The sequence below is a fragment of the Drouetiella sp. genome, assembly GCF_059504425.1.
Map to the genome: position 1 here is coordinate 1 of NZ_JCACIN010000003.1, position 57,671 is coordinate 57,671.

At 52.0% G+C, this 57,671-nt stretch carries 49 protein-coding genes and 1 pseudogene (1 of these 50 running past the window's edge); 27 read left to right on the top strand and 23 right to left on the bottom strand.

Translation table 11 applies throughout. The features are described 5' to 3' along the window. Positions 1-481 precede the first annotated feature (481 nt). Positions 482-2,815 (top strand): 1,4-alpha-glucan branching enzyme, encoded by a 2,334-nt coding sequence (gene glgB, locus AC5JMP_RS00880; RefSeq protein WP_495849531.1) that lies wholly within the window; start codon positions 482-484, stop codon positions 2,813-2,815. Positions 2,816-2,843: 28 nt separating this feature from the next. Beyond that, positions 2,844-3,326: a sterol desaturase family protein gene (locus AC5JMP_RS00885; RefSeq protein WP_495849532.1), complete on the top strand. Its 483-nt coding sequence runs from the start codon at positions 2,844-2,846 to the stop codon at positions 3,324-3,326. 296 nt (positions 3,327-3,622) lie between these two features. Here the strand turns inward: AC5JMP_RS00885 and AC5JMP_RS00890 are convergent, their stop codons facing one another. The 4 genes from AC5JMP_RS00890 to AC5JMP_RS00905 all read right to left on the bottom strand — a co-directional run bounded on the left by AC5JMP_RS00890 (position 3,623) and on the right by AC5JMP_RS00905 (position 9,146). Next, positions 3,623-5,380, bottom strand: a complete 1,758-nt coding sequence (locus AC5JMP_RS00890) for an FAD-dependent oxidoreductase (RefSeq protein ID WP_495849533.1) — start codon at positions 5,378-5,380, stop codon at positions 3,623-3,625. A 193-nt stretch (positions 5,381-5,573) separates the two neighbouring features. Further along, positions 5,574-5,882 carry a DUF3493 domain-containing protein gene (locus tag AC5JMP_RS00895; protein WP_495849534.1) on the bottom strand — a complete coding sequence of 103 codons (309 nt, stop codon included), beginning with the start codon at positions 5,880-5,882 and terminating at the stop codon, positions 5,574-5,576. Next, on the bottom strand, positions 5,875-7,074 hold the full coding sequence (locus AC5JMP_RS00900; protein WP_495849535.1) for a glycosyltransferase family 4 protein: 1,200 nt from the start codon (positions 7,072-7,074) through the stop codon (positions 5,875-5,877). Before AC5JMP_RS00900 ends, AC5JMP_RS00895 begins: the two co-directional genes overlap by 8 nt. A gap of 14 nt (positions 7,075-7,088) precedes the next feature. Beyond that, a complete protein-coding gene (locus AC5JMP_RS00905; protein ID WP_495849536.1) occupies positions 7,089-9,146 on the bottom strand; it encodes an ABC transporter ATP-binding protein in 2,058 nt (685 codons plus the stop codon). An 86-nt stretch (positions 9,147-9,232) separates the two neighbouring features. Between AC5JMP_RS00905 and AC5JMP_RS00910 the strand changes: the two genes are divergently transcribed. Next, on the top strand, positions 9,233-9,880 hold the full coding sequence (locus AC5JMP_RS00910; RefSeq protein ID WP_495849537.1) for a Uma2 family endonuclease: 648 nt from the start codon (positions 9,233-9,235) through the stop codon (positions 9,878-9,880). A 224-nt stretch (positions 9,881-10,104) separates the two neighbouring features. Here AC5JMP_RS00910 and AC5JMP_RS00915 read toward each other — a convergent pair. The 5 genes from AC5JMP_RS00915 to AC5JMP_RS00935 all read right to left on the bottom strand — a co-directional run bounded on the left by AC5JMP_RS00915 (position 10,105) and on the right by AC5JMP_RS00935 (position 15,091). Further along, positions 10,105-11,209 (bottom strand): IS3 family transposase gene (locus AC5JMP_RS00915; protein WP_495849538.1). Its coding sequence is split into 2 segments (ribosomal slippage): positions 10,105-10,942 and positions 10,941-11,209, totalling 1,107 coding nucleotides; the frame shifts between segments, so codons are not numbered across the junction. A gap of 178 nt (positions 11,210-11,387) precedes the next feature. Next, complete coding sequence (locus AC5JMP_RS00920) at positions 11,388-12,650, bottom strand: hypothetical protein (RefSeq protein ID WP_495849539.1); 1,263 nt, start codon at positions 12,648-12,650, stop codon at positions 11,388-11,390. A 6-nt stretch (positions 12,651-12,656) separates the two neighbouring features. Then, a complete protein-coding gene (locus AC5JMP_RS00925) occupies positions 12,657-13,340 on the bottom strand; it encodes a hypothetical protein (RefSeq protein ID WP_495849540.1) in 684 nt (227 codons plus the stop codon). 37 nt (positions 13,341-13,377) lie between these two features. Continuing rightward, on the bottom strand, positions 13,378-14,988 hold the full coding sequence (locus AC5JMP_RS00930; RefSeq protein ID WP_495849541.1) for a tetratricopeptide repeat protein: 1,611 nt from the start codon (positions 14,986-14,988) through the stop codon (positions 13,378-13,380). Beyond that, positions 14,921-15,091, bottom strand: coding sequence for a hypothetical protein (locus AC5JMP_RS00935; protein WP_495849542.1), 171 nt, complete (start codon positions 15,089-15,091; stop codon positions 14,921-14,923). The genes AC5JMP_RS00930 and AC5JMP_RS00935 overlap by 68 nt, the downstream gene beginning before the upstream one ends. A gap of 207 nt (positions 15,092-15,298) precedes the next feature. On the opposite strand from AC5JMP_RS00935, the gene AC5JMP_RS00940 reads away from it, so the two are divergent. The 8 genes from AC5JMP_RS00940 to AC5JMP_RS00975 all read left to right on the top strand — a co-directional run bounded on the left by AC5JMP_RS00940 (position 15,299) and on the right by AC5JMP_RS00975 (position 25,705). Beyond that, a complete protein-coding gene (locus AC5JMP_RS00940) occupies positions 15,299-15,553 on the top strand; it encodes a TIGR03643 family protein (protein WP_495849543.1) in 255 nt (84 codons plus the stop codon). A 745-nt stretch (positions 15,554-16,298) separates the two neighbouring features. Beyond that, entirely contained in the window at positions 16,299-18,209 is a 1,911-nt protein-coding gene (locus tag AC5JMP_RS00945; RefSeq protein WP_495849544.1) for an ABC-F family ATP-binding cassette domain-containing protein, read from the top strand. 12 nt (positions 18,210-18,221) lie between these two features. Further along, positions 18,222-19,130: a glutaminase gene (locus AC5JMP_RS00950; RefSeq protein ID WP_495849545.1), complete on the top strand. Its 909-nt coding sequence runs from the start codon at positions 18,222-18,224 to the stop codon at positions 19,128-19,130. Positions 19,131-19,256: 126 nt separating this feature from the next. After that, a complete protein-coding gene (locus AC5JMP_RS00955; RefSeq protein WP_495849546.1) occupies positions 19,257-20,702 on the top strand; it encodes a LuxR C-terminal-related transcriptional regulator in 1,446 nt (481 codons plus the stop codon). Between the two features lie 210 nt (positions 20,703-20,912). Then, complete coding sequence (locus AC5JMP_RS00960; protein WP_495849547.1) at positions 20,913-21,665, top strand: HEAT repeat domain-containing protein; 753 nt, start codon at positions 20,913-20,915, stop codon at positions 21,663-21,665. 287 nt (positions 21,666-21,952) lie between these two features. Then, a complete protein-coding gene (locus tag AC5JMP_RS00965) occupies positions 21,953-22,867 on the top strand; it encodes a cell division protein FtsQ/DivIB (RefSeq protein ID WP_495849548.1) in 915 nt (304 codons plus the stop codon). 600 nt (positions 22,868-23,467) lie between these two features. Beyond that, positions 23,468-24,787, top strand: coding sequence for a cell division protein FtsZ (gene ftsZ, locus AC5JMP_RS00970; protein ID WP_495849549.1), 1,320 nt, complete (start codon positions 23,468-23,470; stop codon positions 24,785-24,787). Between the two features lie 6 nt (positions 24,788-24,793). Further along, positions 24,794-25,705 (top strand): DMT family transporter, encoded by a 912-nt coding sequence (locus tag AC5JMP_RS00975; protein ID WP_495849550.1) that lies wholly within the window; start codon positions 24,794-24,796, stop codon positions 25,703-25,705. Positions 25,706-25,737: 32 nt separating this feature from the next. Here the strand turns inward: AC5JMP_RS00975 and AC5JMP_RS00980 are convergent, their stop codons facing one another. Both AC5JMP_RS00980 and AC5JMP_RS00985 read right to left on the bottom strand, forming a co-directional pair. Further along, positions 25,738-27,264: a serine/threonine protein kinase gene (locus AC5JMP_RS00980; protein WP_495849598.1), complete on the bottom strand. Its 1,527-nt coding sequence runs from the start codon at positions 27,262-27,264 to the stop codon at positions 25,738-25,740. Positions 27,265-27,723: 459 nt separating this feature from the next. Next, complete coding sequence (locus tag AC5JMP_RS00985) at positions 27,724-28,197, bottom strand: GNAT family N-acetyltransferase (protein ID WP_495849551.1); 474 nt, start codon at positions 28,195-28,197, stop codon at positions 27,724-27,726. A gap of 120 nt (positions 28,198-28,317) precedes the next feature. On the opposite strand from AC5JMP_RS00985, the gene AC5JMP_RS00990 reads away from it, so the two are divergent. Beyond that, on the top strand, positions 28,318-28,995 hold the full coding sequence (locus tag AC5JMP_RS00990) for a Uma2 family endonuclease (protein ID WP_495849552.1): 678 nt from the start codon (positions 28,318-28,320) through the stop codon (positions 28,993-28,995). On the opposite strand, the gene AC5JMP_RS00995 is transcribed toward AC5JMP_RS00990, so the two are convergent. Beyond that, positions 28,992-30,038 carry a zinc-dependent dehydrogenase gene (locus AC5JMP_RS00995; RefSeq protein WP_495849553.1) on the bottom strand — a complete coding sequence of 349 codons (1,047 nt, stop codon included), beginning with the start codon at positions 30,036-30,038 and terminating at the stop codon, positions 28,992-28,994. The two genes, AC5JMP_RS00990 and AC5JMP_RS00995, sit on opposite strands and share 4 nt — an antisense overlap. Positions 30,039-30,207: 169 nt before the next feature. Between AC5JMP_RS00995 and AC5JMP_RS01000 the strand changes: the two genes are divergently transcribed. The 8 genes from AC5JMP_RS01000 (at position 30,208) to AC5JMP_RS01035 (ending at position 38,135) form a co-directional block, all read left to right on the top strand. Beyond that, positions 30,208-30,438, top strand: coding sequence for a hypothetical protein (locus AC5JMP_RS01000; protein ID WP_495849554.1), 231 nt, complete (start codon positions 30,208-30,210; stop codon positions 30,436-30,438). A 45-nt stretch (positions 30,439-30,483) separates the two neighbouring features. After that, a complete protein-coding gene (gene purC, locus AC5JMP_RS01005; protein ID WP_495849555.1) occupies positions 30,484-31,230 on the top strand; it encodes a phosphoribosylaminoimidazolesuccinocarboxamide synthase in 747 nt (248 codons plus the stop codon). 185 nt (positions 31,231-31,415) lie between these two features. Next, a complete protein-coding gene (locus AC5JMP_RS01010) occupies positions 31,416-33,788 on the top strand; it encodes a BamA/TamA family outer membrane protein (RefSeq protein ID WP_495849556.1) in 2,373 nt (790 codons plus the stop codon). Between the two features lie 19 nt (positions 33,789-33,807). Next, positions 33,808-34,725: a UDP-3-O-acyl-N-acetylglucosamine deacetylase gene (gene lpxC, locus AC5JMP_RS01015; protein ID WP_495849557.1), complete on the top strand. Its 918-nt coding sequence runs from the start codon at positions 33,808-33,810 to the stop codon at positions 34,723-34,725. A gap of 3 nt (positions 34,726-34,728) precedes the next feature. Beyond that, positions 34,729-35,259, top strand: coding sequence for a 3-hydroxyacyl-ACP dehydratase FabZ (gene fabZ, locus AC5JMP_RS01020; protein WP_495849558.1), 531 nt, complete (start codon positions 34,729-34,731; stop codon positions 35,257-35,259). A 74-nt stretch (positions 35,260-35,333) separates the two neighbouring features. Further along, complete coding sequence (lpxA, locus tag AC5JMP_RS01025) at positions 35,334-36,161, top strand: acyl-ACP--UDP-N-acetylglucosamine O-acyltransferase (RefSeq protein WP_495849559.1); 828 nt, start codon at positions 35,334-35,336, stop codon at positions 36,159-36,161. A 19-nt stretch (positions 36,162-36,180) separates the two neighbouring features. Continuing rightward, positions 36,181-37,347 (top strand): lipid-A-disaccharide synthase, encoded by a 1,167-nt coding sequence (gene lpxB, locus AC5JMP_RS01030; RefSeq protein ID WP_495849599.1) that lies wholly within the window; start codon positions 36,181-36,183, stop codon positions 37,345-37,347. 344 nt (positions 37,348-37,691) lie between these two features. Further along, positions 37,692-38,135: a CAAD domain-containing protein gene (locus tag AC5JMP_RS01035; protein ID WP_495849560.1), complete on the top strand. Its 444-nt coding sequence runs from the start codon at positions 37,692-37,694 to the stop codon at positions 38,133-38,135. A gap of 93 nt (positions 38,136-38,228) precedes the next feature. Here the strand turns inward: AC5JMP_RS01035 and AC5JMP_RS01040 are convergent, their stop codons facing one another. The 3 genes from AC5JMP_RS01040 to AC5JMP_RS01050 all read right to left on the bottom strand — a co-directional run bounded on the left by AC5JMP_RS01040 (position 38,229) and on the right by AC5JMP_RS01050 (position 44,809). Then, positions 38,229-40,883 carry a GAF domain-containing protein gene (locus tag AC5JMP_RS01040; protein WP_495849600.1) on the bottom strand — a complete coding sequence of 885 codons (2,655 nt, stop codon included), beginning with the start codon at positions 40,881-40,883 and terminating at the stop codon, positions 38,229-38,231. Between the two features lie 479 nt (positions 40,884-41,362). After that, positions 41,363-42,634 (bottom strand): response regulator, encoded by a 1,272-nt coding sequence (locus AC5JMP_RS01045; RefSeq protein WP_495849561.1) that lies wholly within the window; start codon positions 42,632-42,634, stop codon positions 41,363-41,365. Positions 42,635-42,796: 162 nt separating this feature from the next. Continuing rightward, complete coding sequence (locus tag AC5JMP_RS01050; protein ID WP_495849562.1) at positions 42,797-44,809, bottom strand: protein kinase domain-containing protein; 2,013 nt, start codon at positions 44,807-44,809, stop codon at positions 42,797-42,799. A gap of 290 nt (positions 44,810-45,099) precedes the next feature. Between AC5JMP_RS01050 and AC5JMP_RS01055 the strand changes: the two are divergent. From AC5JMP_RS01055 to AC5JMP_RS01075, 5 genes and pseudogenes are all read left to right on the top strand, one after another. After that, a pseudogene (locus AC5JMP_RS01055) lies at positions 45,100-45,498 on the top strand (VOC family protein). A gap of 270 nt (positions 45,499-45,768) precedes the next feature. Beyond that, positions 45,769-46,401: a hypothetical protein gene (locus AC5JMP_RS01060; protein ID WP_495849563.1), complete on the top strand. Its 633-nt coding sequence runs from the start codon at positions 45,769-45,771 to the stop codon at positions 46,399-46,401. Positions 46,402-46,456: 55 nt separating this feature from the next. Further along, positions 46,457-46,732: a hypothetical protein gene (locus tag AC5JMP_RS01065; RefSeq protein WP_495849564.1), complete on the top strand. Its 276-nt coding sequence runs from the start codon at positions 46,457-46,459 to the stop codon at positions 46,730-46,732. Further along, positions 46,729-47,169 carry a heavy metal-responsive transcriptional regulator gene (locus AC5JMP_RS01070; RefSeq protein WP_495849565.1) on the top strand — a complete coding sequence of 147 codons (441 nt, stop codon included), beginning with the start codon at positions 46,729-46,731 and terminating at the stop codon, positions 47,167-47,169. The genes AC5JMP_RS01065 and AC5JMP_RS01070 overlap by 4 nt, the downstream gene beginning before the upstream one ends. 304 nt (positions 47,170-47,473) lie before the next feature. Then, the gene (locus AC5JMP_RS01075) at positions 47,474-48,316 is read left to right on the top strand and encodes a prepilin peptidase (RefSeq protein ID WP_495849566.1); all 843 of its coding nucleotides are present in this window, start codon (positions 47,474-47,476) and stop codon (positions 48,314-48,316) included. Positions 48,317-48,334: 18 nt separating this feature from the next. Here the strand turns inward: AC5JMP_RS01075 and AC5JMP_RS01080 are convergent, their stop codons facing one another. Further along, a complete protein-coding gene (locus AC5JMP_RS01080; RefSeq protein ID WP_495849567.1) occupies positions 48,335-49,039 on the bottom strand; it encodes a Mo-dependent nitrogenase C-terminal domain-containing protein in 705 nt (234 codons plus the stop codon). A 246-nt stretch (positions 49,040-49,285) separates the two neighbouring features. On the opposite strand from AC5JMP_RS01080, the gene AC5JMP_RS01085 reads away from it, so the two are divergent. Further along, a complete protein-coding gene (locus AC5JMP_RS01085; RefSeq protein WP_495849568.1) occupies positions 49,286-49,936 on the top strand; it encodes a hypothetical protein in 651 nt (216 codons plus the stop codon). A gap of 188 nt (positions 49,937-50,124) precedes the next feature. Next, entirely contained in the window at positions 50,125-51,384 is a 1,260-nt protein-coding gene (locus AC5JMP_RS01090) for a PrsW family intramembrane metalloprotease (RefSeq protein WP_495849569.1), read from the top strand. Between the two features lie 60 nt (positions 51,385-51,444). On the opposite strand, the gene AC5JMP_RS01095 is transcribed toward AC5JMP_RS01090, so the two are convergent. The 7 genes from AC5JMP_RS01095 to AC5JMP_RS01125 form a co-directional block, all read right to left on the bottom strand. Further along, positions 51,445-51,801, bottom strand: a complete 357-nt coding sequence (locus AC5JMP_RS01095) for a ribosomal maturation YjgA family protein (RefSeq protein ID WP_495849570.1) — start codon at positions 51,799-51,801, stop codon at positions 51,445-51,447. Positions 51,802-52,056: 255 nt separating this feature from the next. Further along, positions 52,057-53,109 carry a dual-specificity RNA methyltransferase RlmN gene (gene rlmN, locus AC5JMP_RS01100; protein WP_495849601.1) on the bottom strand — a complete coding sequence of 351 codons (1,053 nt, stop codon included), beginning with the start codon at positions 53,107-53,109 and terminating at the stop codon, positions 52,057-52,059. Positions 53,110-53,304: 195 nt separating this feature from the next. Then, on the bottom strand, positions 53,305-54,012 hold the full coding sequence (locus AC5JMP_RS01105) for a YggS family pyridoxal phosphate-dependent enzyme (protein ID WP_495849571.1): 708 nt from the start codon (positions 54,010-54,012) through the stop codon (positions 53,305-53,307). Further along, positions 54,009-54,278: a transcriptional coactivator PipX gene (pipX, locus tag AC5JMP_RS01110; RefSeq protein WP_495849602.1), complete on the bottom strand. Its 270-nt coding sequence runs from the start codon at positions 54,276-54,278 to the stop codon at positions 54,009-54,011. Before pipX ends, AC5JMP_RS01105 begins: the two co-directional genes overlap by 4 nt. Before the next feature lie 664 nt (positions 54,279-54,942). Next, positions 54,943-55,878, bottom strand: coding sequence for an energy-coupling factor transporter transmembrane component T family protein (locus AC5JMP_RS01115; protein WP_495849572.1), 936 nt, complete (start codon positions 55,876-55,878; stop codon positions 54,943-54,945). Between the two features lie 85 nt (positions 55,879-55,963). Beyond that, positions 55,964-57,340: a ribosome biogenesis GTPase Der gene (der, locus tag AC5JMP_RS01120; RefSeq protein WP_495849573.1), complete on the bottom strand. Its 1,377-nt coding sequence runs from the start codon at positions 57,338-57,340 to the stop codon at positions 55,964-55,966. Between the two features lie 178 nt (positions 57,341-57,518). Continuing rightward, positions 57,519-57,671: the 3' end of a DnaJ domain-containing protein gene (locus AC5JMP_RS01125; protein ID WP_495849574.1), read on the bottom strand. It continues 558 nt past the right edge of the window; only the last 153 of its 711 coding nucleotides appear in the window; the start codon falls outside the window, past its right edge — the gene reads right to left on this strand; it ends in the stop codon at positions 57,519-57,521.

Here is a 57,671-nt window from a genome sequence, read left to right on the forward strand (position 1 = left end):
TTTTTGTTGCGTGGGCTTTGCCCACGCAACAAAAAATCCTTACCCCTTAAGGACTGCCGTTTTTTGGAAGGGTCGCGCGGAGCGCGACCCTTCCAAAAAACTATTGCAGGTTAACTTGTGATCCTAAGTAGATGCCGAATTGCAGATGCCAATTCCCCTCCTCATCAGCTCAAATTAGATTTGAGAGTTGAACCGCAATTTGCTACGCTTTGTTAAGGTTTGTGATTTGCTGCCTATATAGGACATTTGGCTGCAGCTATTTTCAGCGATTCCAGCCAGTTCAGGATGCAATCTCGCCAAGTCTGAACGACTTGTCAGGCACTAGAATCAACTTTGATGATCTCGACAGCTTAAGCACAGCAAGATTTCAAATAGATCTTATTCAGACTGCGTTTTTTAGTTGAGAATCGCCAGACTAGGCTTCTTAAAGGTTTTTCAGGCGGTTCCATATTCAGTAATACGATTTAGGATAGGTAGCTTCATGGGAACGACCGTCGCGCCGGATCAGATAGAGAGGATTGTTTGGAATCAGCACCAAAACCCATTCGAAGTCTTGGGACCTCACCTGCTAGAACAAGACGGCAAAAAAGTCTGGGTAGTGAGAGCCTATCTTCCCCGCGCCAGTGAAGCATGGGTCGTTTTTCCGGAAGAGCGGACTGAATTTGCGATGCTGTCTGAGCATCACCCCAACTTTTTTGAGTGCGTGCTAGACACACCAGACATCAAGAATTACCAGCTTCGGGTGAAAGAAGGCGATCGCACCTACGTCACCTACGATCCCTATGCCTTTCGCTCTCCCCACATTACCGATCTGGATATTCACCTCTTTGCCGAGGGAAACCACCATCGCATTTACGAGAAGCTGGGGGCACACCTGAGCGAAGTAGACGGCGTGAAGGGAGTTTACTTTGCCGTTTGGGCACCCAACGCTCGCAACGTTTCGCTGCTCAGCGACTTTAATCACTGGGACGGTCGTGAACATCAGATGCGGCGATTAGGCGACGGCATTTGGGAGCTATTTATCCCTGGGATAGGGGTGGGCACCAGCTACAAGTATGAGGTCAAAAACCAGGCGGGTCACATTTACGAAAAGTCTGATCCCTACGGCTACTACCAGGAAGTTCGCCCCAAGACCGCATCGATCGTTGCCGATCTCGATCGCTACCAGTGGAACGACAGCGAATGGATGGAGCAGCGTCGCCACATTGAACCCTTGACCAAACCCATCTCTGTTTACGAGGTGCATCTAGGCTCCTGGCTGCATGGCTCCGCGTCTGAACCTGGGCTGGATGCAAAAGGCAACCCCGTGCCGCCCGTCATTGTTGCCGAATTAAAACCTGGTGCCCGCTTTCTGACCTATCGTGAGCTGGCCGATCGCCTGATTCCCTATGCTAAAGAATTAGGCTTTACCCATCTAGAACTGCTGCCGATCGCCGAGCATCCGTTTGACGGCTCTTGGGGCTATCAGGTGACAGGCTACTATGCTTGTACCTCGCGGCATGGTAGTCCTGAAGACTTCATGTATTTCGTTGATCAGTGCCATGCTAACGGCATAGGCGTGATCGTAGACTGGGTTCCGGGTCACTTTCCCAAAGACGGGCATGGGCTAGCTAACTTTGACGGTACGGCGCTCTACGAACATGCTGATCCGCGCAAGGGTGAACATAAAGAGTGGGGCACGCTAGTCTTCAACTATGGTCGCAATGAAGTCCGCAACTTCCTGGTTGCCAACGCCCTGTTTTGGTTTGACAAGTACCACATTGACGGTATTCGGGTTGATGCCGTTGCCTCGATGCTGTATCTCGACTACCTGCGTCCTACAGGTGAATGGGTGCCCAACCAGTACGGCGGACGAGAAAACATTGAAGCCGCCGATTTCTTGCGCCAGATGAATCACGTTTTGTTTGGCTACTTTCCGGGAACCCTTAGCATTGCCGAAGAGTCTACTACTTGGCCGATGGTTTCTTGGCCGACCTATATGGGCGGGCTAGGCTTTAACTTGAAGTGGAGCATGGGCTGGATGCATGACATGCTGGACTACTTCCACATGGACCCGTGGTTCCGGCAGTTTCACCAAAACAACGTTACCTTCAGCATCATGTATGCCTTCAGCGAAAACTTCATGCTGGCGCTCTCCCACGACGAAGTAGTGCATGGCAAGAGTCCGATGATTGGCAAAATGCCAGGAGATGAGTGGCAGAAATTCGCCAATCTACGGGCGCTGTATGCCTATATGTTTGCCCATCCCGGCAAGAAAACCCTGTTCATGAGCATGGAATTTGGGCAATGGACAGAGTGGAATGTTTGGGGCGATCTAGACTGGCATTTGCTTCAGTCTGAACCCCACCAAAAGCTGAAGTACTTTATTAGCCGCCTAAACGAGCTGTACAAGAGCCAGCCTGCGCTCTATACCCAAGACTTCTCTGCTGAAGGTTTTGAGTGGATTGACTGTAGCGACAATCGCCACAGCGTTGTGGCGTTTCTCCGCAGGGCGAAGGATGACCCCAGCGAGTGTGTCATCACTGTCTGCAACTTTACACCACAGCCCCATGCCCATTACCGGGTAGGCGTACCAGAGCTAGGTTTCTACACAGAGCTATTTAACAGCGACTCTCGCGAGTATGGGGGCAGCAATATGGGCAACCTCGGCGGCAAGTGGGCAGAAGAGTGGTCATACCATAACTGCCCTTACTCGATCGATCTTTGCCTGCCGCCCCTCGGCGTGATTATGCTGAAGCTCGATCGCTCCAAAGTATCGCCAGCCGCAGCATTCAAAGAGGCGACATCAGCAGCAGGCATTGAGATTAGTAATTAGGTGTGATGAGGATATTGAGCTTATGTGGATGACTGCGATCGTTTGTTTTATTATCGCGTTTGTTTTAGCGAGTCTTGTAGAATACTGGCTGCATCGGCTCATGCATGTCTCACCCAAAGTAGGAGAGCGCCATCGCGATCATCACCGTCGTAACGAAGGGCAAGGCGTGGTTTGGGAGTTCCTAGACTATGTGAAGGGAAGTGCGATCGTCATGTTCCTCCTGTTTTTCGTGTCTTGGCAGGCTGGCTTAGGCTGGTTCCTGGGAGCGCTGGTCTACGCAGCCTTCTCAGCCTACGCCCACCAGCTTCAGCATGAAAATCCAACCAAGTGTTTCTGGATGAAAATGCCCGTTCACTACGTCCATCACAAATATGGCATGTGGCATCACAACTTCGGCTTAGCCGTAGACTGGTGGGATCACGTCTTCGGCACCTATAAGCTAGTAGACTGGCTAACCGAAGAAGAGCAGAACCGCCCAGAAAAAGGATATTTAGAGCTGCGGTGGCGATAGCTTTGGCAATCAACACATTGCTAGATTGAAGTTTCCTAGCCTCACGTCCCCCAAGCCTGGGGGACTTTGAGTTTTATGTGGCAATCGCCAAGGCGGTTAAGACGGGGACATTTATGGTGGGACGCTTCGCGTCCCACCATAAATGTTATAAGCAAACTGGCGACAGCCATACCTTGAACTTTGAAAGAATAGTAAACCTCCATGCCGTCTATCCTTCATCTCGTGCGCAGGGGATGTAGGGACGCGCTCTGTCCCCCGCCGGGGGTTTGGGGGAAACCCCCAAGGCTGTTGGCTGTTCAAGAAGCCTCGATCCTCTCTACCCTCAGCCAATTCCCCGATCGATTCAGCCATCCTTCTACCCTCAGCTTCTCTCCCGTCTTAAACTGACTCAGACGCTCATCCACCTCATGCCTGAGCGTCACAAGAGAGATCACTTCCCCTACCAGAGCGATCGGCTGCTCAACAGTCAGCCCATAATCCTGCTCACCCCGTCGTTGAAAGTTTCCTGTAAATAACTCGCATCCTGTGGCTGACCCCGCTACATGAGCCAAACCAGGGCAATAGCCATCCGCCGGATAAGATTCTGGGTGATCGAGATAGTACCGCTGCCAGAACAGCCAGTCTGGGTGTTCTGGCGGCAGATTAAACAGAGGAATCAGCATTGGGGGAGCGATCGCATCTTCCAGCAAAGCCTCTTGCAGCCTCCGTACCGACAAATCTCTAGGCTGACAGCCTTGCTGAACACACAGCGCCGCCGCCATTCCTGCCGCCTGACCCAGACCCAATACCACAGGCTGTAATCGGGTTGCCCCATTGGCAATATGGGAAACCGAAATATTTTTCTCGCATACTAACAGTCCCTCCATCTCAGCCGGAACTAGACAGCGGTAGGGCAGTGCAAACGGCGTACCTGTCCAGCGTCCGCCCCAGCGAATCGACTTAGGCTGCAACGAAAACTCAAAGCCGGGATAATGGTGATCGTTGGCATAATTACCGAAGGCGATCGCTTCCACTTCTCCTATTTCGTTCAGCGGCAGTGCCGCCACCTGGGACTGAACCTGGGGCAGAATATCCTGCTCTCGCACCGTCACGAGTCCCTGCAATCGCCGACTTTCCCGATAGTAAGGGTGCAGGGCGTACGCTCCTCCCCCTAGCTGCTGTTGAGGAAACGTATTCTCCGCTAATCCATAGCGCCGTCCGAACTGCTGCTGCAAAAAATGGGCGAAATGTTGAGAATGCGCCTGTGCCTCCCGCAAAAAATCCTGGCGATCGCTCTCCGACTGTACCAACCGCTGTAGCCCTACCCCATAGTCATTCCCCTGCTGAGGCCAGTTGAGCATAAAGCGGTTTCCAGGCAGCCGACCGTAGTTCAAAAACTGCTCGGCACCGTAGCCCTGCCAAGTACCCTCAAAAGACAGCTCTGATTCAGCCTCAATCGGCGGTGCTTGACCCTCACCGAAGTCTTGCAAGACCACGATCCAGGTGGGAGCCTGAACTGGATATTGTTGGGTGAGCGCATTGGGGCGATCGGGTGCGCTGGGTTCTTGCCAGTGCGATCGCCATTCCCATCCCCAGCGATAAGGCACCTCGCCCAACGCCAGCAAATCGCCTAGCTCAGTTCCATCTAGAGTAATTTTTGCTTGAATTTTATAGTCAGCAAATCGCACACCCGTCACGGTATTGCCTGCCTTCTGGACTTCTAAAGGCACCTGTCCCTGAATCCAGCGCAAATTGGGCAACTGCTGCACCCAGTCGGCAAAAATAGCGGCTCCCACCCTTGGTTCATAGGTGAAAAAACTGACCCAGGCGTGATCTAATCCTTCCTTCTGACGCTGCTGCAACTCCCGTAAAAATGCTCCCCAAAGCCCTGTCTGAAATGCCGCCAGCTCATTGCCATCTGGAGCCGCCACCCCTGCCGATGTCAGCATTCCCCCCAGCCAAGAGAACTTGCTAACTAGGACAGTCTGAGCGCCCCGCCGCGCTGCCTGAATCGCTGCAGCCGTACCGCCTGTCCCTCCTCCAACGACCAAGACCTCTGTACTGATTTCCTCCATTGTTCCTCATGCCCTAAGCCCGATGATTACGGCTATATAATTTTGGCTCAAAGTGAAGTGCCAGCACCTCTTAATTTGAGGTACTGGCACTTCACGTAGTATTCAAAGGGATTTATGTTTAGGGTCTTTATATTGGCTGACCCCATTTCAATTGTGTCCATTGTGACAGAACCTAGCCGATGAGAGGAGTTTCTTAAGGTTTGCTTAACTTCTCTTTCTCAACGCTCTTGCGGTTGGCTCGCTGCTCCAGCCGAAACAGCCAAACCATCAAAGCCACTACACCCGCCTGTAACGCAAAGTTGGGCAAAGCTGCCTCAACGTCTCTCCCAGCAATAATCTGCGCTAAAAAGATCACGCCGCCCACCAATCCCGATAGGGCGCAGCTGAAGTAAACAAACTGCCGTAAGCCACGATAGGGCGCTTTTGCTTCGGCTTTGAGCTGAGCATAGAGCTGAGGATCAATGTTGCGCTTGGGCTTGCCGGAAAGCTTAGAGTCAGTCATGGTGGAAAGTGGGCTTCAGCGAATCTTTGACGTGGCTCAGAATCTTGATAATCCGATTCTCCCACGAAAACTGCTGGACAAACGCCATGCTGTCGGAATAGCCCTCCGATCGCCGAGGATGGCTTTCAAGCACGCGCTGAAGAGTTGCTGCTAGAGCGATCGCCCGATCGGCTTCGCACCAGCCCGCTACCACACCCGCCAATTTAAACTCCATCAGAGATGGAATTTCCGTGGAGACGATCGGTGTTCCAGAAGCCATGTAGTCAAAAAACTTCAGCGGTGAAGTAAAGGTTGCCGCTTTTCCGAGGCAGTGAGGATGCACCAGCACGTCAGCAGCTTGCAGCAAACTCGCCAGATCTTGATGCAGCACATAGCCCAAAAACTTGGCGTTGAATACCTGCTGCTGTTGGCATAGCGTTCGGTAGGCGGCAACCTGAGCTTCGTCACCTCCCGCAAACACAAACTGCACATCTGGCAGGGCTTTTGCCACTTCAATCAGTAGGTCTACGCCTTTGAACGGATGAAGTGCTCCCGAATAGACAGCTAGCTTTGACCGATCGCTGGACAGCAATTTTTGTCGCCAAGCTTTTGCCTGTTCCGGTTGACGTTGCAGAAATAGCTGATTAAAGCCGTTGTGTATTTTCACCACTTTCTGGGGCGGCATCCCCGACTCAATCATAGTCTCTCGAACGGTATCCGCAACGGTAACAGCGATCTGAAACAGCGAATGATTGACAATCTCTGGCTCAAATTGCTTGCTCTCGTGGTGGTGATGTTCATAGATGACGGGAATGCTGTTTTGAATTGCCGCTTTGACAAAATTCCAGTCTCGCGTATGGACAATCTGAGTGCGCGATCGCATATACAAAGGCAAGTAATATTTAGAGGCGATCGTGCTAGGGTCGAATCCTTTGAGGGGCGATCGAGCCAGCGTCCAGGGAATCGGAAGCGCCGCAACTTTAAGCTTGTCTTGAAGGTTATAGAAGCTGCTCAAATTCTCTTCAGGGAACTGCGGCTTAAATGGCTCTACCCAGTCTCCCAGATTCAACCAGTTTGGCTGCTGCTTCAAATAAGTCAATACCGACGAATAGCCCAAATTTGCGGCGGCGTTAGCACAGTTTGCCACCTGTACCAAATCGGCTCTGGGCTGAGGTAAGGTATTGCGGGTAAAGAAAATATAGTGTTTTAGCATGATTTACCCTATGCCTAAGTCTGTACCTGAATGGCCTGAGCAGGAAACTGCAATGATTCTTCTAACTGGGGCTTCTCTGGATCATGCTCCAAACGCTCTAAACTTTTAATCAAATTTAGCGCTGAATAGTAGGCTCCCTGCGTATATTCCTGCTGTTCTTCAGGGGTTTCGACGATGCCATCAATCATCAATCCCAGCAGACCAATGACGCCATTCAAAAGCGTCCGAAACTGGTGAGAAGTTTTGGCAAGCTGCGTTTGATTCAGCTCAAATTTGATCTGGGTCTTATCCTCAAACTGCATGTCGCACAGACGCGCATAGTATCCGTTCTTTGCCATGAGCTGTTGATGAGAGCCAAGCTCTACCACTCTGCCCTGATCCATGACGGCAATTTGGTCGGCTTTTTGCACCGTGGAGAGGCGATGGGCAATTACCAGCGTCGTGCGATCGCGGCTCAAATGATCGATCGCCTCTTGCACCAGCCGTTCCGACACCGTATCTAGGGCGCTTGTTGCCTCGTCCAGAATCAGGATTTCCGGGTTTTGCAGCAAGGCTCTGGCAATGGCAATTCGCTGTCGCTGTCCGCCAGAGAGCAGGACACCCCGATCGCCAATTTGGGTGTCAAATCCTTGGGGCAATTGCAGGATGAACTCATGGGCATTGGCTTGTTTTGCCGCTTCCATAATTGCAGAGTCCGTTGCGTCGGCACAGCCATAGGCAATGTTGTCTCGGATAGACGCGTTAAACAAAAACGTGTCCTGGCTGACAATGCCCATCGATCGCCGCAGCGACTTGAAATCCAGCGATCGCAAATCCTGCCCGTCAATCAAGATACAGCCCTGAGTTGGGTCATAAAATCGCGGCAGCAAGTCTGCCAGAGTAGACTTTCCGGCACCTGAAGAGCCGACCAGCGCCAGGGTTGTATTTTTGGGCAAATGCAGATCGACCTCACTGAGAACAGGCTTTTTCTGTCCGGGATAGGTGAGGGAAAGATTTTGAAAGTGAATGCCCTGCTTCAGCGCCGTGAAGGGGATGGAGCCATTTTTCATAAAGGGCTTGTTGTCTTGCCGCAAAAAATCGCTAGCAATTTCAATGCTGGGGGAAATGTTGGCTAACTGGCTGCGGGCACCGTTCAGTTGGGCAATTAGCGGCAGCGTTCGGAAGAGCAGAAACAGGTAGGTCAACAATACGGCTGAAAATGCCTCGACCTGATTGCCTAAGACCGACCGACCGATTAGCACAATCAGCAGCAGTGCCACAATTCCCGTCATTTCGCTCACGGGATCGATCAGTGCCGACACTGCCTGCGCTTTGAACTCTGCCTCCTCGCGATCGCCAATCAGCTTTTTCAAACGCTGATACTCATGAGTCTCATTTGCCGTACAGCGCACTAGCCGCATCCCTGACAGCAGATCTAGGACGCTCGTCGAGTAGGCTCTAGAAGATTCTGAAAGCTCCTTGCCAAATTGCTTAGAGCGCCCAATACTGTATTGATTCACCGATGCAACCACCGCCAGCAGAGCTGTAGAAACGATCGTCAACTGCCAAGACAGCGCCAGCAGCAAGCTCACAAATACCAGTACGGTGATACTGACTGTGACAGTGCGGGTAAGGGTAGCGATTGCACTAGCCGCCCTAGACACTTCGTTATTCAAACGGTTGATGATATCGCCAATCCCGGTTTTGACGTAAAAGTCGATGTCCACATCTAGCAGCAGCCGCAAGCCGCGTTCTCGTAGGTCATTAGACAGGGTTCGTTTCAGGGCACCGGACACCAACGCATTGGCATAGGCAGCTATATTTTTGAATAGCAGCAGCAAAATAATGGCGCTCGTCATGAGCAGCAGGTTTTGCTGACCAGAGCCGCCTACAAAGGGCGAGAGTAATGCCTGGATGACTGGCGGCAAGCCTTTTGTGGCGATCGGCTCTCCCAAAAAACTCAGCAAAACCGGAATAATCAGTGCTGTGCTAATACCATTGAATAAAGCTCCGGAAAAGCCCAAGGCAACGTTGAGACTAATGAGTCCAGGATAGCGTTGAGCCAGATTGCTCAGAAGGTGACGAGAGGACATGAGGCATCTCTGCAAGGGGATTTCACTCGTAGAGTTCCCCAGAACCGCTAGACTATGATCAATTCTCTGCCGCCAGGAGCCGCTCTATGAGCGATGTAAAAACTGCCTTGCCTACCGATACCTGGGTCAAAGCTACCTGGGAGGAGTATTTGTGGCAGGTAGAACAGCCTAATTACGAAAACGCAAAAGGCTACTATCTCGACGGATGGATGAGGACTGAGATGCTCCCTGTTGGATTTGACCACAGCCGAGATCATGGAACGCTAGCTCTTGGAGTTGCTCTGTTTTGCATTCTTAGAGGAATTCCTCTGACCATCCTCGATAACTGCTCGTTTCGCAAGGTCGGCAAGAGAGAATTTCAGCCGGATTTGTCCTACTACATTGGCGATCGCGCCAGACTCATCCCCACTGGAACCAATATCGTCAACCTCGATCGCTATCCCCCGCCGGATTTAGCGATTGAAATTGGCAAGACGACGATTGTGGACGATCGCACCACTAAGCGGACGTTATACGAAGAGGCTGGCGTGAAAGAATATTGGGCGGTTGATGTCGAGAACCTGAGCATTTATGCCTTTGAGATGATCGATCGCGGCAGTCGGCGAATCGATCGGTCGCAGTTGCTGCCGGGGTTGGCGATGTCGTCTTTAGAGGAGGCGCTACAGCAGAGTCGATCGGTTGATCAGTCACAAGTGGGAGCTTGGCTGATGCAGCAGTTTCAGCCATTGCCTTAATGGACTGTCAACGTTGGGCTGGGTGTGGCTATCCTTCCTATCACTCATCTCATCAGAGAGGGCTTTTGGAAAATCCCCCAGGTTTGGATTCGCACACCCTTAGCTCCCAACACGACCTCCTAAAGTGTACCCCTCTGTCTAGACAGTTTTAGTAGAAGTTTAAGGTGGAATCTCCCATCGGCTTCAAATGCTCTTCCTTGCAATAATTTATACAAGCTCTAATCCTAGCTGCTGAAGTGTATCTTTGCAGGAGTTTGATAACTCAACGACTGCTGTAATCGCTGATGATTGTAAAAGTGAAAGTACGATGACAAACTCTTAACTGCGTTGGATACACTCTCGTAATTCTTAATATACACCTCCTCGTACTTTACTGTTCTCCATAAGCGCTCAATAAAAATATTATCAAACGCTCTGCCTTTACCATCCTGGCTAATGGCAATGTTTTCTCTCTCCAAGTAACCCGTGAAGACGTTACTGGTGAACTGAGAGCCTTGGTCAGAGTTGAAGATTTGGGGTTTGCCCACACTCAAAGCCGTTTCCAATGCCTCTAAACAAAAGCCAACATCCATCGTATTGGAAACTTGCCATGCCAACACATAGCGGCTGAACCAGTCCAGAATCGCCACTAGGTAGACGAAGCCATGCGGCATCCGAATATAGGTGATGTCCGTGCTCCAAACTACGTTGGGGGCGTTGATACTCATCCCTTTGAGCAAATAAGGGTAACGCCTGACCTGCTCACCCGGTAGACTCGTTTTAGGGCGAGGATAGATCGCCTCAATTCCCATTTGCCGCATCAACCGTGCCACCCGCTTGTGGTTGACTGCTTCTCCCTGAGTCCGCAACCACGCACTCATCCGTCGGATGCCGTAAAAGGGAGTTGCTGTGTACTGAGTGTCTATCAGCTTCATCAGATGTAGCTCGTAGGGGTCAACTTCAACCGCTTTGTAATACCAACTAGAACGTGCTAAGCCGACTAATTCACATTGGCGGACAACACTAATGCCCTCATGCTCTGGCTCAATCAATCGCCGTTTATCGTCCACGGCTGAGTCCAGATTTTTTTTTCAACCAGTCCAACTCAACTTGGAGTTGTCCGATTTGTTGATACAAGCTGGCAGTCAATTCTTCCTGTCCCTTCTGGGCTTGGGCACGTCGGGTTGAGAAGATCTGGGGCACTTCCTCTAGCACTTGCTTTTTCCATTGGGTGATCTGGTTGGGATGTACCTCAAACTGACTAGCCAATTCGTTGATAGTTTTGTTGCCCTTGATTGCCTCAAGAGCAACTTTGGCTTTGAACTCTGCACTGTATTGTTTCCACTGCATTGTCACTGTCCTCTCCGTAGGTTTACAAGCCTTGGGGCAGTGATCCCACCTTAGCTAATTGTCCAGTTTTCGGGGTACATCATACTCCCAACTTTTCTTGCTAGATTGGAACCAAGCTCTGCCAACCCCAAAACTAGCGTCAGATTCAGCTATGAAGCAAATCGCACCGTGGAAATTATTAGGGCTGTTTGGGTGGTTCAGGGAAGAGGCGAGGTAGTAGAACTCCCGTGAGAGCTGCAATAAACGCTAGGATCGCGTTGATAGCTTCTTGAGAAAAGTGTTTAGACAACCAGCTTGGCTCAATGCTTTGGATAGGAAATTGGGGATACAAACCTACCTTAATGCCTTGGCTTTCGCCAGAGACGAGAGTTTGCAAACCTTGCGGAGATTGGGGATGGATCTGAATGTAACGCAGCTTGCGGATACCCGGTTTCGACGCGATAATCAAAAACTGGTTTTCCTTGAGTTGTAGCGACTGGCGTTGCATCTGAACTTCACCCAACAAAATGGTGGAGGTTGGCAGTTCGTCTGTGACAACTTCTGTAGTTTCAGTGCTGGAAAAACGAACGTCCTGAACGTCAAAATCTCCCCAGAGCCATTGAGGTAGATTGACTTTTTCAGAGTTGGCGGCCTTGGCAAAATCAGGTAAATCGATAAATAGGCGGGTGGGAGAGAGCAGCGAGAGCGTAGACTCGTCGAAACTTGGAGTGAATTGCAGGTCTAGACTTTGAAACGCACTGATATCGGTTTTAATTCCCAACTCAGGAATGTTGAACCTTTCTATGCTGAGAGCAAGCGGCTGTTGACCGAGCTGTAGCTTAAGCGTACCCAAAGGTTTGGCGGTAGCTGAAGTGGGAGTATCGGGTAAATTGCTCCGAAGTTGGCAGGTTTCTAAGGGAGTGTTGACAGACTGAAGACAAAAAGAAAGCTGGGCAGGCTGACCTGGTTGGGCTTGGTACTTAAGTTGATTGATTTGCGTGGCGGGCTGGATACGGGCTTCTAAGATGGCAAGTTCGCTCTCTTTTACAGGCGTAAAAATTAGGCGACTGTCAGCATAGGGAAATTCGATCGCCAGTCGATCGCGCTGACTCAGCTTTTGGTTAAGCATTGGATCGCTGCTAGAAAACTTGCCCGTCAAAACTAGCGGTTGGGGTTGGCTTCCTTCAATATCGAGCTTTTTGAGTCGGCGAATGGTGCTGAGGAAACGGCGCTCTGTGTCGCCTGCGTAGGTGAAGCCCATTTCCTGGACGATCAGATTGCCCTCGAAGATGTAGCTGCCGCGCCACACAAAACTCCCCAGCAGCACTGCAACCCAAAGTAGCAGCAGGAACAGAACCAGCCAGATATCCCAGCGGCGAAGCTTGGAGAGCTGCTTAGTCCAACGAAATTTGCGCTGTTTCGATGCCGTGGAGCGATTGGGCGGACGAGGCGGAGAACTCATGGAAGATTATAGCCAGTCAGGATTGTGCTGAAAGCGGAATGTACGGTGTTGTCCTTCTCCATCTTCGATGTAGAGTTCGTAGGTGCCCGCATCCGCGTTGCCGTATTTCCAATTAAAGCTGAATTCTCCCTCTTGAGGATTAGTTTGAGGTTTTTTGAAAACCGCTTGACCCTTATACCGAATTTCGAGCTTGGGTAGAGTGGTGCGTTGGGGAATACTGAGCACGAACTGATATTGGCTGTCTGGAGAGCCAAGAATTACTGGAAAATAGATAGGGTTGGAATCGCGGGTAGTGTAGGCAAGGGCACGCAGTCTTGTAATTGGGATTTCGGCGGCTTTGAGGACAGTGCGGGTATCCAGGTTGAATGTATAGCCGTAAGCGCTGGAACTAGGACTGATGTTATCTAGAAGGTACTTTCTATAAAACGATTGCAGAGCAACGGTGGGAGGAGTGCTGCCTGTACCCGGAACCCTAAGAGTGAGCCGATCAGGGTAGCTACTGAGGGTACTTGTGGAGAAGGAAATCAGACCGAAGGAAGCACTGGCATTTTGTTCGCGTAATCCTTCACATCGGTTGTTGTCTCGACGGATATAGGCAAGGGATTGAGAATTTCCGGTAGGGCAAGCTTGTGCTGCTAGCGGCACGAGGCTTAGAATCAGCAGGCTAGTGAACAAAATTCTGGGATTCATAAATTTAGCAACCTATAGAGATAGAGATTAAGTGGGATTAGTTGAGAATTCGCCAGCGGCGCAACTGTTCCAGGACAATATCAATCCGGTAAGCCAAACCTGCGTCTCCGGCTGCTTCCGAAATATCCCGTAAAGCAGGGGTAGGTTGGTCTGGAGTCGTGGCAACGTCTTGCTTGTTGCGAATCTGCACCATCATCCCCACCACCTGCCTCTGGTCATTAATAACGGGACCCCCTGAATTTCCTTCTGCTACATAGGCATCAATTGGCATCAAAGAGTCATTGGGACTGTAGTTCATAACATTTCCCTCGGCAGAGTTCCAGGGAGTTTCGACTGTGTAGGGGTGTCCAATCAAGCGTACAGCTGTGTTGCGGGCAAGCCGACCCGAACGCGTCTCTAGGGGACGAATATCATCTGGGACGCAGGGAACACGCGGCTGACAGGAAATTCTCAGAACTGCCAGATCTAATGCATCTCCTGGATCGGTGATCTGTTCGAGCGTCGCCGAATAGCGTGGACGGCGGTTATCGTCTAGCTCGCTGAAGAATTCTACTTCAATATGTTCTCCGGGGCGACGGGTGCGCTGATCGCTAATTACATGCCGATTGGTCACGACCCAGACCACACTACCTTGCCGCTTGATCACCCAACCTGAGCCAATGATCCTGCCCTCGGTGGTGAGCGTCACAATCCGCGCCGTAGAACGTAACACCCCTACCAAAGGTTCTTCGGCTTCTTTGGGCAAGAACTGTCGATCGTCAATCCCTACAGGCTGTGGATTCTGCCTCAGGGCTAAAAGCCGTTGAGCCTCTTTCAGATTGTTTTGGGCTACAGCATATTTGGGATCTAGTGCAATGGCCTGCTGAAACTCTTCTATGGCTCCTGCCAAGTTTCCTTTCTGCTGAAGGGCGAAACCTAAGCCATTATGAGCCGCAGTGTGAGCGGTCGTTGGTCGACCTTTAATGTCAGGTAAACTTAGCGCTCGTTGGTAGGCGGTAATCGCTTCCTCTAGCTTTCCTTGGTCACTGAGCGCATTGCCCAGATTGTTGTAAGGAGAGGCATAGTTGGGGTCGAGTTGAATGGCTCGTTGGAAGGCGGTAATCGCTTCCTCTAGCTTTCCTTGGTCAAGGAGCGCATTGCCCAGATTGTTGTAAGGAGGGGCATCGTTGGGGTCGAGTTGAATGGCTCGTTGGTAGGCGGTAATTGCTTCCTCTAGTTTTCCTTGGTCACTGAGCGCAATCCCCAGACCGTTGTAAGGAGGGGCATCGTTGGGGTCGAGTTGAATGGCTCGTTGGAAGGCGGTAATTGCTTCCTCTAGCTTTCCTTGGTCAAGGAGGGCATTGCCCAGACCGTTGTAAGGATAGGCATCGTTGGGGTCGAGTTGAATGGCTCGTTGGAAGGCGGTAATCGCTTCCTCTAGTTTTCCTTGGTCAAGGAGCGCATTGCCCAGACCGTTGTAAGGAGGGGCATCGTTGGGGTCGAGTTGAATGGCTCGTTGGAAGGCGGTAATTGCTTCCTCTAGCTTTCCTTGACGCTTGAGCGCATTCCCTAGATTGTTGTACGCTGCGGCATTATTAGGCTCAGAACGGATCACCCGTTGCCAAATCTGTTTCAGCCTCAGCATATCTTCCAGCGTTTTGAGCTGCATTGCCTTGCTGAAAGAGCTGATCAACAGACTGTGCTTGAGCAATTTGGGGCGTAGTGGCGAGAGCCAACGTAATCAGCAGAGCCGCTAATTTAGAGTGACGCACAGCTATAAGAACATATAGGAGGGGGCAAAAATCCTCCTTTAGCCTAGCCGAATTTTCTCCAAAAGCATATCTCTAAATTTCTACCGCTGATTTTGACCTTGACTACACCCCAGTGGGCTATCAGATCTCCCCCTAAAATCCTGCTTGGGTTAGGCTGTACACAGAAGGTTTCATATAGCCAGCCCAGCCCTACAGCCCCACGGACAGATGAAACTCCCCGACTTAGACCCACAAACGATCGATCGCATCCTGGAAATGGCATGGGAAGACCGCACCCCCTTCGAGGCGATCGAACTCCAGTTTGGGCTAGATGAAAAACAGACGATCGCCCTGATGCGCCGGGAGATGAAAGCCTCTAGTTTTCGTATGTGGCGCAAGCGGGTTTCTGGACGCAGCACCAAACACGCTGCCAAACGAGAATTTGTCGCCGGACGGTTCAGGTCAGACAATCAAAAGAGTTAAGAGCGCGCTCTGTTTTGATATCGCTCGGCAGGTTGTCTACTCATTCCTGTTGGCGCGGCTTTAAGTAGCGCTAGATTTTTGGGGTCAGCTATATGGCAAGGTGCAAATAGCTGTTAAGGGACAAGCACAGGGGAAAAGAGGGACGATCGTCGAGATCTGTTTTTGTCTTTAATTCTTTGGAATAGCGTTGGGGGGTAGGTTTTGTTGCTTGCCTTTAATCCTTTGAAACAGCCTTGGGGGAGTTTCTCCCCCAAACCCCCTCATTGGGGGACGAGGCGCTTCCCCCAAACCCCCTCCGATGAGATAGCTGATAGGGAGGATAGATCGCTTCGCATTGTTGGGGCGATCGGGCTTTGCTTGATCTTAAGAATGCTTGATTTGGAGAAGACTGATCTGAGATAGCTTTAGCTGAGAGGGCTGAGTCAGAATCTCCGAACTGGGTGACAATGCAAAGCGCTGCCTCCAGCCCTCAATCCAACCCTTCGGAGGGGGTTTGGGGGAAGCGCTCGTCCCCCAATGGGGGTTTGGGGGGAACCCCCAAGGTTCGGATTCACCCCCCCCTCCGCACCCAGATCTCCATCGATCGCTTCTCTCAGCCAGCCCAAGTTTGAACAGGCGATCGTCCTCTGGTTCAGCGCAAGTCGCATTCTCCTGAGTGAATTTGATAAGCTGAGCGAGTAGGCTCGGCTCAGTCTGCCCAGCATCCTGCATCTTCGCAGAAGAATCGTCCCTTATCCCCAGCCCCATGAGCATTTTCACCCTGCAATCGGTCAAAAAAGACTTTGGCATCAAAGAAATCCTCAAGGATGCCAGCTTCAGCCTCGACGCGACCGACAAAGTTGGGCTGATTGGCACCAACGGCTCCGGTAAGTCTACCTTCCTCAAAATGATTGCCCGACTAGAGCCGATCGATGAAGGCGATATTTGGGTCAACTCTGGCGCACGGATTGTCTACCTGCCCCAGCAGCCAGATGTAGATGAGAAGCTGACGGTCTTGGAACAGGTCTTTGCCAACAGCGGCGAACAGATGTCGCTGGTGCGTGAGTATGAGGAAATCTCTGACAAATTGGCGCATGGCACCGGAGATCACGATCGCCTCATGAACCGTCTCTCCGCCGTCATGGAGCGGATGGATGCCACAGGCGCGTGGGAGATGGAAACGAACGCCAAAATCATTTTGTCGAAGCTGGGCATTGAAGACTTTGATGCCAAGGTAATTGATCTCTCTGGCGGCTACCGCAAGCGCGTGGCGTTGGCGACTGCGCTTTTATCTGACCCAGAAGTTCTGCTCATGGACGAGCCAACTAACCACCTGGATGCCCTCTCGGTGGAATGGCTGCAAGAATATCTCAATCGCTTCCGGGGGGCGCTATTGCTGATCACCCACGATCGCTACTTTCTCGATCGCGTCACTAACCGGATTGTGGAGATCGATCGCGGCGAACTCTACACCTACGACGGTAATTATTCCTACTATCTAGAGAAAAAGGCTCTTGCCGAAGAAGCCGATGCCAGCTCCCAGCGCAAGCACAAAGGCGTGTTGCGTCGAGAGCTAGAATGGCTGAAGCGAGGCCCCAAAGCCCGCAGCACCAAGCAAAAGGCGCGGATCGATCGCATTGGCGATATGCAGAACAAGGAGTTCCGGCAGACCCAGGGCAAGGTCGAGATCACCACAGCCGGGCGGCGCATCGGCAAAAAGGTGGTGGAGCTGGTCAATGTCTCCAAAGCCTACGACGATCGCACCTTAATTAAAGACTTTACCTACGAATTTAATCCCGACGATCGCATCGGCATTATTGGCGGCAACGGAGCCGGAAAATCGACGCTGATGAATATCATCACGGGCAAGGTGCAGCCCGACTCCGGCACAGTCGAGATCGGCAGTACCATCCACATCGGCTACTTCGATCAGCATTCCGATGATCTGGAGCTAAACCCCAATCAGCGCGTGATTGAGTACCTGAAAGAAGTTGCCGAACTGGTCAAAACTAGCGACGGCTCCATTATTACCGCCTCTCAAATGCTGGAGCGGTTTTTGTTTCCCGGCAATCAGCAATATGCCCCAATCAACAAGCTCTCTGGCGGCGAACGGCGGCGTTTATTTCTGCTGCGTGTTTTGATGAGTGCTCCTAATCTGCTGATTTTAGACGAGCCGACCAACGATCTGGATGTACAAACCCTCGCTGTCCTGGAAGAATATCTAGAGGAATTCAACGGCTGCGTCATTGTCGTCTCGCACGATCGCTACTTCCTCGATCGCACCGTAGAAACCATCTTTGCCCTAGAGCCAGGAGGCAATCTGCGTCAGTATCCCGGCAATTATTCGGTGTATCTCGAACATAGGGCATCAGACGATCGGACATCTGCTCCCAATCAAACCTCTAAACCCTCCGCTCCCTCCCTCTCCCCCGCTCCTGCTTCCCCTCCCCAAGCCTCCCCAAAACGCAAGCTCTCCTTCAAAGAAAAGCGGGAATTTGAGCAGCTTGAAGCTGAGATTCCTAAGCTGGAAGCTGAAAAAGAAGAAATTCAAAAAACTCTGGCTAACCATCCTCCCGATGGGTTTTCCGCAGTGCAGAAGCTCTCAGAACAACTGTCAGAACTGGAAAAGGCGATCGACATAGCCACCGAGCGCTGGATGGCGCTTTCGGAGATGTAGGAGCAAAAATTGATGGGGGGATTAGCAGCACTGACGACCGAGCAGCTTGAGCTTTGGACACAACAAGCAAGGCACAAAGCACGGTATGGGCGGGTCATGACTCGAATTTCGCGGCTGACGGCAGTACGGGCAGATTGGTTTGCCACCTGTATTGATTTTCAGGGGCAGATGGAGCTTTGGGGAGATACGGACTGCGTCTTTCCATTAATGAGCGTCATTAAGCCTTTCATATTGCTCTATTTATTAGAGCAGTTCGGCATGGAGAACCTTTTTCGATGGGTTGGAATGCAGCCTTCCGATGCGCCCTTTAATTCGCTAGATCAGCTCATTGCCGACAGTGGCAGACCCCGCAATCCCATGATCAATAGTGGGGCAATCGCCCTAGCAAGCCGCCTCCCCGGAGCCACTAGCTACGATCGCTGTCAGAGGCTATGCACCTGGCTCAATCACAAGGCAGACTGCCACCTGAAGATCGATGAAGCAACATTGGCTTCAGTCCGCATTGAGGGACGAGGAGTGAATCAGACGATCGCCGATACCCTCGTGCAGCAGGGTTATTTAGCCGCCTCCGAAATTTCCCTCGACACCTATGAGCAGATCTGCTGCCTTGCCGGACAGGTGACTGACCTAGCGCGATTGGGCAACCTTCTCGCTCGCGAATCTGCGGCGATCGCCCCCCAGCACCGCCGCACCGTCAATGCTCTGATGCTGACCTGCGGTCTTTATGAAGCCTCTAGCACCTATGCAGTTCGGATTGGACTCCCCATGAAATCGGGCATTAGCGGGGCGCTGCTAGCAGTCGTTCCGGGGCAAGGGGCGATCGCTTGCTACAGCCCAGCGCTTGATGCCATCGGCAATCCGATCGCAGGGCTAGCCTTTGTTGAGATTTTGGCGCAGCGTCTGGAGCTGAGCGTGTTTTAGATTTCAGGTTGTAGTGTAGATTGCCCTGCGTTTGAGCCTTGCGTACCGGAGATTACAGCAAGTGCTGACTGAATCTCGCTATAAGTTCAGAAGCTCTCTCCTAATTCCCCACTCCCTACTCCCTCATTGCCAGATCCCACCTCCCCATTTCTAGATGCCGGACGGCTGCTCGTTGATCTCCAGCGGGTCAGCGAAATTGTCCAGAGTTTTAGCGACTGTCTGGAGCCAGACGCGATCGCCAAGTGCGCCACCGATGGTCTGGTTAACACGTTTGGCTATGCTTTTGCGCGGGTGTGGCTGGTGGAGAGCGATCGCCTCCATCTGCGGCTCGTGGCTTCGTCGGGCATGTATACCCGCATAGACGGCTCATTCGCCCGTGTGCCGATGGGAGCTTTCAAAGTAGGCAAGATTGCTCAGAACCGCATTCCGTTTTTGAGCAACCATTTGGCAGAAGAAGTCTGGGTCAAAGATCGGCAATGGGCGATCGCTCACCAGATTACGGGCTTTGCGGGCTATCCACTCCTGGTGGGCGATCGGGTGATTGGCGTGCTGGCAGTATTTAGCCATCAGCCGCTGTCATCAGAATTCCTAGAGGTTTTGCAAGGGCTATGCACCACGCTGTCGATCGTGTTGGATCATGCGACCCAGCACCAGCAAGATCGGCAGACTCAGCCAGAAACGACCCCGTTCTTATCAGAACAGTTGGCGACTTTGTTGGGTCGGGCACGCTTCAGCCTAGTAGGGACGGAGCGATCGCTGACGGATTCTCTCATCTATTTGCTGATTCGCACGGCGGAAGTGCTGCGAAACCTTAACTGCACCTACTGCCGCCTGAGCTATGGGGAAACTCAGATTGTGCTAGAGGCAATGGTATTTCCGGAAGCTGAAAGCGCTGCCTTCAGGGGGACGGTGGCTCTAGAGGCAGCAGATGCTCTCGGAGATTTACGCTTTGCGGTTTCCTGCCTCGGAGGAACGCTCCAAATCCTCAGCGATCATAACTCGACCGTACTTCAGGTTGTTCTAGAGGTTCCGTACCCCAGCTGTTTATTGGGTTTACCGATCCGGATTCAATGCCGATCGCCCGTTCTTCAAATGGCGTTTACGCATCTCGCCTATCTAGCAGGGCTAAAAGTCTGTGGTATCGCCGATCCTACAGTGCCGATCATTACAGATGATGTGGCTCTGCCGTTAGATTCCCCCACCCAGCGGCTGCTCTGGATTGCTGATCCTACTCAGGCTTTACCCAAGGGGGCGATCGCCCAGATTGATCTATTCATTACTTCTACTCAACTTCGGGAGGCTGTCGAAGCCGTTCATCAAGGCAAAACTTGGGGCATCGCCGATCTGCCTTCAGAATCCCAAACTTTATCCGATCGGGAGCAGGAAATCTTAACGCTGCTGGCTCAGGGGTTGCGCGATCGCAATATAGCGGCTCAGCTCTACATCAGCGAACGTACCGTCAAATTTCATATCAATAACCTGCTCACAAAACTTCAGGTGCGGACACGCTGTCAGGCAATGTATGAAGTGAGTTCGAGAGGGTGGATACAGGGAGTCGGGAGTAAGCAATAGTTTGTCCTAAAGTCTCAGCAGTTCTCATTGTGGATTTCATTGTGGATCGCATATCGGGAAGTTTGCGCCTGCAGGGCGCGAACTCCCCCAACAAAGCCCGAAAAAAGCCCGCCGCAGGCGGGCTTTTTTCGGGCTTTGTTTCAAAATGAGAATTACTGCTAAAGTCTGTCACAAAGCGTTGATGGACAGGCTTTGCGGTAAAGTGGCTTTATGTATGACAACGACGACTTAACGGTACTGGAAGCCGAAATCGACCTTGATCCCCTCGACCATGTGGGGTCAGTCGATGCTGAGGAAGAAGTTGCTAGGCCCGATCCAGATGAAATGCTGGCGCTCTTGGAGTCCCCCAACCATCAGCAGCGCATTCTGGCAACCAGAGCTTTCTGCGAACTGGAGGATCGGCGAGCCATTCCTCTGTTGATTCGGCTGCTCACCGATGCTTGCCCTCTAGTGCGGGTGAGTGCCGCCTATGGATTGGGACGTAACCCCAGCCCCACCGCCGTTGAGCCGTTGATTCAGCAGCTTAGGCAAGATTGGAATGGCTATGTGCGTAAGGGCGTAGTCTGGGCGCTGGGAAACTGCCGCGATCGCCGCTCTTTAGAACCCCTCACCGATGCCCTAAAAACCGATATCTCTGCCGTACGCCTCTGGGCGGCTAGCGCGTTGGCGCAGATGGCTGACGTGGGCTATGACTCGATGATTGCTGGCTTACCTAGGTTGATCGAAGCCCTACGCCGGGACCCGATTCCGGCAGTGCGGAGCAATTGTGCCTGGGCGATCGGTCAGATATGCCGAGAGCTGCCCTCTAACGTGATCTATGCCACGGCGATCGATGCCTTGATTGAAGCCTTTGCGGAAGACGAAGAGCTAGGCGTACGCGAAGATGCCAAGGCTGCCATGCTGAGGGTAGGCGACCCGCGCGGTTTACAAGTAATTGAGGAATTGGAGCTGGAGGGCTTTTAGCTTTATGTCTCAGCTACCCCATGTCTCAGCTACTCCATGTCTCGGCTCCATGTCTCGGCTATGGCAACTGCCAAGGCAGCTAGGACGAAAAAAACTAGGGTGGGGCGCAGCGCCCCACCCTAATTTCCCCAAGCAAACTGGCGACAGCTACCCTATGTCTTCGCTAACGATTGTCTCCGCTAACTATTTTGTCGAGCTGCGGTTAAAACTCTGTGGTTAAGATACCATAGCCTGAACATTCCTGCGGCTGACTGAACTTAGCGGCACTTACCCTTCACGGCACTAGCATGATGGCGGACATTCCCACCATTTCTCGAACTGAATTGGCAGAACGGCGGCGTAAGCTCAGATGGCAGCGGCGCTGGCGAATTTTGCAGACGAGCTGGCAGGTCGTGGCGATGGGGGGGCTAACTGTCGGGCTGATTTGGGTAGTGACGCTGCCTGACTGGATGCTGCGGGATGCTAGCCAAATTGAGGTAGAGGGCAACAAGTTTCTATCGGCAGATACGGTGCGCACTTTGCTGCCCATTAAATATCCTCAGTTTTTGCTGACGCTGCAACCCAAAACCCTGACTCAGCGCCTTGAATCCCAGGCTCCGATCGCCGAAGCAACCGTCTCGCGTCATCTGTTTCCTCCGGGCTTGACGGTGCGCATTCAGGAGCGCTATCCGGTGGCGATCGTCTACTCCAGTCCAACGGCTCAAAGCGGTCAGCCTGGAAATGTGTCCACTGAATCTAATCCGGTAGCGCTGCTTGACGAACGCGGCACCTTTATTCCCTATGAAAGCTATGTGTCGTTGAATCGATCGCGCCAGCTGCCCAGCCTCAAAATCGTTGGGATGCAGGATCAATATCGCTCTCAATGGCCAAGTCTCTACCAGCAGGTGAGCCGTAGCCCCGTCAAAATTCTGGAAATTGACTGGCGAGAACCGGGCAATCTCATTCTCCATAGTGAGTTGGGTACTGTTTACTGTGGTTCCTATGGCAGTCGCTTTGCAGAGCAGATCCGAACGCTCGACCAGCTTCGACAGCTCCCCGAAAAGCTGAATTCGCAAAAGATTGACTTTATCGATTTGCGCAACCCTCAGTCGCCATTGGTGAAGATCATTGGCTCAGAAGCGATCGAACTTCCCGACAGCTCCCGCGACGAAATACCTGATCAGGAAGACTCTGCTTTGCCTGATTCCCAGGCTGTGCCCTGATAGTCAAGATTCCCAGGCTGTGCCCTGGTAGTCATGCCGTGGTAGTCATGTTGTGACATCTGAATGAACCAGAGCCATAGCAACCGCCAAGGCGGTTAAGACTGGGACATTTTTGGTGGGGCGCTTAGCGCCCCACCAAAAATGTCCTCAGAAAACTGGCGACAGCCATAATTTGCATCCAGATTGTCCGGGTAGAGATACACTGTTCTGAATTAAGAAAGTTTAGAGCAGCAAAAATGGAGCATGATCACAAAAAATATGAGAAGACTTCCTGCAAGCAGTTGCCGCATCTGTAAGTCTTAATGGGATAAAAATTAGCCATTCTTGAGCTTAATTAGATAAAGTTAGGCGATAAGCAATTTCAAAAGATTTAATAGAAATGCGATCGTAAAGATTGCGATCGAACCCACCTAAATTTTTTCATGAAAATTAACTCCTGAAAGTTAAGCAGAGTCAGTGCATTACCAGATCTTTAGGCTACTCAATACGCTGATTAGGCAGTAATTAAGCAGTCTCTAACTGTGGTTTGGTTTTTCTAGCAACTTACCCTATAGTTGTCTAGAGTTAAAAAGTCTTTGTATCAGTCGTTTCTAAAGTCCAATGACATTTGATAGTAAATTAATTACCACCCATTCAGAATCTCCTGACTCCAATCAGGTAGATTTTCCGTTGCCAATGAACGCTGCTAACCCTTTTTCTAACTCTGGAGTACACTTGGGTCAAGTTCGCGACATCAAAGGCGCAAGGGTAGGCGAGGAAACCAGGAGTGATGAGATTGTGCCCAGCAGCGTAGCTAAGATCAAAGTCATTGGGGTTGGGGGCGGCGGCTGCAATGCCGTGACCCGCATGATTGCTAGCGGCGTAGCTGGCATAGAGTTTTGGTCTGTCAATACAGACGCTCAGGCTCTCAATAATATAGAAATTATTAACTGCTTGCAAATCGGTCAAAAGTTGACGCGGGGTTTGGGCGCGGGCGGAAATCCGGCGATCGGTCAGAAAGCCGCTGAGGAATCCCGTGACGAGCTGGCAGCTGCTCTGGAAGGCTCTGATTTGGTCTTTATTACCGCTGGCATGGGGGGCGGCACGGGTACTGGGGCAGCGCCCATTGTGGCTGAAGTTGCCAAAGAGGTCGGTGCCCTAACGGTAGGCGTTGTGACGCGTCCCTTTACGTTTGAAGGCAGACGACGCACCAATCAAGCAGATGAAGGCATTGCGGCGCTGCAAAGCCGAGTAGACACGCTGATTATCATCCCCAACGACAAGCTGCTGAGCGTCATTTCAGAACAGACTCCCGTTCAGGAAGCCTTTCGGGTCGCAGATGACATCTTGCGCCAGGGGGTGCAGGGTATTTCAGACATCATTACGATACCCGGTCTAGTCAACGTCGATTTTGCGGATGTTCGGGCAGTGATGGCTGATGCTGGATCGGCGCTGATGGGTATTGGCATTGGTTCTGGCAAGTCGAGGGCTAGAGAAGCGGCGACTGCGGCAATCTCTTCGCCGCTGCTGGAGTCTTCGATCGACGGAGCAAAGGGCGTTGTCTTCAACATTACGGGGGGGCATGACCTGACGCTACATGAGGTCAATGCGGCGGCTGAAATTATCTATGAGGCAGTCGATCCCAACGCCAACATTATCTTTGGCGCAGTTTTAGACGAGAGTTTGCAAGGAGAGATTCGGATTACGGTGATTGCAACGGGTTTTACTGGAGAGATGGCGCCGCCACCTGTGCAGCAGAGTCGCGTATCGCCCTTGAAGCAGCGATCGCCCCTTGCCTCACCCCCCTCAACCTTGTCCCAGCCTCCGATCAATCAGCCTCTGACAAATCAACCTCCGACCAATCAGCCGCCCGATCCACGCACGACAAAGCCAGGGCTAGATATCCCAGAATTTTTGCAGCGCCGGAGACCTCCTCGGTAGAAAGGCTTGAATTCATCGAAGCCTCCTGGCTGGCAAATCGCCGCAGTTCTGACCATAGGCGTACTTTCTGTCTCAACGGCTGCTATTTTTATTCGATTGGCGCTGGCTGACTCTGGCAGTCAGGGTGTGGGCTTTAGCCTAGTGTTGGCTGCCTCTCGTTTGACGATCGCTTCCCTTTGCCTCATCCCGGCGTGGCGCAGTTTCCGTTCTGCACAGTTTCAGCCGAGCGCTCTCTACTACTCGGCGGCGGCAGGTCTGTTTCTAGCAATTCATTTCGCTTGCTGGATCACCTCTCTGTCCTACACTTCGATCGCCGCTTCTACTGCACTCGTCACCACCAATCCGGTTTGGGTGGCGCTGTGGTCGTGGCTTTGGTTTCGAGAAAAGCCCAGTTCTCTGACATTGGGGGGAATTGCGATCGCGCTATTGGGCAGTGTCGTGGTAGCCATTGGCGATGCGGGAGATGGGTTTGTCGGGAGTCATCCGCTGTTGGGAAATTCCCTGGCGCTGATTGGCTCTTGGGCGGTCAGCCTGTATTTTTTGTTGGGGCGATCGGCACAGCGGCGTGGCTTGGGCATTAGTAGCCATGTGGTGCTGACCTACACAACGGCCGCCCTAGTGCTGCTGCCGCTGCCATTTTTATTTGGCTCAAGCTACAGCGGCTATCCTATCTCTGTCTATGGCTGGATCGTGCTAATGGCAGTCTTTCCTCAGCTGATCGGCCACACAAGCTTCAATTGGGCAGTGCGCTGGGTTTCGCCCACTCTTGTCACCCTCACTATTCTGGCAGAACCCGTTGGCTCCAGTATTCTGGGAGCGATCGTTTTTCGTGAAAATCCGGGTGTAGTGGTAATTGCGGGTGCGGTGGTGATTGTTGCCGGGGTGGCGATCGCTGCCCTAGGAACAAGAGAAGCCTGACTAATCTCTTGCCAAAATCCAAAGCCGCCGCCTCACCGTCTACGCTGCTCTGCCTCATATTCTCGACGGAGTTGATTGGGCAACAGCGACGGATTGGGTCTGTTGGAATTAGAGTTTCTGGGTCTTGACTCTTCACCAGAGTCGTCGTCAGAGCTGTCGTCAGAGTCCTCACCAGCGTCGTCACCGTTTTGCGGCAAGCTATCTTGCGGCAAGCCATCTTGCGGCAAGATGGGCGAACCGGAAGGAAACTCCCAGCTAGGTGTAGGGGAGAGCGTTGCGGATGGTTCGGGAGAAGGCGTTGCCGAGGGCGTCAGTGAGGGCGTAACGGTCGAGGAGGGGGGAATTGGCTCCAGATTTATAGTCTCTGAAGGGGAAGACTGTCCCGATGTTTCAGTAGGCAGCGGGGTATCTAGGGGAATAACTTGCTGAGAGTTCAGTAAAAGATTGCCAACGGCAGCAACGGCAATCCCGGCGATCGCGGCTAGTCCCAGCACAATCCCTATCCATCCTGATCTCCGCTTTTCAGGTAAAACAGGAGCAGTTTCTACGGCAGACATGGGGCTATATCGGGATACAGGCTGGGGTGTGATTTGAGGGAGAGGCTGGGGTACAGGCTGAGGTGTGGATTGAGGTACAGATTGAGGTGCAGCTCGCGGAACATAGCGAGGACTAACCGCCACAGTTGCCATTGTGGAAGGATTAGGATCGATCGCCCCATAGGGCGCTGATGCTGCTAATCCATTGATCGAATTACCGGGCAGTAGCGCCAGCCATTCGGCAACCGTGCCCGGACGATGACGCACCTCGATCGCCATACCGCGCAGCACCGCCTGATTGGTGGCTGCGCTCAGGTAAGGCTGAAGGTCGCGGGGAGAGATCAGGGGCTGACGATCGCGCAAGATCGACGCAGCGGGCACCTGAGCCGTCAAGAGCGCATAGAGAGTTGCTGCCAGTCCATAAACATCGGTGGCAGGAGTACGTTTCTCTTGAGCAATGTACTGTTCGATCGGCGCATAGCCCACGGAAATCAGGCTGGTATGCGTTTGGGTCACTCCTGGCGTAAACTCGCGCGCAATGCCAAAGTCGATAAGCACGACTTCTTGGGTGCCCTGCCGCAGAATAATGTTTTGGGGCTTCACGTCGCGGTGCAGCAATCCGCTGTGGTGAACCACCTCCAGCGCGGCTCCAACCTGACGAATGTAGTGAATGGCGACGGCTTCGGAAAGAGGGCGCTCGGGAAACACAAGCTGCTCCAGCGTTTCTCCCGGAATGTAGTCCATCACCAGATAGGGCACATTGTCTTCAATGAAGAAGTCATTGACCCGCACAATGTTTTGATGCACACACATTGCTAAGCGGCGAGCCTCGTCTCGAAACTGCTGCTCAAACTCTGCATACTGAGGGTTGTCTTGACTTGAGGGATTCAAAGTCTTGACAACCACCGTTTGCCCCAGATAGTGATGTACGGCTCTAAAGGTTATGCCAAAGCCACCCTGCCCCAAGGGTTGCTCTAGGGTATACTTGCCGCCCTGCAATGTTTTACCCACCAGCGAATTCATAGCCATTGATGCCTGTGTGAGACCCTACACTCTAAAATAATCCCTCTTGAGCCCCCATGTCTGTGGCTTAGGGACAGCCTGACCTGTGGCACGATCGCCCCAAGATAAAATTAGTCTGCCGATTAACGTTCTGTAGGGGGCGATCGCGGTAGAAGCGCGGCTTACACTCATAGGGTGAAAGGCTGCGATCGCATTGTGAAAGCTTACAGTCGCATTGTCACTCCCTACAATCCTATTGCGATACCGTACAGAAGCAATGTGAGTCAATACAGTGCTTCTGCAAGCCAATACAGTGCTTCTGCAAGCGGCTACAGAAGCACTGCAAGTCGATACAGTCGCATTGTGGCTCGTTACATTCAAAATGCTGACAGAGCGAAAGGGCTGGTTCACCCCACCCTGACCGACTTTATTCAGGACATTGCCAAGTTTTCTAGAGTTTACTCATCCAGGAGGCAGACTTTAGAGCTTTTTTGTCATGAATACGCTGTTGGGGTCGTCACTGTATTCGGCAAAGGGACTGCAATACTCAAACCCGTATCGCAGGTATAAAGCGCGTGCCGGAGCAAACTCAGGCAAAGCCCCCGTTTCTAAATACAGGCGATCGTAGCTTCGGCGTTTTGCTTCTTGGATAATGTGTTCAAGCACCTTTGAGGCAATACCCTTGCGCCGATGAGCTTTGGCGGTACGCATTGATTTGATTTCGCCCGATTTGATTTCGCCCGATTTAATTTCGCCTAGCTCCTTTAGCGCCCCACATCCGAGTAATTCATCGCCCTCCCAAACCGACCAGAAAGTAATATGGGGCGATCGCAAAGCCTCTAAATCGAGAGCATGGACGCTTTCAGGCGGCGTAATCTCCTGCATATCTTCGAGATGCTCTTGGAGAAAATCAGCGATCGTTTTACCCGTCAAGTCATCTTCGCGAATCTGCATCACCGCATCTCCTTACCCTGGACAGAGAATGGTTCTCCATATCGATAGATTCTCCCTCTTCTTGCTGGCAATTTGGGCAAGATGGGAGTAGATTCACTCTATTCCCTCTTTGGTTTGCCCATGTTGTTCCCCTCGTTCTTCCGCAGCTCCAAGAAGCTGCCGCCGACCGAAAAACGCACGGTGCTCAATGACGTAAGCTGGCAAAAATTTGAGACTTTGCTGGCAGAACTAGGCGAAGAGCGTCAAACCCGCCTCACCTACTTCCGAGGCAAGCTGGAATTGATGACCCCGATCGCCGCTCATGAGCGCTGCAATAAGCTGATCGAGTCGCTAGTGCTGATTTTGGCAGAAGAATTACATCTCTCTGTGACTCATCTGCTTCCGGTGCTGTTAAAGTCTCCTCAGCTAGGCTGCGCCACCGAGCCAGACGCCTGCTATTACTTTCACAATGTTCCCTCAGTGCAGGGCAGAACCGAGCTGACTCTGCCCCGCGACCCATCCCCCGATTTGCTGATAGAAGTGGCGCTGACCAAAAGCAGTCTCGATAAGCTGCCGATCTACGCGACGCTAGGCATCCCGGAAATCTGGCGCTACATAACCGTGCCCAACGAAGACATTCTCAAGGGGACGCTGCTGATTTACGATCTGCAAGGCGATCGCTACATAGAGCAACGCGCCAGCCAGATCTTCCCGTTTCTCTCGGCAAGTCGGGCGCTGCAATTTTTGCAGGAGAGCGATTCTATGAGTCTGGCGACTTCTATTCGCCTACTGCGATCGTGGATGAAAGATCAGGTTTAGGGATAAATCAGGATCTTTAGCGTTTCTGGCGTAGGCGAAACCGCTTGCTCAACTGCTGCCGCCAAATCTTTGAGGGCATAGCGATCGCTCACCAAAGCATCCACGTCAATTTTTTTGTTGAAGACAATATCCGCCGCTAGAGACTGCACTTTGTAGGACGAACTGTAGCTGCCCATCAAATCGATCTCCCGTCGGTACAGGACATTAGGATTGATGGGAATTTCTAGCTCATCCGGAAATTCTGCAAAGAAGAGAATTTTGCCGCCTTTGCGGGTGCAGCTCAGCGCCTGAAAAAACGCCTTGTCGCTAGGAACGGCGAGAATACTGGTATCGACTCCCATGCCTTTAGTCATCGCCTCAATTTTGGGCGTCAGCTCTGGGTCGCGGGCATCGAAAGCAGCATCGGCTCCAATGCTGAGGGCTTTCTCAATGCGGCTGGGGATCAAGTCAGTGGCGATCGCTCTTGCCCCAAAATACTTCACCAGCATGATGAACATCAGTCCGATCGGTCCGGCACCCGTAATCAGAACCGTCTGTCCCGGCGCAATCTGGGCTTTTTTTACCGCCTTAAGGCAGCAGTTGGTTGGCTCCACAAAGCTGGCCTGCTCAAAGGTAATGCCGTCGGGAATGGGGATCAGTCCGCCGTTACGGACGATGTGCCCTGGCACCTTGACATAGTCGGCAAAGCCGCCGCCGCTAGGGGTGAATCCGGCAGTCGTTGTCACGTTCTTGTAGACATCGCACATGGAGTAGTTTTCGTGCAGGCAATAGTCGCAGTGCATACAGGGAATGTGGTGCATGACGACAACGCGCTGCCCCACCTGCCACTTCTGCACCTCTGAACCAATGGCGGCGATCGTTCCTGCGGTTTCATGTCCAAAAATACGGGGCGGCTCATAGAGCGGATAGCGAATCTTTTTGATGTCTGACTGACACAGCCCTACAACCTGCACCTGCACCAACACCTCATCGGCGGCTAGCTCCGGCACCGGAATTTCTTCATAGCTCAGCTGATTCACGCCCCTAAACACCTGTGCTTTCATGCTTCTTTCCTGCTAATTCTCTGCTTCTGGCATCCACCGTATCATCTCTCAGAATCAGTCCTCAGAATCATCCTCTGTTCCTGCAATGCAGGCAGTAATTCTTATTTTGAAACGAAGCATGAGAAAGCCCCCCCACAATAGATCCTAAGAACTGCTGGCAGTGTAGGTTATGGCAACCGCCAAGGCGGTTAGGACGAGGACATTTTGGGTGGGGCGCTTTGCGCCCCACCCAAAATGTCCTAAGCAAACTGGCAATAGCTATAGTTCTTTGAAAGCAAGACCAGAACGTGCGATCGTTGGCGTTGCTGATCTCTGGAATGTTTTTGGGTTGGAGAGGGACATGGAGTACCCCTCTCCAACCCAAAAACATCCCTCTACTAAGCAATGTGCGATCGTTTAAGATGATTAGGCTTAATCTACAAGCTCCATCTACAGCCCCTCTGCCATGTCTGCTGCCACGCCTGCTGGTCAAAAAATCTACGAAGGAAAAGCCAAGATCCTTTACACAACGGAAGATCCTGACGTTCTGTTAACGCACTTCAAAGACGATGCTACTGCCTTTAATGCCCAAAAGCGAGGCAGCATTGTCGGCAAAGGGCAAATGAACTGCGCCATTTCCACCCATTTGTTTCAGCTCTTAGAAGCCGAGGGCGTTGCCACCCACTGGCTCGACTCTCCTAGCGCTAATGAAATGCGGGTGCGTACCGTAAAAATCTTGCCGCTAGAAGTGGTTGTCAGGAACATTGTTGCGGGTAGCCTCTGTCAACAGACAGGTCTGGCGCTCGGAACGGTCTTGAAACAGCCGCTCGTAGAGTTCTATTACAAGAACGATGCTCTGGGAGATCCTCTGCTGACTCGCGATCGCCTCTTTCTTCTGGAACTGGCAACCCCAGCGCAAGTCGAGCAGCTGCAAATCGCAGCCTTGAAAATTAACCAGATTCTTTCGGGTTTCTTTGAAAGATGTGGCATCACGCTTGTAGACTTCAAGCTGGAGTTTGGAATAGATACTCAAAACCGTCTGCTGCTGGCAGACGAGATTAGCCCAGATACCTGTAGACTATGGAACCAAGGGGATTCAGACCCGACTCAGCGGGTGATGGATAAAGATCGCTTTCGGCATGACTTGGGCAACGTGGAAGCAGCCTATCAACAGGTGCTAGAAAGAGTTCTGGCACAGTCGATCGAAAAATAGGTGCAGCCAATGCTGTAAAATTGCTCCGTTCACCTGGGATGATTCTGGGAGCATTGACCCATAGCCATCTGGAATGCCCTCAATGTTGTTTCCTGGTCTGCTCGGTTCTCTCTGGCATTGACAGATTACAGACAGATTACAGACAGATCACATGGTGTGTGGACGTGCAAAACAATCTAAACAGTATGCGTTTTTCCCCCGTTTTATTCGCAGTTCTCACTGCATCCACAGCGATCGGTCTGGTTTACCCAACCGAGGCAAAAGCCTCTGATGCCCTAGAGCAAAGTGGCAGTGCTGTCAGTAATTTAGAGGTTGCAAAAAATTCCGGTCTTTCGCTTCAGGAAAATCTTGAGGAAGTAGACCTCACGGCTTCTCCCACAACCGATCTGCTGAGTGCGGGACATTCAGCACCGACGGTCAGTGCGCCAGACCGTGCTGCTGTAGAGTTCTTTGCACGTCCGCAAGCTACGGCAATCCGCCCATCTGATAGCGCCGCTTCACCACAAGTTGCGGCTTCAGCGGCTCAGCAGTTGGCTCAGTCCACAGTGCCTTTGCCAGAGCTACCTGCGGAACCTACTACGCCTTCCGCAGAACCTACCGTGCCACCTGTGGAACCCACCACGCCTTCCGCAGAGCCTGCCACGCCTTCTACGGTGCCAGCGCCTGCGACTCCAGGCGCTACGCCTCCCGCAAGCTCTAGCCAGCCAGAAGCCCGTGTTTTGGTTGCCGAGGTGGCAGTGTCGGGTACAGAGGGAGATCTGCTCGATCGCGTCTACAACGCCATTCGCACTCAGCCCGGACGAACCACGACGCGATCGCAGCTCCAAGAAGACATTAATGCCGTCTTTGCAACTGGATATTTTGCCAACGTTCGAGCAGTGCCAGAAGACACGCCGCTTGGGGTCAGAATTACCTTTGAGGTGCAGCCAAACCCGGTGCTACAGTCGGTGCGTTTGCAAGACAGCGTTGTGCAAACCATTACCTATGAGAATCAAGAGGTGCCGCTCCAGCAAGCCGTAGACGGAATTTTTGGCGCACAATATGGCAATATTCTCAATCTGAATGATTTTCAGGACGGCGTAGAGCAGCTCAACAAGCTCTATCAGGACAATGGCTATGTGCTGGCGCAGATTGTTGGCGCACCCCAGGTTTCGCCAGATGGCACCGCCACGCTAGAAGTTGCTGAGGGCATCATTGAGGATATTCAAATTCGGTTCCTCGATCGAGACGGCAACGCCACAGACGATGATGGCAACCCGATTGAGGGCAAAACCAGGGACTTCATTATCACCCGCGAGTTTGATTCTGAGCCTGGGGATGTTTTCAACCAGAGTCGTATTCAAGCTGACCTGCAACGGGCTTTTGGGCTAGGTATCTTTGAAGACTTGCAGGTGGCGCTGAACCCCGGTGAAGACCCCCGCAAGGTGAATGTGGTGGTGAATGTCACTGAGCGACGCTCAGGCAGCATCGGAGCTAGTTTGGGAGTCAGCTCGGCAGATGGAGTCTTTGGAGCCGTAAGCTTGCAGGAGCAGAACCTAGGGGGGAACAATCAAACCCTCAGCGCCGAAGTGCAGGCAGGTCTACGCAGCAGTCTACAGTTTGACGCAAGCTTCACCGATCCCTGGATTGCAGGCGATCCCAATCGCACGTCTTACACCGTGAATGCCTTCGGTCGTCAGTCGATTTCGCTGGTGTTTGACGGGGGCGAAAACGAGGTTAGGCTGCCGGACAATGACGATGACGACGATGATGACGATGATGAAGGCGATCGGCCACGGGTTTACCGTTTCGGGGGTGGCGTTAGCTTTTCTCGCCCACTCGATGGCGGCTGGCGTGCCTCGCTAGGTCTGCAATACCAAAATGTCTCGATTCGAGATGCTGATGGTGATATTAGTCCTAGAGATGAGTTGGGTAATTTGCTCAGCTTTAACAGTTCTGGAACCGATAATATTCTCTCGATTCAAGCTTCAGCCGTGCGCGATCGCCGTAATAGCGCTACCCAAACGACGAGCGGTTCTCTCCTGCGGTTCAGTGACGAGCAAACGATTCCGATTGACGGCATTACCTTTAATCGAATTCGCGGCAGCTACAGCTACTTTATTCCGGTCAGGCTAACGCAGATTTCGCCCGACTGCCGCAAAGAAGATCGGTTACCCACCGACTGTCCTGAAACGCTGGCTTTCAACGTTCAGGGAGGCACGATTCTTGGAGACCTGCCACCCTACGAAGCCTTCTCGCTGGGGGGAACAGACTCTGTTCGGGGCTACCAATCGGGAGAGTTGGGCAGCGGACGCAGCTTTGTGATCGCCACGGCAGAATATCGCTTCCCCATCTTTTCGATCGTTGGCGGAGCTTTGTTTGTGGATGCCGGAACAGATCTGGGCACTGCAAGTGATGTTCCTGGCAACCCAGCCGGAGTTCGCGATAAACCTGGCAGCGGCTTTGGCTATGGCATTGGGATACGCATTCGATCGCCGATCGGTCAAATTCGGGTAGACTATGCCATCAACGACCAGGGCGACAATGAGATTCACTTTGGCATCGGGGAGCGGTTTTAGGATGCGCGAGGAGCAATAGATGAGTCATGTGGCACCGCTGCTAGAGAGCTTGGCGCAGCGATCGGTATGGGGGCAAGGCAAGCAGCAAACCCTAGCGATCGCTGTCGAGCGGTCGGGGATTGGCTTGCATTCGGGTCTTCCCACTCAAGTGCGGCTTGCACCCGCTGAAACAGGTCGAGGGCGCTATTTTGTTCGTACAGATCTTCCTGGAGCGCCTAAGATTCCGGCTCAAGTTGATGCCGTGCGTCAAACGATGCTGTCTACCGAATTAGCCTATGGCGAGGCATCGGTTCGCACGGTAGAGCATCTGCTGGCGGCATTGGCGGGTCTAGGCATAGATAATGCCCAAATTGAAATCAATGGGGCAGAAGTACCGCTGCTGGATGGATCGGCGCTGGGCTGGGTGGAGGCAATCGCCCAGGCAGGGATTCAGCTCCAAGCCAGCGATCGCCCCCAGTTTGTTTTGAGTGAACCCATCTGGATACGGCAGGAAGATGCCTTCGTGGCAGCGCTGCCTTCGCCAGAACTGCGGTTTACCTATGGCATTGACTTTGACCTGCCTGCGATCGGCAATCAGTGGCATAGCTGGTCACCTCTTTCAGAATCTAGCCAGGAAAGCTTTGCAGAGACGATCGCCCCTGCCCGCACCTTTGGCTTGGCACACCAGATTGAGCAGTTGCAGCAGAACGGATTAATCAAGGGCGGCAGCCTGGAGAATGCTCTAGTCTGCGGCAAAGAAGGATGGATTAATCCCCCGTTAAGGTTTTCAAATGAGCCAGTGCGGCATAAACTTTTAGACTTAGTAGGAGACTTGAGTTTGTTGGGTGTGTTTCCGCAAGCCCATGTTTTGGCTTACAAAGCCAGCCATGCGCTTCATGTTCAGCTTGCCCAGCATCTGGCTCAGGTTTTCCAAACTCTTCAGCCCTATTCCTATTGACCCATGGCTATATTGACTGACGACCTCGCCTCAACCCAAATTCATACAGACCCGATTCATACCGAAGATGCCGAGACGATCGCCCACAAGCCTGATCCAGGTATTTTGGCGATCGAAGATATTCATCGGCTTTTACCTCACCGCTATCCCTTTTCGCTGGTGGATCGGATCATTCAGTATGTGCCGGGGAAATTGGCAGTTGGGCTAAAAAACGTCACGTTTAATGAACCTCACTTTCAGGGACATTTTCCCGGTCGTCCCATCATGCCAGGAGTGCTAATTGTCGAAGCCATGGCGCAGGTGGGTGGCATTATCGTGACGCAGATGCCCGATTTGCCTGAGGGCCTGTTCATGTTTGCCGGAATTGACAAAGTGCGGTTTCGCCGCCCCGTCGTTCCGGGTGATCAGCTGGTGATGACTGTGGAACTCCTCTCGGTCAAAGCCCGTCGATTTGGCAAAATGCAGGGACGCGCCGAAGTGGATGGTCAACTCGCTGCCGAAGGTTTGCTGACGTTCTCGCTTGTAGACCTCTAAGTTAACTAGAGATTTAATAAGTTAACTAGAGATTTAAGTAGACAGTTCAACGCTCTCTAACCCTCATCTACCCCTTGACTACCTTAATTCACCCTACTGCTGTCATTCATTCGCGGGCTGAGCTACACCCTACCGTGCAGGTAGGGGCGTACGCTGTCATTGGTGAGCGGGTGCGAGTGGGAGCCGGAACGGTGATTGGGGCACATGTGGTGCTAGATGGCGATACGGTGATTGGCGATCGCAACCAGCTCTTTTCGGGCGTGGTGATTGGCTCTGAGCCGCAGGATCTGAAGTACGACGGTTCTACCAATCAGGTGCGGATTGGGGATGACAACGTCTTCCGGGAATATGTGACGATCAATCAGGCGACCCATGCTGGGGAAGCTACGGTGATTGGCAACGGCAATTTGCTGATGGCTTACGTGCATGTCGGACACAATTGCGTGATTGAAGACCGCGTGATTATCTCTAACGGCGTGGCGTTTGCGGGTCATGTGTGGGTCGAGTCTCGCGCGACGATCAGCGGCGTGTTGGGAGTGCATCAGTTTGTCCATATCGGGCGCTTGGCAATGGTGGGAGGCATGAGCCGGATTCATCGAGATGTGCCGCCTTTTATGCTGGTGGAGGGTAATCCAGCCTGGGTGCGATCGCTCAATCGCATCGGCATTCAGCGGGCGGGGCTTGCTGACGAAGCGGAAGGAAATACGCTCCGTGCCCTCAAAAAGGCTTTTCGACTGCTCTATCGATCGGGTCTGCCCTTAAATCAGGCTTTAGACCAAATGGAGTTGCTTTCTGACAGCGAAGCTCTCCAGCATCTTCGGCAGTTTATCCGCATCAGCCATTATGAAGCGGGGCGGCGGGGCTGCATTCCAGGCAAACGAGGCACACGGAATGAGGAGTGAGGCTATCCCTGCTTGTCCGATCCGGATCTTTGTTAGCACAGGCGAAGTTTCCGGTGATTTGCAGGGTGGGCTACTAATTGAGGCGCTTTACCGACAGGCAGATCTTCTAGAGATTAATCTAGAGATTTTGGCGTTAGGGGGCGATCGCATGGCAGCAGCCGGAGCGCAGCTTTTGGCAAACACGAGTGCGATCGGCTCTATTGGTCTGCTGGAGTCGCTGCCTTACGTCTGGTCAACCTTTCAGATTCAGAAGCAGGTAAAGCGCTATCTCCAGCAAAATCCGCCCGATTTGGTGGTCATGATCGACTACTTTGGGCCTAATTTGAGCATTGGTCGTTTTGTCCGGCAGCGGTTGCCCAAGGTACCCACGGTTTATTACATTGCGCCCCAGGAGTGGGTCTGGTCGCTGAGTCCGCGCAACACTCGCCGAATCCTACATATTACCGATCGCCTCTTAGCCATTTTTCCTGCTGAAGCCGCCTATTACCAAAAGCAGGGGGGCAACGTCGCCTGGGTAGGGCATCCTCTGGTTGACCGGATGCAGACTGCTCCTAGCCGCGCTGAGGCTAGAGCCGCGCTAGGCATTGCGCCTGAACAAACGGCGATCGCCCTCATTCCAGCCTCCCGTCGCCAGGAAATCAGGTATGTGATGCCCGTTATGTTTGAGGCGGCTCAGCAAATTCAGGCAAAGCTGCCCCAAGTACACTTTTGGATTCCACTGTCGCTGGAGGTGTATCGAGCGGCGATCGAGCAGGCGGTGCAGCGGTACGAACTTAGGGCAACGATCGTTAGTGGACAGTCTCAAGCCGTGATGGCGGCGGCAGACTTGGCGATCACCAAGTCGGGCACGGCAAATCTGGAAATTGCCCTGCTAGACGTGCCGCAGGTGGCAATGTACCGCGTTCATCCGCTCACCGCCTGGGTTGCTGAGCATATTCTTAAGTTTGAGCCACCGTTTGTCTCGCCGCCCAATCTGGTGCTAATGGAGGCAGCGATTCCTGAACTTTTGCAGCGGAATGCCACCGCCGATCGCATTACCCAGGAATCTTTAGATATTCTTCTCAATTCTGCGCGGCGGCAAAAGATGCTGGAGCAGTATCAGCAGATGCGGCAAAAATTGGGGGAGGTGGGGGTGTGCGATCGCGCCGCCCAAGAAATCTTACAGTGCTTGCGGTCTAAGGCTTGAGAGCTAAAGTTCAGCAGCACAAATTATGGTTAGCGTACAGTGCTCTTTTTCCCAGCAACGCTGAAGATTCTTGCGTTTGCAGCCTAGCGATACCGCAGCAAGTCTCTGTCTTCCGATCGATCCCTTTAAATTCTCTTTAGAAGAGACTAAGAATTATAGAATCGCTTGCAATTCTTGGCACTCTGAATTAGTGTCTAGTATGTTCGCAGATCCTGGACTCAGCTCTAACTTCTGGAGCTGTTTTTGGTAGATACGTAGGTGCCGGTTTTAGCGCTTACCTAAGCCGGGGCATCCTCTCACATAGCTCTGTACATAAGTTGTTTAGATTGTTTGAAGGTATCATTATGGAACCTGAAATGCAGCAGTATACTGATGCCCCAGAGTATAAGGCGGAAAAGATAACTGTGGATATGGAAAAAACACCTGGAGAGACCTTTACCGAGGTCAAAGACGAAGCCAACGATCAAATTAAGCAGGTTGGAGAAAAGATTTCGGTCTTTCTAGCCGATCTACCTGACTATTTGACAGAATTTTTTGGGAAGTACAAGCGCCCGATCGTCACGATCGGATTAATTTTTACAGCCATTATTGCTGTGAAGCTTTTGCTAGCGATCCTAGATGCAATTAACGATATTCCTTTGCTTTCGCCCTTGTTTGAGCTGGTGGGCATGAGCTACACCGCTTGGTTTGTTTACCGCTATCTGTGGAAGGCAGAAAACCGCCGTGAGCTTTCTACTGACCTCAACTCTATGAAAGAGCAGGTCTTGGGCAAGATCAACGAAGTCTAGTCCGTTATTTCAAGCTTTCTCAGTTATTTCAAGCCTTCATAGATGTCCTTCCTTTAGCTAAAGGGAGGACCTCTGTGTTTTCAAAGCCCGTCGCTACTTCTCGGTCAGCGTCCAGACTCCCTCCTCCCACTTTTCATCGGTAGCAAGATCGCTCAGCCAGTAGCCACATCGCTCGACATGCAGCAGAGCCGCTTTGTCAAATGGGTTGATTTCCTCCAGGATTTGGCTGAAGGCTGTCCTGGCGCTAGAGAATTTCCGACTGAGATACAGTTCGCGCCCCTGACGGTAAAGATCGATCGATCGCATTTTTGAGTCAGGCAGCACCTCAGAGCGTAAGCCCACCAGTTCATAAATGCTGACAGGCTTGCTCTTGCCCTTGACCCGAATGTAATCTAGTTCGCGCACCCAGACCTGATGACGGCAGGGTTCATAGGTGGTTTCGCTAATCACAATGTCGCAGCCGTACTGCTTGCTGGCTCCCTCTAGCCGCGATCCCAAATTAACCCCATCGCCGATCGCCGTAAACTCCATGCGGCGGCTAGAGCCAATGTTGCCGCTAATGACGCTATCTGAGTTAATGCCGATGCCGATCTTAATTTTGCGGGAGTTGGGGCGGCTGTCGTTGAAATGCGTTAACCGCTGGCGCATCTCAATCGCGGTCTGAATCGCCATCCACGCATGATCCTCCAGTGGAAACGGCGACCCATACACCGCCATAATTGCATCGCCGATGTACTTATCCAGAATGCCTTTGTGGGTGAAGACGGCATCGACCATCGTTTCAAAGTAGGCATTGAGCATTGCCACCACCTCTTCGGCTTCCATCGATTCCGTGAGGCTGGTATAGCCTCGAATATCTGAAAATAGCACCGAGACTTCTTTGCGTTCGCCTCCGAGCTTGGCATCGCCGCTGCTGAGCAATTGTTCGGCTAAGTCTTGTGTCATGTAGCGGTACATCATGGTCTTCAGCCGTCGCTCGTCGCTGATGTCGTCCATGACCACCAGCACGCCAGAGGTTTTTTGGCAGTCGTTGGCATCGGCGATCGTATTAACCGACAGATGAATACTTCGCTGCTCGGTGCCCCTGACGGGCAGTAACGTCTGGTCAGGGTAATACTGTTGGCGATTTTTCTCGCCGCTGCCCGTCAAAGCCGCCTGAAGCCATTTGGGAAAATCGCCCTTCTCCAAACGGATCAGCTCGGCTACAGACTTACCTTCCAGAGACTCGTGCTCCTCTAGCCCTAGCAGCGATCGCGCACTCTCATTCACGGCAATGATCTTGCCCTCTTTGTTGGTCGAAATCACGCCATTGGAGAGCGATCGCAAAATATCTCGCTGCATCTGCTCTTGCTGCTTGACGGTGGCAAATAGCTGAGCATTTTGCAGGGCAACACCCGCCTGAATGTTGAAGGCTTTCATAAACTCTTCGTCATTACGGTTGAAACTTGCCCGCCAGCATTCTGGAGCCTCAGGATAGTTTGCTGGATTGTAGGGCGCGAACTCGCCCTGCCGCTTTTTGTTGATGAGCTGAGTCACGCCGATCAGCGCACCATCTGCATTGAATACAGGCATACACAACATGCTGCAAGTGCGGTAGCCCGTCTTTTGATCGGTTTCTTTGGAAATAGCAGAGTTGGGGTGGCTGTAGAGATCGAAGGGAATCAGCAGCGGTTCGCCCGTCATCACGACCTGTCCGGCGAAGCCCGCATCGATTGGGATGCGAAACTGCTGAAGCTGACCGTTCACCGAAAATTTTGTCCACAGTTCGTTATGCTCTCGATCGATCAGCCACAGGGTACTGCGATCGGCTTGCATCAGCTCCTGTGCCTCTTCCATCACCTTGCTGAGGGTTTCCTCTAAGTCAAGGCTGCTTTGGCTCAGCGCCTTTGTTGCCTTCATCAAAGCCGATGCGGCTCTCTGCTGCTGGGTTGCTTTGTAAAACGATCGCGAGGATTCGAGAATCAGCCGAATAGAAGGGGCAAAATCCCGAAACACCTGCTCGTCGCTCTCCGTAAAGCCACTCAGGTCAATCCGCTCTTCTAGGGCACCCTGGGGATCATGGGTATGCTTCAGCTTATTGAGCAACTGCACTACAGCAACTAGATCGCCCTGATCATTGAGCAGCGGCAGTGCCAGCATCGTAAAGGTGCGGTAGCTGTTGGCTTTATCGAGTTCTTGGGCAGCCGTCGATCGGGGATCGCTGTAAAAATCGTAGGGGATGTTGATCACCTGTTTTGTCGTGGCGACTTCTCCGGCGATCCCCACCGTTTTGGGAAACCTTAGCTCCAAGTTTTTGCCGTTCTCATCTTCAGCGACGATCGACCACAACTCATCCTTGTCTTCGTCGAGTAGAAAAATGGTGGTGCGATCGGCGTTGAGCAGCTCCCCTGTCTTCAGGGTGATCGATCGCAGCATTTCATTCAAAATGGCATCAAATCCCTGAGAATCCAGCACGTTGTCTAGCAGGGACAGTGTTTGATTAACAATCCGCAGCTTTTGCTCTACATCGGTCACCACCTGCTTGAAGGTGTCCTGTGTCAGCGGAGCTAGGAACCTTGAAAAAGATCCCTTCACAGGAGTTAGAGCATTACGGCGGTTGGGGTTGGCTAGCCGCGAGTTTGGATTATGGGGCTGAATCTGGCTGCTTTGAATCTGGCTGCTTTGAATCTGGCTGCTTTGAATCTGGCTATTTTGATGCTGAGTTCCCTGATCAGGCAATGTGTCTTGAGCAGTTTCGCGTGGATTCATGCTGGAGGCGGTGTTCATGCTATCCCTCTGAGAAACTGTTGATGCCCCTTGCTTGAGAGCGCCTGTCTCTACCCTGGAGTGAGTTTTGTCGCAGACCTCTACCTCGACAGTGAGCACCCCTTCGCTGATTAGCATAGAGTTGTTCGTAGAATCCTGACAAGGCGAGTGGGAAGATGCAGTCGTCATAAGTTTTGATGCGACGAAGCTTTCAAATCAACCATAGCCCGATCGCAGCTAAGGCTCTTAATCAAAATCAGGGGGTCTGCTGAAAATCACCTGAACTAATGGCAATTTTGTGGAAGCTCAATTTTGTAGTTAGACCCCGTTATTACAAACCTAATTACCACTAGAATAGCGGCTGCACAGAGCCGCGTCTGCCACATCTGCAACAAGCGCCCTTATGACAAACTCAGACTATGACAAACTCAGACAATTTAGGAAAGTAAGTTTAGGAAAGTAAGCTCAGAATTCCCAAGGTCTTAAACAACGCGACAACTCGCTAGACTATTGCCTTGCAAAGAGGTGTGGATTGTCTTAGCTTCTGCCTTTAGGTGTTTCTGTACCACCTGTACCACTTGAGCTGGCTCTAGTGGCTTAGAAAGAAATTCTGATGCACCCGCTAGCCTAGCCCGCATTCGATCGATCATGCCATCTTGCCGGGTCAGAATCACAATGGGCGTGCTTTGAAAAACTGGAGATTTGCGCAGCAGCATACAGAAGTCGTAGCCATTGCCATTCGCTAGATTGGGATCTAGCAAAATCACGTCAGGCTTGCGTTCCAACAGAGTACCGATGTCTTTCAAGGGATTAAGAACGCTCAAAACTTCATAGCCATAGGGCTTAAGGATTTGAGCAATTGCCCGAATGGTGATGGGATTGTCGTCGATGCAGGCAATCAGGGGCTGATTGGCAGCCGACGTCGCCGCAGATAGCTCTGGCTGCGGACAGGGTGAGGGCAAGTCCGCAATTTCCCTCAGCTCCACAACACCTTGACGAATCAGGGGCGAGAGGGCGCGCAAAACCTCAGGCAGCGATCGCTTCAGCTCTAGAGACAAATCCCAGAAGGTAAGCTGTCCCTTCATCATTTGCATAATGCCTTTTGAGGGCGGCGAGGTATTTTCCGACAGCGGACGACTTCGCAACACGGGAGCTAAGTCGGGCGAAAACTGAGAGACTAGCTCTTGCAAAAAGCCTAGCCCAGAATCTTGCCACTGCTGACGCAATTTTTGCGCTTCATAAATCACCTGCGCCACTGACAGAAACACTGCCTTTTGAGGGATCTGATTGCCGGGATTCCATTGGGTGGTGATGAATTTTTCTCCTAGGATCGTGAACATCACTTCCTGGACGATCGCCTGAATAATGGCTTTGCCCTGCGTTAGACTAATTTCGTGACGATTCAACGCCTGGTTTAGCAGATCCACTTCCCAAAGCGCCTCATCAGACTGGGCATTAATTAGCCAATCGAGCGAAAACACCTCTGGGCAATAATGTTTGAAAGCTCTGTACCACCGTCGAACGGGATGGGCACCGCCTGTTGCATAGAGCAGCCTTCCCGAATAGAAGTACAGCCGCCACTGAAGATTTGCCTGTCTGCCGTGGGTAATGACCAACTCCCCGGTGGCTTGCTGCTCATACAGCAGCAAAAGATTTCTACCAATCTTGGTCGTAGTTGCCGCTCTCAGAGCTGTTTCAGTGAGTGTTTCCGTTATGGGTTCAGTTCCGGAGTCGATTCGGGGATCAATAGTCATGGCAGACCTTTCTGAGGCGATCGTGACAAGCATTGCGGCATGTACTCGCAACTACGGAGCTGACACCCTGTATATTGCATAACATGAATTCTAAGTCCGTATATTTTAGGATGCCTGGTTTTATCTGGTTTCGGCGACCGTATAAATTAGGAAAACGAAGGGCTAATCTTTTGCTTGAGGTGCTTCAGGAATAGGAGATTTCACGGGGGCTGAGGTCACGTTATCCACAGCCAAGTTGAGCTGATAGTTGACCGGATCAGCCGAATTGGCAACCACAACGAATTCATAGTACCCCGATTGGGTAAGCTGCCCTGCCCAAGTTGCCTCAGCCGCATCTTCAGGAAAGGTCGATGTTCCCTGACCTGGGCGAGGTGGATAGATTGAGAATAGCGTGCCCTGGGGCGGTGCCTGAAGGCTGACCCGTAAAATCTGCCCTTCAGTTAGCTGCGCCGTGTAGATTCTTCCCTCGCCCGGTGAGAGGGTTCCATCATCTTGCTTGCTGAACGAGTCTGGGTCAAATTGTAGCTGAGTCAAAGTTTTGCCAGACTGCATGGCGCGCACTTGGTCAAACGCGATCGCCTGCCACACTTGCCCGATCGGCTGCTCAATAAATTCCTGTCCCCGCATTTGCGGAAACAGATGAAAAAACTTCGCATCTGTCAGGTCAAACAGCGATCGACTGCCGACATAGAGCTGGTTGACCTCCTGCTTCCACTGCTCACGATCGGCGTTGGTATAGGCACCCAGCTTGCCTCGCGCCTCCGCGCTAACGTTCTGTTCCAGAAGGTTCAGCCATTCGTTCGCCATACCATCCCAAATGCCGCGCCATTCAGCATCAATTTCGTCATCGCTGAGGGTACGTCCCTGCTGTTCGGGATGTTGCGCATAAAAGGTGGCATTGGTCAGGTCAACCAGGAACTGCTGATTAACTCCTAAAGCCTGACGGCGAGTTTGGAGGGTTTGCTTGCGCTGCTGTTCTTCAGGCGAAAACTTGCTCTGCTCTGGCTGGTTTTCTTCAGGTTGATCTGGCTCACTCTGGTTCTGCCCCGGTAAAGCCTGAAGTGCCGGGAGCCAGCGATCGCGCGTCCACCAAGCTCCAGCCGATCCCAGAAGGGCAACCAGCAACAGGCTAATGAGCAGCCCTCGGCGTGGGGGTGGATCAGGGGCAGCAGACGCAAAAGATTCTGTAGATTGAGTGGAGGGAGGCTGAGCTAATGGGGGCTGAAGGGTAACGGGATGCGTATAGGACGGAACTTGGGTTAAGGCTGCGCTTGGGTGAGGCGCTGACTGTGTCTGAGCCTGTATCTGAAGCTGTATCTGGGACTGTAAAGCCTGTAAAACTTCTAGAGCAGACTGAAAGCGATCGCCCGACTGAGGCGACAGCATTTTCATCAACACAGCTGCCAAAGCCGAACTGAGGCTAAACTGCTGCTGCCAGGTGTAAAACGGCTGGCTCAAAAGCTCTAGCGGCTCTCTGCCCGTCAGCAAAACCATTGCCGTCATTGCCAAGGCATACAAGTCACTGTGAGGAGAGGCATACCCGCTCTGCATCTGTTCTTCGGGAGCATAGCCCACTTTACCCAAGCGAGTAGCGATCGCCTCCCCTGAAGCCACTCCAGATTCCTTATACTGGGAAGCTGCGACAGCCGCAACCTGTTTTACGCCCCCAAAATCGATCAAGACAGGCAGTTGGTCAAGCGATCGCAAAATCAAGTTATCTGGCGAGATGTCCCGATGAATGACGCTATTGGTGTGAATGTAGTGGAGGACGGGCAAAAGCTGCTCGAATAGCTGAATAATTTCTGCTTCTGAGAAGAGACTCGTCTGTCTGCGGGCTTCTAAAAGCTGACGGTAGGTGTAGCCCTCTACAAAATCCTGCACTAGGAATAGGTAGCCGCGATCGCCCAAGTTGGCTCGAAACAGCTCTCGAAATCTGGGAATTTGCGGATGACGCAATTTGTACAGCACGCCCGCCTCGCGTTCAAATAGCTCCTCAGATTTTTGGAGGGCGTAGGTACCCTGCACCTGTGGCGCAAACTCCTTTAGGACGCAAGCTTCATTGAAGCGATCGATATCCTCGGCGAGATAGGTGCGCCCAAATCCGCCATGCCCCAGTTCTCTGATGACGCGGTAGCGATCGCCCAAGATTAAGCCCGCGAAGATATTCGCAGGCATGCCCTCCGTCCCATTCACAGCCATCTTGAGAGGCTGAGGTGGGAGGTTGGACAATCTCTCTCCACACAAATGACAAAACCGACTTCCTGACAAGTTGGTATGTCCTTGACTACACAACACCGATGTCATGACGGCTACTCCCAACAGACTCGCTCTTCAACTTAGCTTACCTGTGAGCGGAGACAGGGTGTTTTAGAAGAAAACTCAGCAGCTAAATTTTTGTTGACGGGACATATGAGCATTGATATAGTACGTTTGACCTAAAATTCACACTCAATTCAGAGAAAGAGATGGACAACCCCAGCATTCTTTCGCATGTCTCGATCGGCACCAATGATTTTGCAAGGGCAGTTGCTTTTTATGATGCCGTGTTGTCAACCTTGGGTTGCAAGTGACTAATGGAACATCCTGATGCGATCGCCTATGGTAAGCAGTACCCAGAATTTTGGGTGCAAACGCCCCACAATGGTCAGCCTGCTTCCGTTGGCAATGGCATACATATTGCTTTCATCGCCTCCACTCAAGCAGCGGTTCATGCCTTTCATGAAGCAGCGTTAGCAGCAGGTGGCGTAAACGAGGGCGCTCCGGGCGGCAGACCTGACTATGGTGAGCCGTACTATGGGTGCTTTGTCCGCGATCCGGATGGTCACAAGGTAGAAGCGTCTTTTTGGCATACTGGCTTGGAATGAATGGCTTAGGCTGAACTGAAGTAGCAGCAAACCTTCCGGAGGCGATCCCTCAATAACCGTAGATCACAAAAATAATTAGAAAATTAAGCGGGAACAAAAAATAGGTTTCCGGACTCTATGGGTTTATCTGATGGAGTCCGGATTATGTTGGCGCGTATTAAGTTCCTACAGAATCAGTTCATTCACAGCATGAAGCGGGTGGCGGGGAGCCACGATCGTTTCAGCTCACCTTGCCCTCAAAAAATTTACCTGAATAGCATTCAAATAATTATGAAACCTTCCCTACTGTCTGCTTTCGCCCCTTTGTTGCTGACGGCTGGCATAACTGCATTTGCAACGCCTGGATGGAGCCTGGGAGCCTCGAATCAAGAGGTTCGAGTGGCTCAACTTCAAGTTGCCCAGAATAGTCGGGCAGAGCAAACCTGTGTAGATGCTGCTGACGATCGCGGTTTGCAGGTGGTAGATGTTGTTTCCATCAATCCCAACTCAGGTGGTGCAGAGGTGATTATGGAGATCAGGCGCAGTCGTAATGACTCTTATCAGGTAGGGTGTGACTACTCCAGCGCCACGCGACGGGTCGAGCTGTACGAAATTGAGGATAGCAGAGACTATGACGACGACAGCGATGACAGCGATGACGACGATGACAGAAATAATTCCTGGCAAAATCAGTACAGCGGTGATGGCGTTCGCAACCGGAGTGATGCTGAGGCGATCGCCCGTCAGGTAGTTGGCGATCAGCTAGGCATTGATCAGCCTAACTCTAGCGTGGTCAAAATTGACGATATTCAGCGGGAGAATGGCAATCGTTCTTGGACAGTTGAAGGTCGGGCGAATGGTGCACCTTTCGTGGTTGAGATTCGTGCTAACGATGGCTATGTAGAGGACTTCCAGTTGCGCTAAAACCTTGCGTTAAACTAGAGGAAGTAGCGCGATTTTGTGGTTGAGAAAACTAAATATGAGTCAAACCTTCAGGCAAATGTTTAACCTCGCTGGTCGAAAAGAGCCGCTCGCTAATTTTCTCCTCCTGGTGGGATCTGTGGATGCCGTGATTGGGAGCGTCGGCAATTATGGCACTCTACTAGGGCTGGGACTGGGGCTAGTCGGTGTGGCGATCGCTTTGCGGTGGCAATCTATCCAGCGTCGTCAAGCTGTAGTTTTAGAAGAGCCATCTGCGCCCATCCGCTATTTGCCGCCAGCCCCGCCGATCGTCTCGCCACGGCAGGATAGATGACGAGTGCAGGCAGTTTGGGGCATCCTTCTGAAGCGCTGCTCAAGATTGGCGAAGTGGCGCTTCAGTCTGGATTGCCCGTCAAAACAATTCGCTATTACGAAGAAATTGGGCTATTGACTCCCACCGTGGAGCGATCGGCGGCTGGCTATCGGCTGTTTGATGCGAAAGTGCTGAATCGGTTGGCGTTCGTGAGGCGATCGCAGACCTTGGGGCTGAGCCTCACAGAAGTTCAGCAAATCCTACAGGTGCATGATCAGGGCGAACTTCCCTGCGGCGAAGTTAAGCAGCATTTGCAGATTAAGCTGGAAGACTTGAACCATCAGATTGAATCTCTGGAGATTTTGCGGGCAGAACTGCAAGGTATTTTGTCTGGCTGGCAAGAAAAACCGGAGCGCGATCGGATTCGCAAAACCATCTGCCCCAATATTCAACGATGATTTGCGAAGCTATAGCGCCACGCGCTTAGCTTCAAATGAGTTATTTCTTGAGAGCCGCACTCCGCGCGGCTCTCAAGAAATAATTCGCCCTAACTCAATAGACCTCTTGCAGATTAAAGTTTTAGGATTAGGTTTAGTGGGAGCGCAGCCCCCACTAAACCTAATTTGCAAGAGGTCTAATTACGTAATGCTACAACTTCTAGCTTGGCGAGAGATTCGGGCATGATGAGACTGAGCGGAGCTTTAGGGATGCGATCGCCCTCCCCAGTCTTGAGTCTGAGTCCAATCTTGCCGAGCCGAATCTATGGAATTGCTATCTTCAGGGCTAACCACGCTGATTACGTTTGCCCTTGGTGCAGCGGTTGGCAGCTTCCTTAATGTTGTGATTTATCGCATCCCGGCAGGTTTGTCTCTGCTGTTTCCACCCTCGCGCTGTCCCCACTGTCTGCGACGGCTCAAGAGCTACGATAATGTGCCTGTGTTTGGCTGGTTGGCGCTCAAAGGGCGATGCCGCTATTGCCGTAGCCCGATCGCCCTTCGCTATCCGCTAGTAGAAGCGGTGACGGGAGCGCTGTTTGTTCTCGTCTACTGGGCGTTTAATTTGTCCCTGCCGACCCTAGGCTACTGGGCTTTTTTTAGCTGGCTGCTGGCGCTCTCGCTAATTGACCTGGATACCATGACGCTGCCCAATTCTCTGACACAGTCGGGCTTGATGGCAGGATTGCTGTATCAGGCGATCGTCGGAGTGTTTAGCTTTAGTGTAGTAGGCGGAACATCAGGTGGGCTATCAGGAGCCGCCGGACATCTGCTAGAGGGAATCTTGGGCGCGGTTGTTGGTATTTGGGTCTTTGATGCCATCACCATTTTGGGTTCGATCGCCTTTGGGCAAACGGCAATGGGCGGCGGCGATGCCAAGCTGATGGCCATGATCGGGGCATGGCTAGGCTGGAAGCTGGTGCTGTTGTCAGGCTTTTTGGCTTGTGCGATCGGTGCGTTTGCGGGCGGGGGAGCGATCGCGATCGGTCTAATGAACCGCCGTCAGCCAATGCCATTTGGCCCTTTTCTTGCCTTTGCCGCAGTGCTAACTGCATTCTTTGGGGAGACAATCTTGTCAGCCTATATGCGGGTATTTTTCCCGACGCTCTAGCATTCTTCCTAACTGTAATTAGCAGTATCTTGACACATCCTCTTTGCAGTCATCTGCCAGGTAGCTCAACGCCCGAAAGCGCAGACCGACAAGCTGTTCGTACAGCGGATTGATTTTGCACATCGCTGGAATGTGAACTAGCTTTCGACCAAATAGAGTCACGTCTCGCTCAAACGGGCACTGAGCCGGAATCAGATTGCAGAGGAATCGTGCCAAACGTGGATCGTCCACATCTAGACGATCGAGCCACTCTTGCATTGGTTTCAGAACATCCAATGCTACTTCTGACGAGGAATGAATTGGGATCAAACCGGGTGGAGTCAAACCTAGCGCTTTAGAGGGCTGATAGTTAAGCGTCAGGCGCAGCGATTCCAGGATCTTTGAATCTATGCCCAAAGCAACGCAAAATTCATGGAGAATCTCGTCTTCAGCAGTGGAATACAGCCCGTCTGCGATCGCCACCATCACCGCCATTCTCATGAAGTTTTGGGCGATCTCGCCCTCACCCAAAACATCCGCGAGTTGGAGTGGAGAAATGGTTTCGATCGCCTCAAGTTCGGGAGCTGCGGCGAGTTCCTGAGTTAGCTCTGCAATTAGCGTCTGCTCTTGGGTATCAAAGTTTCCGTCTGCCCAGGCAATGCTGAGTAACCCTCGCAACCAGGCAGAAATCTGTGCGTCGCTGTAGGGCGTTTGAGCGTTAAGGTTCTGAGCTGCGTTCACCATATTAGCCACCTCTAATTTTTCACTGCTAGTTTTTGAGCTGACCTTCACGTTCAGTTTATCCCTACTCGGCTGTCCGTAAAAGGTCTAAAAAGCCCTGATTCCTGTCACAATTGTCACAAGAATCAGGGCTTAAGTTTTTGAGAGAGGATAAGGCATGTATAATCCTTTCCAGCTCTACCTGTTCATCTCTACAAACAGTTTCGAGATTCTCATAAATCAAAGTAAAGCAAAATTTTGAGGTTCAACATGAATATCCGACCTATCGTTTGGGCAGCGATCGCTGCCGTTGTGTCTTCCACAGTTCCGTTTGCCGTCCAGGCACAGACCGTTGATGCGCGTTGTGACATTTACCCTCGTGGCGAAGACCGGGCATCTGCCGTCACGGCTTGCACCTTTTCGCAGCGACAGGGCAACGTTGGAATTCAACTAGAAAATGGCCGCCGCTACGACCTAGCCCCCACGGGCGATCAACCTGGCAATTATCTTGATCAAAATGGTCAAGCAGCCTATCGGCAATCTGGGTTGGGCGATCGCGGTCAAATTTATCGGCTTGCCGACCAATCGATCTACGTTTACTGGGATACCGCAGGCATTCCCTCTGCCAGTAGCAGCAACAGCGGCAACCCAGTCACCTACACCACGGTGATCGACTACAACCACATCAATATTCAAATTACCGAAGCAGAATTCAACTTTCGAGGCACGCTGACCAAACTGCCAGGGCCAGATTATTCGGGCACGGATGGACGGGTGCGCGTTGTGCTGACTCCCAGTACGGGTCAGGTTTATGTTTTTAATGAAGTCACCGGAGACACCTTCTATGACTACACGATTGACCCGGTCTTTGTTGGGGAAGACCCTAGCACCATGTGCGACCCATCGGTAGAGCCTTGCTAAGGCTTCTACCCATAAAAGTGCTTGGCGAAATGTCAGGTGCTTTTGATTTGCGGCGTTGCCGCTGCCTACATGCAATCGTTGGAAGGGTTAGGACAATTTCTAATCCTTAAAACCTTTTTGCATGGGTTATCAGCCCTCAGCTTTCTACCCTCTACCACATATCCTAATCGACGGCTGCGAGATTAAATATGACACTAGATGCCAATGCTAGACTGCTCTACGGCTCACCACTAAGCCGTCCCAAGTTCGCCAAATTTGCCGCGATCGCGCTAGCGGTGCTGGTGGCCATCAGCACCCACGTGATTGTCACAAACATCTTGACGCCGCTGACCCCTGAGGCACTGAGAGTTTTTGGGTTGGCGATGGTCTGGGGTGGGCTGCTCTCAATCATCCCCCTGGCGATTTTGTGGTTTCTCGATCGCCGTGAGCCTGAGTCAGTCTGGCTCTACGTTTTGGTGTTTTTGTGGGGAGCGCTGATTGCCACCGGGGTCGCTCAACCCATTAATGCCACCATCATCCAATGGGTTGGACAGGTTCTGACGCTGCACCCTGAAATTCAGGAGCTGCTTGGGGAAAACGCCAAGATGGCGATCGCCGCTCCGCTGGCGGGGCCGATTGTGGAAGAAACCACCAAGGGCGTGGGTTTGCTGCTGGTATTTTGGCTGCTGCGCTCAGAGTTTGACAGCGTTCGGGATGGCTTTATCTATGGGGCGCTGGTCGGGCTGGGGTTCAATTTTTTAGAAGCGCCTTTCTACGTAGCCAAGGTCTTTTCTGAGACGGGCGTTGCGCCCTGGGGTGGGCAATTGGCGATGCGCCACTCTCTGCTGGGATTAGGCGGGCACGCGCTCTACACCAGCCTGTTTGGGTTAGGGCTAGGGCTGGCGCGGCAAACGGCACGAGCCTGGCTGCGCTATGCCGCCCCGATCGGTGGCTGGCTGCTTGCCTTTTTGGCTCACTTTGTAAACAATGGCATCGGTCTACTGATCACTCTGCTGATTGTGCTGGGAGGTGGTCAAGTGACCCAAACAGAGGCAACCTCAAAGGGGATTGTGCTAATCGACCCGCCGCTGTGGGTTGGCCTAGTCAAAGGCAGTGTGCAAAACCTGATCCTGCTCTTTCCCTTTGTAGCGATCGCCGTTGTCATGATTTGGCAGAGCGGCATTTGGGAGCGGCAGGTGATTCGCGATGAACTGGCGGATGAGCGAGAACCCATCATTAAGCCCGATGAGTATGAGCAGGTCAAGGGCGATCGCCTATTCAAAACGCGCCACATCCCCGGATACAGTCGCCGCACCGCTCTGGCTATTGTCAAAGCCCAGGATGAATTGGCCTTCCGTAAATGGCGAGTTAAACAGACCAATGGTTCGCCCGACACAGATCCACTGGTCGAATCTTGGCGAGAAGAACTGGCGCACCTGCGCGAATCAGCCAGCCCTGTAGCAGTTTGAAGCCCCATTCATGCCGTACTACCTGTCTGTTGCTTAGTGAGCAGGCTCTTCGAGTAGGAGTCATCTTTCTGCGACAAGTACCAGGATTGCACCGATCGCATAGGCCAGAATATCTTTTCCATCAAAGGTGGTGCCAAGCATCGTGGCAATCAGCTGATTGTCTCGTAGCCCTAACCTATCGACAAAATTGAGGAATTGAAGCCCTTCAATGATGCAGGCGAAAGCAAACACGAAGGCGATCGCAGTGCTTGGGCGAATTTGCCAGAATGCTTTGATGAAGCAGTAGATGAGGATAACCACCAAAACATCGCCAACGAAGGGACGAATGAAGCGATCGGTTAGAAAAACGGCGATTAAAGTTTCAATCAGAAACAGTAAGATCGTCAGCCAGAAATACTTGACATTAAATTTGATCATGCGTTTTTAAGGCACTCTGCAATAGAAGGCGGTGACGGTTTAAAGCATTCTGCAACAACAGCCGTGACGCACCCCAAAAGCGGCATTGTCAGAGGTTGCTTTCCTTTCGTTTCATTCTAGACCGATGAATTACAGCGCTTTGCGCTTGGTTAAGTGTGGGTTATTTTTGTAGAAGCCGTGCGGAGGGAGGCTTCTACAAAAATAACTGTGATTTATGCAATTGAAAATTGCCGTAAGCGGGCTTCTGAGAGCAAATTACCTGCTATTGGAAGCTCTGAGCTGACCGCAGGCCGCATCGGCCTCCAGCCCTCTCGACCACCGCACCGTTGTCGAAATATGGTGCGATCGTAGTGCCTGAATGAAAGCCTGCACCCGTCGAGAATCGGGACGCTGATAATCTACCTCGTTAATGGGGTTGTAGGGAATCAGGTTGACATGGCTCTGAAAACCGCGCAAATGGGTCGCCAGTTCCGCCGCGTGGCTGGGGCGATCGTTCACATCTGCCAGCAATACGTACTCAAACGTTACGCGTCGTCCGGTCGCCTTTACATAGTCTCGGCATTCGCTCAGCAGCGCCTCTATCGAATAAGCATGGGCGCTGGGAATAAGCTGCTCTCGCAAGGCTTGGTTAGAAGCGTGTAGACTCACAGCAAGTGTTACCTGGAGCTGCTGCTCGGCAAGACGGCGAATTCGCCCCGGAATGCCGACGGTGGAGAGCGTGATCGATCGCTGCCCAATGCCTACGTCCTGATTGAGCGATCGCACTGCCTCCAACACGTTATCGGTATTTAGCAGGGGTTCTCCCATGCCCATAAACACAATATTGCTGACCCGGTGCCCAAAATCTTCCTGCACCGTTAGCACCTGATCGACAATCTCATGGGTTTCGAGATTACGCTGAAAGCCGCCCTTGCCCGTCGCGCAAAAGTCGCACGCCATCGGACAACCCACCTGAGATGAAACGCAAACCGTCAGGCGATCGATTTCAGCCGGAATATGCTTGATTTCGCCCTCACCCCATTCTCCTGCCTCTCTTGCTCCGCCCCTTTTAGAGGTGGGAATGCCGACCGCCTCAACAATTTGACCATCCGAGAGCTTCAGCAAAAACTTGACCGTGCCGTCAGGAGCTTCAGATCGGTAGTGTAGGGTCGACCGCCCGATTTCTACGTCAGCCAGACCAGAATTTGCTAGCTCCGATCGCCACTGCTTAGGAAACACCGAAATATCGGCGATCGATCGCGCTCCCTGCTGATAAATCCACTGATGGAGCTGCTTGCCGCGATAGGCAGGCTGCCCCTGCTGCTGCATCCAGTCGGTCAGCTCTGCCAGCGATCGTCCTAGCAGGGGCTTAGGCTGAGATGGGGTCACGAGCGCCAGAGGCAGTACAGCTTGACTGGATTCAAGCGGACTGGATTCAAGAGAACTGGAAGACATAGCTGAAAACAAGAAATTTCGGATGCTTAACCCTATCTATGGTAAGGGAGAATTAAGGGTAAAGAAGAATTAGGCGCGATCGCCAAACAGAGTTCGCCCCAGCCGAATCATCGTTGCTCCAGCCTGTATCGCCAGAAGATAGTCGTCTGACATCCCCATAGACAGCTCCCGCATCTGGATATGGCGGAAGTTGTGCTGACGAGTTTGCTGGCGAATTTCTTCTGCCAAATCCCGCGTCTGGGTAAAAACAGACTGCGTTTTCGAGGAGTCTAGTCCGTAGGGAGGGATAGACATTAGCCCTGCAATATCCAGGTGAATACATTGATCTAGCAAGGGCAGATCAGTCAAAAGCTCAGCCGCGCTCCAGCCAAATTTATTGGGATCAGGCAGGAGCTTGACTTGAAGAAAAATTTTAGGCTTGCAGATTTTGGGCTGCTCCGATGAGGACTCCGCAATTTGATTCAAGCGTTGGGCGAGTTTGAGGCTATCAACTGAATGAATCCAAGAAAAAAGCTCTAGTGCCTTAGCCGCTTTATTGCTCTGCAAATGCCCAATCAGATGCCAGGTTACGTCCGTCAAATCCCGTAACTGTTCCTGCTTATCCTCTGCTTCCTGAATGCGGTTCTCGCCAAAATCCCGAATTCCAGCCTCGTAGGCAATCCGCATCATCTCAGGCGAAATCTGCTTCGTTACGGCAATCAGCCTCACGGTCTGCGGCAAGGTTTGACGAATTTGACTCAGGCGATCGCCAAATTGACTGAGCGGAGAGGAAATCATTGGAACGTCTGCTTATGAGCTGCCTGAAGCTTGGTATATTCTTGGGTCTGCCCTGTCCGTCGCAACTCTCGCATCCGACCTTCGACCAAGATACGGGAATCTGTGCGACCAATGGCATCAAATTGAATGCCATCTTTACCCGTCGTCACCACGAAGAATAGGCGTTGAGCATAGAGCGTTGCAAATAGCTCTCGCTGTTCATCGACGACACAAACTCTGAATAACAAACCAAATGTCGGATGATTGAGATATGTTTCGGTACTCATTCGAGCTTTAACGACATCGGGTGTAATAGGTTCTCGCATCGAATTTAATTTATGAATACCTATGATTGAAGCAAATTTTGAGAACAACGCAGAAGTTATTTTGTGATTTGCATAAAATAACTCAGATGCGGACAAATATTTCTTCAGCGAGTGCAGGCTGTTTCTTCGGGCTAAAGCCAGGATCTAAGATCTAGAGTTAGGACTCAGGATTAGAGTACCCACGGCAGCTGGGATTTTAGCGATCGCCGGAATTTTCGAGAATGCTTTCTGCCAACTCATATTTACTGAGACGTTTGAGCAGATTGAATAGCTATTGAATCTTCTGCCTAAATTTGATGCGCCAATAACAGTTAAACGGCAGGGAAGTTAGACAATTAGCTTTTTCTCTGTCATTTCTCTGCTAACTTCTCTATCAATCTCAGCCAACCGTAATTCACCCACCGTCAAAAATAGTTGGATCTGTAATGACTGAACTTGATATTGTGCGAAATTTGTGGAACGAAAGGATCATTTGCTAACAAGACTGTACTGCCTTGTCACATAAATTGTAGCGCTTTCGCTCAAACTGTTGATGGATTAAACTTCGCAACCCACCCACCTAACCTCGCCACAGCCAGAGATATCTTTAATTCCTAATTTTGGATTCAATCGCGAAATGCCCGTGCTACCGACCCACCATGACACGAGCCACCAGAAAAATACCAATTCCCACAATTGCCAACCAGTCGGTGAGTTTAAGCTTAAACTGGTGCCATTTTACTTGATGTTGACTAGGGCTAGTAAAGCCGCGAACCTGCATAGCGCTAGCAATTTGCTCCGCCCGTACTAACAGGTTGTCGATCAGCCGCTCGGCAATCATCACCCAAACTTGAGTAGAGCTACGAAATCCCAGTTTTTTCCAGTTAATAGCTCTCGTCCGTACCGATCGCACCAAATTTTGCACCTCCTCCAACACAAGCGGAATAAACCGCAGCGATAGAGTCAGCGTCAAAATAATCTCAGTTACAGGCAGATTAAAGCGTCGCAGCGGTCGCATCAAGCTTTCCAGCGCTGCCGCAATTTCTTCCGGCGCAGTCGTCAGCAGATAGAGGTTAGCGCTATAGATCAGCGTAAACATCAGTGTCGCCGCCCGGATCGCCAGTTCTAGAGAGCGACGTGTGACGCGCACAATGCCCCGATCGAGTAAGAAATATTCGCCGTAATTAGTGGGCTGAGGCAATGCCGGAACTGAGGTTTTTAGAGCTGTGCTGGGGGCGATCTGAATTTGATTCAGCGCTAGAGCCAGATCATCCATCGGTAGGCGGGGCTGGCTGAGGGTCGCAATTCCATCTGGCGCAAACATGGTGATGCCAAACAGCAGCAGGCTAAAGACTGTCACCAATCCCATCTGCTGTCGCCAGACCCGAAAGGGGAGCCAAGTGCTAAGGGTTAGCAACAGCAAGCTGACGACGATCGCCACTCGCCAGTAAGGATTTGCCGCAATGGGCGTGATTAAAAAAGCCACTAACCAAAGTAGCTTGACTCTGGCATCAATTCGATGCAGCCAGGTAATGGGCTGCTCAAGGTACAGCCCAATGGGCAGCGATCGCAGCAAATCCATCGCACTAAATCCGTTGCACTAAATACAGCACTTTAAAACCCTGAGTTAAGAGAACATTTGCCAGAGGTCTATTCTCTTCCCTTAATCAGAGAGTGGCGTTTGTCTTCACCTTGACGGCACGGTTAGGGCTACGCTCCACTTCTCGGATTTTTTTGCCGCGCCACAGGATCTTCAGCGGCGTGCCCGTAAAGCCAAGATGCTTACGGAACTGCCCCTCCATATAGCGGCGGAAGGTATCTCCAAACAGCTTAGGATCATTGATGAAGAGGGCGATCGTTGGAGGCTGGCTGGTGACCTGCGTGCCATAGTAAATTCTGCCCTGGCGCCCTTGGCGAGTTGTGGGGGGTGTATGCCAGCTCAGAGCCTCCCCAATTACCTCATTAATCACGGCTGTGGTGACACGTCGCTTATGTTGCTCAGCCGCCGTATCCACCAAATCCAGAATTTTTTCGACCCGCTGCCCCGTCATGGCGCTGACGTAGACCGTCTCAGCCCAGTCGGTAAAGTGCAAGCGATCCTTCATCTGCTTGTCGTATTCGTAAATGGTGTAGGCATCTTTTTCCACCGCATCCCACTTGTTGACCACTATCACACAGGCTCGCCCATCTTCGGCAATTCGTCCTGCCAACTTCTGATCCTGCTCAGTGACTCCATCTAAGGCATCAATCACCAGCAGCACCACGTCAGCGCGGCGAATTGCCTTGAAAGCACGGTTAATGCCAAAGAATTCAGGGCCGTACTCTACCTGCTTCTTCTTGCGAATACCTGCCGTGTCAATCAGTCGATAGCGCTGTTCTCCCCGCTCAACCATCATGTCGATCGTGTCGCGAGTCGTGCCAGAAATAGGGCTGACGATCGCTCGACTCTCACCCACAAAAGCATTCAGCAAGCTGGATTTGCCCACGTTCGGACGGCCGACGATCGCCACCCGAATTTCGTCCCTTTCTTCCAGAATATCTGTGGTCGGCAGATGGTTGACTAGCTCATCCAATAGCTCTCCGGTGCCGTTGCCGTGAATACCCGAAACGGCATAGGGTTCGCCCAAGCCCAGCGTCCAAAATTCTGAAGCCTGCATCAAGCCCTGATCGACCGACTCGCACTTGTTGACTGCCAGTAGAACCGGGACAGACTGCTGTCGTAGCCACATGGCGATCGTTTCGTCCGAGGCGTTAGGCCCTTCTTTGCCGTCCACCACCATAATGGCGGCACAGGATTCGGCTAGCGCCAGCATCGCCTGTTCGCGGATCAGGGGCAAAAATTCAGTATCGTCGTCAAACACCAGCCCCCCTGTATCGACCACCATGAAGTCTCGATCGCGCCAGAAGGCTTCTCGGTAAGTGCGATCGCGGGTGACGCCGGGTTCATCATGGACGATCGCATCCATCATGCCAGTCAAACGATTGACCAGAGTCGATTTGCCCACATTCGGGCGACCAATAATAGCAACAACAGGAAGAGCCATAGGACAAGAACTAAAAATAGAAAGAAAGCAGGAGTCCGTTGAAAGCTTACGCAGTTGAATGCTGTGTTCAGTGGATCGCCCCTAACTATTGTGGCTTAGAAAATCCCATTCTGTAGTTTTCAAACCACAATTTGCCGATTTTTATCTAGACAAGCCGTTTTTTATGCCTGAGTTTGTGCTAAGCAAGCTCTCGAATTGCAGCCTGAGCTTCTCGTCGCAAGCCAGATGCAATCCGAAATAGCTCTTGCCCCGTGTGCAGATAGTGATCGTCGTAACTGCTAACAAAGCGCTCTAGCTCATCAATCCCATCGCTCACCTGATTCAAGCAATA

What these genes read in the sequence shown, in the direction of transcription:
- glgB (WP_495849531.1), top strand. Translation starts at nt 482, where the DNA reads ATGGGAACGACCGTCGCGCCGGATCAGATAGAGAGGATTGTTTGGAAT.
- AC5JMP_RS00885 (WP_495849532.1), top strand. Translation starts at nt 2,844, where the DNA reads ATGACTGCGATCGTTTGTTTTATTATCGCGTTTGTTTTAGCGAGTCTT.
- AC5JMP_RS00890 (WP_495849533.1), bottom strand. Translation starts at nt 5,380, where the DNA reads ATGGAGGAAATCAGTACAGAGGTCTTGGTCGTTGGAGGAGGGACAGGC.
- AC5JMP_RS00895 (WP_495849534.1), bottom strand. Translation starts at nt 5,882, where the DNA reads ATGACTGACTCTAAGCTTTCCGGCAAGCCCAAGCGCAACATTGATCCT.
- AC5JMP_RS00900 (WP_495849535.1), bottom strand. Translation starts at nt 7,074, where the DNA reads ATGCTAAAACACTATATTTTCTTTACCCGCAATACCTTACCTCAGCCC.
- AC5JMP_RS00905 (WP_495849536.1), bottom strand. Translation starts at nt 9,146, where the DNA reads ATGTCCTCTCGTCACCTTCTGAGCAATCTGGCTCAACGCTATCCTGGA.
- AC5JMP_RS00910 (WP_495849537.1), top strand. Translation starts at nt 9,233, where the DNA reads ATGAGCGATGTAAAAACTGCCTTGCCTACCGATACCTGGGTCAAAGCT.
- AC5JMP_RS00920 (WP_495849539.1), bottom strand. Translation starts at nt 12,650, where the DNA reads ATGAGTTCTCCGCCTCGTCCGCCCAATCGCTCCACGGCATCGAAACAG.
- AC5JMP_RS00925 (WP_495849540.1), bottom strand. Translation starts at nt 13,340, where the DNA reads ATGAATCCCAGAATTTTGTTCACTAGCCTGCTGATTCTAAGCCTCGTG.
- AC5JMP_RS00930 (WP_495849541.1), bottom strand. Translation starts at nt 14,988, where the DNA reads ATGCAGCTCAAAACGCTGGAAGATATGCTGAGGCTGAAACAGATTTGG.
- AC5JMP_RS00940 (WP_495849543.1), top strand. Translation starts at nt 15,299, where the DNA reads ATGAAACTCCCCGACTTAGACCCACAAACGATCGATCGCATCCTGGAA.
- AC5JMP_RS00945 (WP_495849544.1), top strand. Translation starts at nt 16,299, where the DNA reads ATGAGCATTTTCACCCTGCAATCGGTCAAAAAAGACTTTGGCATCAAA.
- AC5JMP_RS00950 (WP_495849545.1), top strand. Translation starts at nt 18,222, where the DNA reads ATGGGGGGATTAGCAGCACTGACGACCGAGCAGCTTGAGCTTTGGACA.
- AC5JMP_RS00960 (WP_495849547.1), top strand. Translation starts at nt 20,913, where the DNA reads ATGTATGACAACGACGACTTAACGGTACTGGAAGCCGAAATCGACCTT.
- AC5JMP_RS00965 (WP_495849548.1), top strand. Translation starts at nt 21,953, where the DNA reads ATGATGGCGGACATTCCCACCATTTCTCGAACTGAATTGGCAGAACGG.
- ftsZ (WP_495849549.1), top strand. Translation starts at nt 23,468, where the DNA reads ATGACATTTGATAGTAAATTAATTACCACCCATTCAGAATCTCCTGAC.
- AC5JMP_RS00980 (WP_495849598.1), bottom strand. Translation starts at nt 27,264, where the DNA reads ATGAATTCGCTGGTGGGTAAAACATTGCAGGGCGGCAAGTATACCCTA.
- AC5JMP_RS00985 (WP_495849551.1), bottom strand. Translation starts at nt 28,197, where the DNA reads ATGCAGATTCGCGAAGATGACTTGACGGGTAAAACGATCGCTGATTTT.
- AC5JMP_RS00990 (WP_495849552.1), top strand. Translation starts at nt 28,318, where the DNA reads ATGTTGTTCCCCTCGTTCTTCCGCAGCTCCAAGAAGCTGCCGCCGACC.
- AC5JMP_RS00995 (WP_495849553.1), bottom strand. Translation starts at nt 30,038, where the DNA reads ATGAAAGCACAGGTGTTTAGGGGCGTGAATCAGCTGAGCTATGAAGAA.
- AC5JMP_RS01000 (WP_495849554.1), top strand. Translation starts at nt 30,208, where the DNA reads ATGGCAACCGCCAAGGCGGTTAGGACGAGGACATTTTGGGTGGGGCGC.
- purC (WP_495849555.1), top strand. Translation starts at nt 30,484, where the DNA reads ATGTCTGCTGCCACGCCTGCTGGTCAAAAAATCTACGAAGGAAAAGCC.
- AC5JMP_RS01010 (WP_495849556.1), top strand. Translation starts at nt 31,416, where the DNA reads ATGCGTTTTTCCCCCGTTTTATTCGCAGTTCTCACTGCATCCACAGCG.
- lpxC (WP_495849557.1), top strand. Translation starts at nt 33,808, where the DNA reads ATGAGTCATGTGGCACCGCTGCTAGAGAGCTTGGCGCAGCGATCGGTA.
- fabZ (WP_495849558.1), top strand. Translation starts at nt 34,729, where the DNA reads ATGGCTATATTGACTGACGACCTCGCCTCAACCCAAATTCATACAGAC.
- AC5JMP_RS01035 (WP_495849560.1), top strand. Translation starts at nt 37,692, where the DNA reads ATGGAACCTGAAATGCAGCAGTATACTGATGCCCCAGAGTATAAGGCG.
- AC5JMP_RS01040 (WP_495849600.1), bottom strand. Translation starts at nt 40,883, where the DNA reads ATGAATCCACGCGAAACTGCTCAAGACACATTGCCTGATCAGGGAACT.
- AC5JMP_RS01045 (WP_495849561.1), bottom strand. Translation starts at nt 42,634, where the DNA reads ATGACTATTGATCCCCGAATCGACTCCGGAACTGAACCCATAACGGAA.
- AC5JMP_RS01050 (WP_495849562.1), bottom strand. Translation starts at nt 44,809, where the DNA reads ATGCCTGCGAATATCTTCGCGGGCTTAATCTTGGGCGATCGCTACCGC.
- AC5JMP_RS01060 (WP_495849563.1), top strand. Translation starts at nt 45,769, where the DNA reads ATGAAACCTTCCCTACTGTCTGCTTTCGCCCCTTTGTTGCTGACGGCT.
- AC5JMP_RS01065 (WP_495849564.1), top strand. Translation starts at nt 46,457, where the DNA reads ATGAGTCAAACCTTCAGGCAAATGTTTAACCTCGCTGGTCGAAAAGAG.
- AC5JMP_RS01070 (WP_495849565.1), top strand. Translation starts at nt 46,729, where the DNA reads ATGACGAGTGCAGGCAGTTTGGGGCATCCTTCTGAAGCGCTGCTCAAG.
- AC5JMP_RS01075 (WP_495849566.1), top strand. Translation starts at nt 47,474, where the DNA reads ATGGAATTGCTATCTTCAGGGCTAACCACGCTGATTACGTTTGCCCTT.
- AC5JMP_RS01080 (WP_495849567.1), bottom strand. Translation starts at nt 49,039, where the DNA reads ATGGTGAACGCAGCTCAGAACCTTAACGCTCAAACGCCCTACAGCGAC.
- AC5JMP_RS01085 (WP_495849568.1), top strand. Translation starts at nt 49,286, where the DNA reads ATGAATATCCGACCTATCGTTTGGGCAGCGATCGCTGCCGTTGTGTCT.
- AC5JMP_RS01090 (WP_495849569.1), top strand. Translation starts at nt 50,125, where the DNA reads ATGACACTAGATGCCAATGCTAGACTGCTCTACGGCTCACCACTAAGC.
- AC5JMP_RS01095 (WP_495849570.1), bottom strand. Translation starts at nt 51,801, where the DNA reads ATGATCAAATTTAATGTCAAGTATTTCTGGCTGACGATCTTACTGTTT.
- rlmN (WP_495849601.1), bottom strand. Translation starts at nt 53,109, where the DNA reads ATGCAGCAGCAGGGGCAGCCTGCCTATCGCGGCAAGCAGCTCCATCAG.
- AC5JMP_RS01105 (WP_495849571.1), bottom strand. Translation starts at nt 54,012, where the DNA reads ATGATTTCCTCTCCGCTCAGTCAATTTGGCGATCGCCTGAGTCAAATT.
- pipX (WP_495849602.1), bottom strand. Translation starts at nt 54,278, where the DNA reads ATGAGTACCGAAACATATCTCAATCATCCGACATTTGGTTTGTTATTC.
- AC5JMP_RS01115 (WP_495849572.1), bottom strand. Translation starts at nt 55,878, where the DNA reads ATGGATTTGCTGCGATCGCTGCCCATTGGGCTGTACCTTGAGCAGCCC.
- der (WP_495849573.1), bottom strand. Translation starts at nt 57,340, where the DNA reads ATGGCTCTTCCTGTTGTTGCTATTATTGGTCGCCCGAATGTGGGCAAA.